The 57671-nt window shown below is 70.9% G+C and carries 35 protein-coding genes and 1 pseudogene (1 of these 36 running past the window's edge); 18 read left to right on the top strand and 18 right to left on the bottom strand.

The window, feature by feature from the left end:
- The 5 genes from IEZ09_RS12730 to IEZ09_RS12710 all read right to left on the bottom strand — a co-directional run.
- Positions 1-4675, bottom strand: partial view of a beta-ketoacyl synthase N-terminal-like domain-containing protein gene (locus IEZ09_RS12730; protein ID WP_189253858.1) — the 5' portion only. Its footprint begins 1868 nt before the window's first position; 4675 of the gene's 6543 nt are visible here — the first part of the coding sequence; the start codon lies at positions 4673-4675; its stop codon lies beyond the left edge, outside the window.
- Positions 4672-17412 carry a non-ribosomal peptide synthetase gene (locus IEZ09_RS12725; RefSeq protein ID WP_189253857.1) on the bottom strand — a complete coding sequence of 4247 codons (12741 nt, stop codon included), beginning with the start codon at positions 17410-17412 and terminating at the stop codon, positions 4672-4674. Before IEZ09_RS12725 ends, IEZ09_RS12730 begins: the two co-directional genes overlap by 4 nt.
- A 13-nt stretch (positions 17413-17425) precedes the next feature.
- Positions 17426-19351, bottom strand: coding sequence for an alpha-ketoacid dehydrogenase subunit alpha/beta (locus IEZ09_RS12720; RefSeq protein WP_229812493.1), 1926 nt, complete (start codon positions 19349-19351; stop codon positions 17426-17428).
- 244 nt (positions 19352-19595) lie between these two features.
- Positions 19596-20591: an NAD-dependent epimerase/dehydratase family protein gene (locus IEZ09_RS12715; RefSeq protein ID WP_189253856.1), complete on the bottom strand. Its 996-nt coding sequence runs from the start codon at positions 20589-20591 to the stop codon at positions 19596-19598.
- A gap of 16 nt (positions 20592-20607) precedes the next feature.
- On the bottom strand, positions 20608-21600 hold the full coding sequence (locus IEZ09_RS12710; protein ID WP_268247620.1) for a ScbA/BarX family gamma-butyrolactone biosynthesis protein: 993 nt from the start codon (positions 21598-21600) through the stop codon (positions 20608-20610).
- A gap of 197 nt (positions 21601-21797) precedes the next feature.
- On the opposite strand from IEZ09_RS12710, the gene IEZ09_RS12705 reads away from it, so the two are divergent.
- Positions 21798-22454, top strand: coding sequence for a ScbR family autoregulator-binding transcription factor (locus tag IEZ09_RS12705; RefSeq protein WP_189253854.1), 657 nt, complete (start codon positions 21798-21800; stop codon positions 22452-22454).
- A 9-nt stretch (positions 22455-22463) separates the two neighbouring features.
- Here IEZ09_RS12705 and IEZ09_RS12700 read toward each other — a convergent pair whose 3' ends face one another.
- The 5 genes from IEZ09_RS12700 to IEZ09_RS12680 form a co-directional block, all read right to left on the bottom strand.
- Entirely contained in the window at positions 22464-23066 is a 603-nt protein-coding gene (locus IEZ09_RS12700) for a ScbR family autoregulator-binding transcription factor (RefSeq protein WP_189253853.1), read from the bottom strand.
- A gap of 6 nt (positions 23067-23072) precedes the next feature.
- Positions 23073-23882, bottom strand: coding sequence for an AfsR/SARP family transcriptional regulator (locus IEZ09_RS12695; protein ID WP_189253852.1), 810 nt, complete (start codon positions 23880-23882; stop codon positions 23073-23075).
- A gap of 95 nt (positions 23883-23977) precedes the next feature.
- Positions 23978-25108, bottom strand: a complete 1131-nt coding sequence (locus IEZ09_RS12690; protein ID WP_189253851.1) for an alpha-hydroxy-acid oxidizing protein — start codon at positions 25106-25108, stop codon at positions 23978-23980.
- A gap of 412 nt (positions 25109-25520) precedes the next feature.
- Positions 25521-27140 carry a ribosomal protection-like ABC-F family protein gene (abc-f, locus tag IEZ09_RS12685; protein ID WP_189253850.1) on the bottom strand — a complete coding sequence of 540 codons (1620 nt, stop codon included), beginning with the start codon at positions 27138-27140 and terminating at the stop codon, positions 25521-25523.
- A gap of 97 nt (positions 27141-27237) precedes the next feature.
- Positions 27238-28848 carry an ABC-F family ATP-binding cassette domain-containing protein gene (locus IEZ09_RS12680; protein WP_189253849.1) on the bottom strand — a complete coding sequence of 537 codons (1611 nt, stop codon included), beginning with the start codon at positions 28846-28848 and terminating at the stop codon, positions 27238-27240.
- Positions 28849-29458: 610 nt separating this feature from the next.
- Here IEZ09_RS12680 and IEZ09_RS47845 point away from each other — a divergent pair.
- From IEZ09_RS47845 to IEZ09_RS12630, 11 genes and pseudogenes are all read left to right on the top strand, one after another.
- A pseudogene (locus tag IEZ09_RS47845) lies at positions 29459-29926 on the top strand (tryptophan dimethylallyltransferase family protein); the annotation flags it as partial.
- A 4-nt stretch (positions 29927-29930) separates the two neighbouring features.
- A complete protein-coding gene (locus IEZ09_RS12675) occupies positions 29931-30764 on the top strand; it encodes an aromatic-ring hydroxylase C-terminal domain-containing protein (protein WP_229812491.1) in 834 nt (277 codons plus the stop codon).
- Positions 30765-30766: 2 nt separating this feature from the next.
- The gene (locus IEZ09_RS12670) at positions 30767-31789 is read left to right on the top strand and encodes a maleylacetate reductase (RefSeq protein ID WP_229812520.1); all 1023 of its coding nucleotides are present in this window, start codon (positions 30767-30769) and stop codon (positions 31787-31789) included.
- Positions 31786-32628, top strand: a complete 843-nt coding sequence (locus IEZ09_RS12665; RefSeq protein ID WP_189253847.1) for a dioxygenase family protein — start codon at positions 31786-31788, stop codon at positions 32626-32628. The genes IEZ09_RS12670 and IEZ09_RS12665 overlap by 4 nt, the downstream gene beginning before the upstream one ends.
- 32 nt (positions 32629-32660) lie before the next feature.
- Positions 32661-33566, top strand: coding sequence for a DUF6461 domain-containing protein (locus IEZ09_RS12660; protein ID WP_189253846.1), 906 nt, complete (start codon positions 32661-32663; stop codon positions 33564-33566).
- Positions 33567-33994: 428 nt separating this feature from the next.
- Positions 33995-35296: a helix-turn-helix domain-containing protein gene (locus IEZ09_RS12655; RefSeq protein ID WP_189253845.1), complete on the top strand. Its 1302-nt coding sequence runs from the start codon at positions 33995-33997 to the stop codon at positions 35294-35296.
- 44 nt (positions 35297-35340) lie between these two features.
- Positions 35341-36297, top strand: coding sequence for an AAA family ATPase (locus IEZ09_RS12650; protein WP_189253844.1), 957 nt, complete (start codon positions 35341-35343; stop codon positions 36295-36297).
- Between the two features lie 5 nt (positions 36298-36302).
- Positions 36303-37442 (top strand): DUF58 domain-containing protein, encoded by a 1140-nt coding sequence (locus IEZ09_RS12645; protein ID WP_189253843.1) that lies wholly within the window; start codon positions 36303-36305, stop codon positions 37440-37442.
- A complete protein-coding gene (locus IEZ09_RS12640; RefSeq protein ID WP_189253842.1) occupies positions 37439-39667 on the top strand; it encodes a transglutaminase TgpA family protein in 2229 nt (742 codons plus the stop codon). The genes IEZ09_RS12645 and IEZ09_RS12640 overlap by 4 nt, the downstream gene beginning before the upstream one ends.
- Positions 39664-42243 carry a PKD domain-containing protein gene (locus tag IEZ09_RS12635; protein WP_189253841.1) on the top strand — a complete coding sequence of 860 codons (2580 nt, stop codon included), beginning with the start codon at positions 39664-39666 and terminating at the stop codon, positions 42241-42243. Before IEZ09_RS12640 ends, IEZ09_RS12635 begins: the two co-directional genes overlap by 4 nt.
- Positions 42244-42246: 3 nt before the next feature.
- Positions 42247-44853, top strand: a complete 2607-nt coding sequence (locus tag IEZ09_RS12630; protein ID WP_189253840.1) for a PKD domain-containing protein — start codon at positions 42247-42249, stop codon at positions 44851-44853.
- A 3-nt stretch (positions 44854-44856) separates the two neighbouring features.
- On the opposite strand, the gene IEZ09_RS12625 is transcribed toward IEZ09_RS12630, so the two are convergent.
- Both IEZ09_RS12625 and IEZ09_RS47430 read right to left on the bottom strand, forming a co-directional pair.
- A complete protein-coding gene (locus IEZ09_RS12625; protein ID WP_189253839.1) occupies positions 44857-46242 on the bottom strand; it encodes a toll/interleukin-1 receptor domain-containing protein in 1386 nt (461 codons plus the stop codon).
- A 38-nt stretch (positions 46243-46280) separates the two neighbouring features.
- Positions 46281-46403: a hypothetical protein gene (locus IEZ09_RS47430; protein ID WP_268247619.1), complete on the bottom strand. Its 123-nt coding sequence runs from the start codon at positions 46401-46403 to the stop codon at positions 46281-46283.
- Positions 46404-46667: 264 nt separating this feature from the next.
- On the opposite strand from IEZ09_RS47430, the gene IEZ09_RS12620 reads away from it, so the two are divergent.
- The 3 genes from IEZ09_RS12620 to IEZ09_RS12610 all read left to right on the top strand — a co-directional run bounded on the left by IEZ09_RS12620 (position 46668) and on the right by IEZ09_RS12610 (position 47689).
- Positions 46668-46979 (top strand): RNA polymerase sigma factor, encoded by a 312-nt coding sequence (locus IEZ09_RS12620; RefSeq protein WP_189253963.1) that lies wholly within the window; start codon positions 46668-46670, stop codon positions 46977-46979.
- Between the two features lie 15 nt (positions 46980-46994).
- Positions 46995-47345 carry a hypothetical protein gene (locus tag IEZ09_RS12615; protein ID WP_189253838.1) on the top strand — a complete coding sequence of 117 codons (351 nt, stop codon included), beginning with the start codon at positions 46995-46997 and terminating at the stop codon, positions 47343-47345.
- Positions 47346-47497: 152 nt separating this feature from the next.
- Positions 47498-47689 carry a hypothetical protein gene (locus IEZ09_RS12610; RefSeq protein ID WP_189253837.1) on the top strand — a complete coding sequence of 64 codons (192 nt, stop codon included), beginning with the start codon at positions 47498-47500 and terminating at the stop codon, positions 47687-47689.
- Position 47690: 1 nt separating this feature from the next.
- Here the strand turns inward: IEZ09_RS12610 and IEZ09_RS12605 are convergent, their stop codons facing one another.
- Positions 47691-48911, bottom strand: a complete 1221-nt coding sequence (locus IEZ09_RS12605; RefSeq protein WP_189253836.1) for an extracellular catalytic domain type 2 short-chain-length polyhydroxyalkanoate depolymerase — start codon at positions 48909-48911, stop codon at positions 47691-47693.
- 180 nt (positions 48912-49091) lie between these two features.
- Between IEZ09_RS12605 and IEZ09_RS12600 the strand changes: the two genes are divergently transcribed.
- Positions 49092-50450 (top strand): amidohydrolase family protein, encoded by a 1359-nt coding sequence (locus IEZ09_RS12600; protein WP_229812490.1) that lies wholly within the window; start codon positions 49092-49094, stop codon positions 50448-50450.
- A gap of 1 nt (position 50451) precedes the next feature.
- On the opposite strand, the gene IEZ09_RS12595 is transcribed toward IEZ09_RS12600, so the two are convergent.
- From IEZ09_RS12595 to IEZ09_RS47425, 3 genes are read right to left on the bottom strand one after another with little or no spacing between them, the layout of a single operon-like run.
- On the bottom strand, positions 50452-51078 hold the full coding sequence (locus IEZ09_RS12595; RefSeq protein WP_189253835.1) for a response regulator: 627 nt from the start codon (positions 51076-51078) through the stop codon (positions 50452-50454).
- On the bottom strand, positions 51072-52151 hold the full coding sequence (locus IEZ09_RS12590; protein ID WP_189253834.1) for a sensor histidine kinase: 1080 nt from the start codon (positions 52149-52151) through the stop codon (positions 51072-51074). Before IEZ09_RS12590 ends, IEZ09_RS12595 begins: the two co-directional genes overlap by 7 nt.
- A gap of 5 nt (positions 52152-52156) precedes the next feature.
- Positions 52157-52696 carry a hypothetical protein gene (locus IEZ09_RS47425; protein WP_189253833.1) on the bottom strand — a complete coding sequence of 180 codons (540 nt, stop codon included), beginning with the start codon at positions 52694-52696 and terminating at the stop codon, positions 52157-52159.
- A gap of 129 nt (positions 52697-52825) precedes the next feature.
- Between IEZ09_RS47425 and IEZ09_RS12580 the strand changes: the two genes are divergently transcribed.
- Complete coding sequence (locus IEZ09_RS12580) at positions 52826-53266, top strand: DUF3592 domain-containing protein (RefSeq protein ID WP_189253832.1); 441 nt, start codon at positions 52826-52828, stop codon at positions 53264-53266.
- A gap of 65 nt (positions 53267-53331) precedes the next feature.
- Complete coding sequence (locus tag IEZ09_RS12575; RefSeq protein WP_189253831.1) at positions 53332-53673, top strand: STAS domain-containing protein; 342 nt, start codon at positions 53332-53334, stop codon at positions 53671-53673.
- A gap of 38 nt (positions 53674-53711) precedes the next feature.
- Here the strand turns inward: IEZ09_RS12575 and IEZ09_RS12570 are convergent, their stop codons facing one another.
- Complete coding sequence (locus tag IEZ09_RS12570) at positions 53712-54125, bottom strand: hypothetical protein (RefSeq protein ID WP_189253830.1); 414 nt, start codon at positions 54123-54125, stop codon at positions 53712-53714.
- Entirely contained in the window at positions 54119-57550 is a 3432-nt protein-coding gene (locus tag IEZ09_RS12565; protein WP_189253829.1) for a hypothetical protein, read from the bottom strand. The genes IEZ09_RS12570 and IEZ09_RS12565 overlap by 7 nt, the downstream gene beginning before the upstream one ends.
- Between the last annotated feature and the right edge of the window lie 121 nt (positions 57551-57671).

The following is a 57671-nucleotide window of genomic DNA, read 5'->3' as shown; positions in this document are numbered from 1 at the left end:
GCACCGAGCCGACACCCTCGCCGGGCACGTACCCGTCACCGCCCGCGCCGAAGCTGCGGCACCGCCCGTCGCCCGCGGCGAACTTGCCCTGCCCGAGCATGAAGTACTTGTTGGGGTGGATCAGCACGTTGACGCCACCGGCGATGGCCACCTTGCAGCTGCCCGCCCGCAACGACTCGCAAGCGAGGTGGATCGCGGTCAACGCCGACGAGCACGCGGTGTCGACGGCGACACTGGGTCCCTGGAAGTTGAAGAAGTACGAGACGCGGTTCGCGATCGACCAGTAGGCGCTGTTCGCGAGGATCGGGTTGCCGCGCAGGCGTTCCTCCGCCTCGTGCAGCTGGTACTCGCCGTACATCGCGCCGACGAACACGCCGACATCGCGCTTGTGGACGGGATCCTGCGAGGTGACGACGTCGTCCGGCCGGTAGCCCGCGTCTTCCAGCACGGTCCAGCAGCTCTCCAGGAACAGCCGGGCCTGCGGGTCGATGACGCTCGCCTCACGCGGCGAGATGTTGAACAGCGGCGCGTCGAAGTCCTGCACGCCGTCGAGGAACGAGCCCCACTTGGTGTACGTGCGGTCGACGCGCGTGCGGTCGGCGTCGTACATCGCCTCGGCGTCCCACCGGTCGCGCGGGACCTCGGTGACGCAGTCCTTGCCCGCCAGCAGCATCTGCCAGAACTCGTCCGGCTCCTCGCCCTCGGGATACCGGCCTGCCACGCCGATGATCGCGATCGCCCTGGGGTCGATCTCGTCGGCCGGTTCGACCTTCGAGACCACGACCTCCTGCACCACAGGGGTCTCCGTCACCGCGCCGGTCAGCTCGGCGCACCGCTGCGGGTGCTCGGCGAGGAAGTAATCGGCGAGCTCGGCGACGGTCTGGCACTCGAACAGCAACGTCTTGCTGAGCGGCCCGAAGTCGGCCTCCAGCAGCTCGACGATCCTGACCACCAGCAACGAGTCGATGCCCAGGTCCTCGAAGTAGCGGTCGGCCCGCACCTCGGCGGCCGGTGTCCTGGTCGCCTCGGCGACGACGGCGGCCAGCCTGGCTTCCAGACCCGAGCGCCCACCACCCACCGGCGGCGCCGATTCCTCCACCACGGGTCGCTCCCCACCTGCCGGTTCCTCGAACACGGGGAACGCCTCGGCCATCCGGTCCCGATCCCCGCACAGCACCACGGGATCGACCGGGCCATCCGACGCCAGCAACGCCTCCAGCGCCGCCATGCCGTCTACAGTGGACAGCGGCTGCATCCCGAACGTGCCCAGCACGTCCTCGACCTCGCCGCCCATGCCGCCGTCGGCCCAGTACGGCCACGCGATCGACAACGTGCGGCCGGACCGCTTGCGCTGCCGGGCGAACTCGTCGGCGGCGGCGTTGGCGAAGGCGTAGTCGGCCTGGCCGGGGCTGCCCAGCACCCCGGACACCGACGAGAACACGACGAAGTGGTCCAGCTGCCAGTGCGCGGTCGCCTCGTCCAGCACCAGGGCGCCGGTCAGCTTCGGGCCGACGACCTCCGCCACCGCGGCGGGGTCCTTGCGCAGCAGGAACGAATCCCGCAGCACGCCCGCGCAGTGGAAGACACCGCGCACCGGTTCGGCGGCGGCGACGAACTCCCGCACCGCCCGCGTGTCCGTGCAGTCGACCTGGTGGTACTCGACGGTGCCGCCGAGCCCGGCCAGCCGAGCCAGCGCGTCGCCCCGGTCCTCCGCGGCAGAACGCCCGGTCAGCACGACAGTCGCCTGGTAGTTGCTCAGCAGGTGGGCGGCGAGGGCCTCCGCCACAGCACCCATGCCGTTGATCCAGTACCGGCCGCCGCGCACGAACGCGCTGCCCTGCGGCGTGATCTGCAACGGCCGCAGCACCGTGGTGCGGCAGCCCGACGTGACGTCCGTGCCGAGGTGCCCGGTGTGCTCGACCGCGACGAGGTCGAACCGCGGGTTCTCCGCCCGCAGGCAACGCCCCATCGCGGCGATGCCAGGACCGGCCAGGCTTCCCTTCGCGTACGGCACGACGATGCGCGCACCCGTCCTGGAAAGCTGCTTCAACAAGGGCTTCAGCACCGCGACAGTGGCCGTGGCCTGCTGTTCGGGTGTCCCGTACGGCAGCGGCCACACGATCAACGGCGCGGCTTCGACGGCATCGGGCACCTCGCGCAGCACGGTGCCGAAGACCTCGCCCAGCTCGGCGGCCTGCGCGTCGGTGCCGTCCAGCAGCACCACGGAGTCGCCCTGCAACGGCTGAGGCACGAGCGAAGGCGCGAACAGGTGAACCGAGGCACTCGGCTGCGGCACAGCGGCACCGGCGATCGGGCGCAGCGCCAAGTCGGTCAGGCGCAGCACGACAGCGCCGTTCGAGTCGGTCGCCGTCAGCGTGAACTTCCGGATCCGCTTGCCACCACCGGCCAGCGCCACGGGCCGCACGTGGACCCGGATCCGCTCCGGCACCTCGCCGAACACCTCGACCCTGCCGACGGCGAACGGGATGAACGTCTCCCCGCCGAAATCGCTTCCGGACAGGCAGCCGATGACCGTCTGCAAGACGCCGTCCAGCACGTACGGCGAAACCCGGTGCCCAGAGCCGAGCGAGCCGGCGACGGTCGCCACCGCGCCTTCGAGACCGCGGGTGAGCTCCTCGATCACCTGGAACGACGGCCCGTACGCAACCCCGTTGTCCGCGAACAACTCGTACAGCGCCGCCGGTGACACGACCTCGGCGACCCGAGGAGCAACCTCCTCCGGCACCGGCCCCGCGGCAGCCACCGTGGCCTCGAAGTGCAACACGTCGGACGAGATCCGCACGCGATCACCGTCGACCACGACCGTGAGCCGCGTCCGGTCCGTCACCCGCACCGGCTGGTGGAACGTCACGTCGCTCAACGCGGCCGCGCCGGACTCCTTGAGCGCCAGGTCGATCTGCGCAGCTGCGGGGAGCACCGGATCACCCGCGACCACGTGGTCCGCGACGACCGGATCGGTCGGCATCAGCTCGACACCGGGCGACCAGTGCTTCCGAGCGAACGGATATCCCGGCAGGCGCACCCTGCGGCCGGACATCGCCGGAAGCTCACCGGCACCGTCGACCCACGCCCGCGCGGTGGCGTCGAGATCGTCGGAGGCGGGACTCACGGTCCTCGTCTCACCGCGCCGCACCGGTTCCACGTTGCCGCGCAGCACACCGTCACCGGTGCGCAGCGCGGTGACCAGGCCGGGAACGTCCGAGGCCACCACGGCAAGCCGGGAACGCTCGTGCACCCGCCCTGCAGACAAGGTCGTCGCAACGTCCTGGAGCGAGACATCAGCGCCCTCAAGCGCATCCGCCACCCGTGCGGCCAACTCGTCCACCGCGGCCGGCGTGCGCGCCGACAGCACCACGAGCCGAGGACCGGTGCTGGTGGAAGCCGGAGCGGTGGGCGCCTGCTCCAGCACGACGTGCGCGTTGGTGCCACCGATGCCGAACGAGCTCACCGCCGCCCGCCGCGGTCCCTCCGCGACCGGCCACGACTCGCTGCCGACGCCCACGCTCAGGCCACCGGCCGACAACCGCGAGTTCGGCGTCTGAAATCCCTGCTGCGCGGGCACAGTGCCGTGTTCGAGCAGCAGCACCGCCTTGATCAGGCCGGCGACACCGGCGGCCGTGTTGGTGTGCCCGACGACGTTCTTCACCGAACCCACGTGGCCGCGCGGATAAACCCGGGACAGCGCGGCGAACTCGATCGGGTCACCGAGGTGCGTGCCGGTGCCGTGCGCCTCCACGTACCCGACCGTGGCCGGGTCGATTCCGCCCAGCAGCAACGCTTCCCGGATCACGGCCTCCTGGCCTTCCGGCGACGGCGCGTGGAAGTCCATCTTGCGGCCGCCGTCGTTGTTGATCGCGCTGCCGCGGATCACCGCGCGGATCGGATCGCCGTCCGCCAGCGCGTCGGCGAGCCTGCGCAGCACGACCACGCCGACACCGTTGCCGAACACCGTGCCGTCGGCCGCGTCGTCGAACGGACGGCACGATCCAGAAGGCGAGAGGATCATGTCGCGTGACGCCACGTACCCGGCCTGCGGGAAGTGCAGCGACGCGCCACCGACCACCGCCGCGTCGCACTCCTCGTTGAGCAGCGACTCGGTCGCGAGGTGCACGCCGACGAGCGAGCTGGAGCACGCGGTCTGCACCGTCATGCTCGGGCCGGTCAGGCCGAGCTGGTAGGAGATCCGCGTGGCCGCGAAGTCCTTGTCCGTGGAGGAAAAGCGGATCATGCCCGCCGCGTCGAGATCGGTGATCTCCAACGGCGGCGTGGTCGGCTGGCCGACCGACATCCACACACCGGTGCGCAACGACGTGCCGCGCGGTGCGATGCCCGCGTCCTCCAGGGCGTGCCAGGAGGTCTCCAGCAGCAGCCGTTGCTGCGGCTCCAACCATTCCGCGTGCTGCGGGCTGTAGCCGAACAGCTCGGCGTCGAACGCGTCGGCTTCGTCGAGCACGCTGCCCGCAGGCACGAAACCGGGGCGTCGCAACGTCTCCGGCCGGTGTCCCAGTGCGATCAGCTCGTCGTCGGAGTAGCGGCGGATGCCGGTACCGCCGCCCGCCAGCAGCTCCCACAGCGCGTCGGCGGAGCCCGCCGGGCCGAACCGGCAGGCGAGGCCGACGACGGCCACGGCGTTCAGGTCATGGTCGGTGGTCATCCTGCGTCTCCGAGTCGAAGGGCGCGGCGCAGTTCGCGACGCGAGCGGGGAGCCGACGGGGTCGTGGGCACGGGTGCCGTTCCCTGCGTGCGCAGGCTGATCAGCTCGGCCTGGTCGGTGATCGTCGGACGGGCGAAGAGGTCGGCGACCTCCAGCTCCGCGGCCGGGAAGAGCGGGGCGAGCCGGGCGAACAACCTGCCCAGCAGCAACGAGTTGCCGCCCAGGTCGAAGAACTTCCTGTCCCGCGGCGGATCCTCGACACCGAGGACCGCCGCCCACGCCCCGGCCACGGTCGCCGCGACGTCGACGCTGCCGCCGATGCCGTCGGCGCGCGGCGTTTCCCGCGTGCCGCTCACCAGGGCGGCGACCGCCTTGCGGTCCACCTTGCCGTTCGGGGTCAACGGGAAGGCGTCGACCACGATCAGGCGGTCCGGCAGCATCCACGCCGGCAGCCGCTGCTGTGCCAGCTGCCGCAACGCGTCGAGGTCCGGCATCGCACCCGGCCTGGGCACGACCACGGCGACGAGCCGGGCCTCCGCGCCCTCGCCGGCCAGCACGACGATCGTGCGCGTCACCGCGGGGTGCGTATCGAGCACCGTCTCGATCTCACCGAGCTCGACCCGGTGACCGCGCACCTTGACCTGGTTGTCGGCCCTGCCGACGAATGTCAGCCTGCCGTCCTCCCACCGCACCAGGTCGCCGGTGCGGAAGTACCGGCCACCGGTCTCCGGCGCGGTCGGGTGCGGGCAGAACCGTTGCGCGGTCAGGTCCGGCTGCCGCCAGTAGCCCACGGCCACCGCGGGTCCGCCGATCCACAGCTCGCCGTCCGGCGTCGTCACGAGGTCCGTGGCGCCGATCGGGTCGCCGAGGTGCACCGGACCGCCCGGCTCGATCGCGGCGATCGTCGACCAGATGGTCGCCTCGGTCGGCCCGTAGACGTTCCACAGCTGCTTGGTGCGGGACGTCAGCGCCGCCGCCAGGTTCTCCGGCAGCGCCTCGCCGCCGCACAACGCGACCAGGTCGGGCTTGCCGGACCAGCCGCCGTCGAGCAGCAGCTGCCACCCGGCCGGCGTCGCCTGCAGGACGCTGATCTGCTTCTCCGCCAGCGTGGTGGCGAACTTCCGCGCGTCGATCACGGTCTCCCGACCGGCGATCACCACCGTGCCACCGCTGATCAACGGCAGGAAGATCTCCAGCACCGAGATGTCGAAGCACACGGTCGTCACGGCGAGCAGCCGGTCGCGCCCGGTCCAGCCGATCGTCGCGCCGATCGCGTCGAGGGTGTGCACGACGTTGCCGTGGGTCACCCCGACGCCCTTCGGCCGTCCGGTGCTGCCGGACGTGAACATCAGGTAGGCCAGGTCGTTCGGCGCGGGCAGCACCGCCACCTGCTTCGCGGCCGCGTGCTCCAGCTCCTCCACCGAGACCAGGTAGAGGTTGTCGGGCAACAGGTCCGTGTAGGAGTCCGCCACCACGGCGACCCGGCACCCTGCCGCCGCCAGCACCATCTCCAGCCGCTCCGGCGGGTAGGCCGCGTCGAGCGGCACGTACGGCGTTCCGGCCGCGAGCACGCCCAGCAGCACCGCGGGCAGCCGCGCGTCGCGGTCCAGCAGCACGGCCACCGGCTCTCCCGGTTCCGCGACGGCCGCCACCTCCGTGGCAACCTTGCGGGACAACGCGTCCAGCTCGGCGTAGGTGAGCTTCCTCGTGGTGTCCTCCACCGCGATCGCGTCCGGCGTCGCGGCGACGACCTCGCGGAACCGGCCGACGAGCGTGCCCACGTCGGGCCGCATCAGGTCGCCGACCTTCTCGGCACCGCGGTTCAGCTCGACCACCATGCGGCGCAGGTCGTCGACGACCCTGTCGACCTCGATGCCGGACAGCGCCGCGGTGCGGTGGTTCGCGAGGATCTCGACGCCGTCGCCGGTGTCGGTGACCTCCAGGCCGAGGTCGAAGTGGCCCTGCTGGCCGCGCTGGTGCACGAGCGTGCCGAGCAGTCCCGCCGGCCGCTCGCCGCGCTGCCAGTTCTGGAACGCGAGCGTCACCCTCGGCGCCTGGGCGCAGTGCCCGACGATCTTCGGGTACGGCAGCTCGGCGTTGGTCAATGCCTCCCGCACCTCGTTCTGCAGCACCGCGAGCCACTCCCGCACGGGCTGGTCGTGGTCGATCCGCACCCGCAGCGGCACGGAGTTGACGAAGCATCCAATGGTGGCGTCGAACTCGGCCCTGGATCGTCCGTAGGTCGGCACCGCGACGAGGAACTCGTCGTGTCCGGTCGTCCTGGCCACCGCCAGCGAGAACGCGGCGAGCAGCACGACGAACGGCGTGGTGTCCTCAATGGACAGAGCGAGCGGGAGCCGGTACTCGCGGTGCGACCCGTTCATGTCGGCCGGATCGCCACCGAACAGCGGTGCGGACGGGGAGTCCACCAGCCTGTCGCGCCAGAAGAACTCGCTCTCGGCCAGCCTTTCGGCGGGCACGGCGTGCTCCTCCTGCAACGCCACCGCGAACGGCACCGGCTCCGGCAACGTCCTGCCCTCGTACAACGCCTCCAGTTCGTCCCTGATCAGCTCGGCCGACTTCCCGTCGACCACGAGGTGGTGCGTGATGACCTGCAGCACCGGCGGTTCGCCGTCCGGCAGCCACAGCACGACCCGCAGCGGAGGCTCGTCGCTCAGCCGGAACCGGCGCTCGGCCTCGGCCCGCAGCAGCGGCCCGACCGGCTCGCCGACGTGCCGCGCCTGGAGCGTCGGCGCCTTGGCCGCGGGCGTGAAGTCCAGCTCGCCACCGTTCGGCGTGACCACGCTGGCGAGCACGGTGTGCCTGCGCACCAGCGCGTCCACCGCACGGCCGAGCGCCGCCCTGTCCACCTCGGACGTGAGCTGCCAGGCCATCGAGATCGAGTACGGCGCCGCGGGTGCCGCGGTCTGGTCGGCGAACCAGATGCCCATCAGCCGTTCCGTCAACCCGGACGCGGGGCTCTGGTAGGGCTCCGGCTCCGCCGGGGTGGTGATGCCGCCGAGCTGGTCGGCGTGCTCGGCCCGCAGCCGGTCCGCGAGCACGCCCAGCGTCGGGCTGTCCATGAGCGTCGTCATCGGCAACCGCCCGATGTCCGACTCCAGCGCCCGGTTGAGGCGCATCAGCACGACCGAGTCGACCCCGTACGCCGCGAGCTCGCGGTCCGGGTCCAGCAGGTCGATGGTGACCCCGATGGCACGGCTGAGCTTCTCCCGCAGCCACTCCACCAGCCCGTGGTCGCGGTCGGCGCTGGGCGCGCTGAGGGGTTCGACCTTGAGCGCCGCCTCCCAGACGTCCCTCTTGCCGTGCACCAGCGCTAGATGCGTGCACCGGTTGTCGGCTCCCAGCAGACGCCACATCTCGTCCGCGGCCTGGGACATGGGCATCGGCGTGAGACCGAGCGTCTCCTCCAGGTACCGCAACGACTCCGGGCTGGGGCTCATGCCCTTGCCGGACAGGATCGGCCAGCCGATCGACAGCGTCCGTCCCGACCGCAGTCCGCGCGACACCCAGCCCGCCCGCACCGCGGCGAACCCGTCGAGGAAGCCGTTGGCGAAGGCGTAGTCCGACTGGCCCTGGTTGCCGGCCAGTGCGGCCAGCGACGACGCGAACACGAAGAAGTCCAGCTGGTGACCGGCGAACGCCGTGTCCACATTGGTCACACCGAGGATCTTCGCGTCGCACACCTCGCGCACGCTCTCGTCGGTCTTGGTGCGCAGGAACCCGTCCCTGAGCACACCGGCGAGGTGGACGATGCCGCGCACGTCCGGCAGGTCCCGTGCCAGCTGCTGAACCTGGTCGAGGTCGGTCACGTCGCACTGGCGGTACAGCGGCCGCAGCTCGCCCAGCGCCACCGTGCCCGGCGCCGACCGCCCGACCAGCACGACCCGCGCACCGGCGTCGATCATGTTCTTGGCGATCTCCCTGCCGAAGCCGCCGAGGCCACCGACGAGCAGGTAGCAGCCGTCCTTCCGCAGCTGCAGCTTGCCGCGCGGTTCCGGCTGCGCCACCAGGGTCGCGACCTCGCGCCGCCGGTGCCCGAGCCGCACCCATGACGCGGGCGTGAAGTCCTCGTCACCGACGACCGCACCGGCGATGTGGCTGGGTTCGACGAGCCAGCCGCGGTCGACGGTCACCATCCGGATCGCGAACCGCGCGGTCTCGCCGGCCACCGTGCGCACCAGGCCGTGCAACGCGTGCAGCATCGGCGACGGCTCGGTGTCGGCGGCGGTCAGCACGTGCACCCGCGCGCCGTCGACCTCGCGGTCGCGGACGAGGTCGCGCAGCAGGCCGAACACCTTCTCGATCGGCAGGTCCCGGTACGGCGTCGAGTCCTCCGGCGTGGCACCGAACCCGTCACCCAGCCAGGTCAGGTCGACCAGGATCTCCTTCGCGCCGGCCGTCGTGCCGCGCGGCGTGTGCTGGGCGACGGGACCGTCACCGAGCACCGCGACCGGCCCGCTCGGGGTGGTGCGGGAGGGAACGGGAACCCAGTCGAGCCGGTAGGCCGTGAGAGGCCCGTTCGAGGCCGGCTTCACGTCGGCCTTCACTCCACTGTGGACCGTGAATCCGATGACCTCCGCCTGCACCGCGCCGTCGGTGCCGACGATCGTGATGTCGAACGACGACTCGTCCTCCTGCCGCACGTGCAGGAAACCCTCACCCGACACCGGCTGGTGCACGACCAGCCGGTCGATGGCGATCGGGCGGTACCGCAGCGTCACGTCGTCGGCCAGCAACCGGTACGCGGCGGCCTGGCAGGCGGCGTCGAGCACGGCGGGGTGCAGCACCTGCCTGCCGTCCGGGTCCTCCCCGTCCGGCAACGCGAACCGCGCGACCAGCTCGGTCCCGTCCATCCACGCCTGGCTGACGGTCCGGAACAACCTGCCGTACCCGAACCCGGCCGCCGCGAACGTCGCGTAGAACGACTCCGCCGACGTACCGCTCACCAGCCTGCGTTCGAGATCACTGACGTCGTACGGCTGCGGCACAACGGTGTTGCGCTCGACGATCGACCCTTCGGCGATCACGCGACCGTCCGTGGCGACCTCGAAGGCCTTCTCCTCCACCGTGACCCGCAGGGTGAGCGGGCTGCCGGACGCGGGCGCGGGCCAGGTCAGCGCGTCGAGCGCCACCTCGTACGGCGACCGCCCGGCGGCGAGCAACGTCTCGTAGACCAGCTCGGGGTGCACCGCGCCGGGCAGCAGCTGTTCCCCGTCGACGACGTGGTCGGCCAGCAGCCGCGACTTCGACGTGAGCGTCAGCGACGCCGTGCGCGTCTGAGGCGCCGCGACCGCTCCGACCAGCGGAAGTCCGCTGACGGCAGGGGTGAACCGTTCGGAGCGCGCGAAGGGCGTGGTGGGCAACGGAATCCGGCGCGCGGTCCGCGGCTCCACGTCCTCCTGGCCGATGCACGGGTGACTTTCGCCATGTGCCAACGCGTTCAGCGCTCCCGCGAGCTCGGACCGGTCGCGGCAGGTGATCGTTGCGCGGTGCGGCCACTGCTCACGCCCGACGTGCAACGTGTGCGCCATGTCGGCCGGCGCGACCTGCAATGCGACGCCCGCGAGCCTGCGCGCGGTCTCCGCGAGCCGCTCGGCGTCCGGCGCCGTGATCGTCACCTTGACGATCTCGTCGCTTTCGGCCGGCACGACCTGCGGGTACTCCTCCAGCACCACGTGGGCGTTGGCCCCGCCCGCGCCGAACGAGCTCACCGCGGCACGACGCAGACCGGTCCCGGCCCACTGTTCGAGGGTGTGCTGCACCCGCAACGGCGTGCCGTCCAGCTCGAGCTTCGGGTTGGCGGGCTCGGCGTGCAGGGTGGGCACCAGTTCCCGGTGCCGCAGCTGGAGAACAGCCTTGGTCAGCCCCGCGATCCCGGCCGCGGCCTCCCCGTGCCCGATGTTGGACTTCACCGAGCCGACCCGCACCTCGCGCGCCTCACCGAGCGCGATCGCCAGTGCCCGCATCTCGATCGGGTCGCCGAGCGCTGTGCCCGTGCCGTGCGCCTCGACGTAGCCGATCTCGTGCGGCCGCACACCGGCGTTCTTCAGCGTCGCGCCGATGAGTTCCGCCTGCGCCAACGGGTTCGGCACCGTGTAGCCCGCCGTGCCGCCACCGTGGTTGACACCCGTGCCGCGGATGACCGCGAGAACCGTGTCACCGTCGGCCTCCGCGTCGTCCAGCCGCTTGAGCACGACCGCCCCGACACCCTCGCCGGGCACGAACCCGTCCGCACCCGCGCCGAACGCACGCGTCCGTTCGCCGCGCGACGGCATGCCCAGCGCACACAGCCCGGCGAACCGGTCCGGGTGCAGGTACAGGTTGACGCCACCGGCCAGCGCCATCTCGGCGTCGCCGTCCCGCAACGCCTGACACGCCAGGTGCAACGCGGTCAGCGACGACGAGCACATCGTGTCGACGGTCATGCTCGGCCCGCTGAGGTCGAACGCGTGCGACACCCGGTTGGCCACCGACGCCAGCGCCGTGACGGCGTACTCGGCGTTGTCGGCGCCGCTCAGCCGGGCATCGCGCCCGGCGATCACGTGACTGTTGGCCGTGACACCGGCGAACACACCCACCCGCCGCGCCGCGAGACCGCGCCGCGAGTAGCCGGCCGTCTCGAACGCCTCCCACGCGACCTCCAGGAACAACCGCTCCTGCGGGTCCATCACCGCGGCGTCGCGGGGCGGGATCTTGAACAGCGCCGCGTCGAACCCGTCCCAGTCGTCGAGGAAGCAGCCCCAGCGGGCGTAACCACCGGTGACGGTGCGCGCGACCCGCCAGTCCCACCGGTCGGCTGGCACCTCCCGCACCGGGGAGACGCCGTCGCGCAACAGCGTCCAGAACTCGTCGAGGGTGGCGGCGCCGGGATAGCGGCCCGCCACGCCGACGATCGCGATCGGGACGTCGTGACGCTGGTTCGAGGCCTCGACCGAGACCAGCGAGGCTTCGCTGACAACCGGCGAGGCGTCGCTGGCAACCGGCTCTTCAGCCACCACAGGTGCCTCGGCCACCACGACCCGATCAGCGAGGTGGCCGGCGAGCAGGTCGAGCGTCCGGTGTTCGAACAACGCCACCGACGACACCTCGGCGAACGTCGACGACACCTCCGCCACCAGCTCGTTGTTCAGCAACGAGTCGATGCCCAGCTCCTGCCACGTCGCATCACCCGGCACGTCCGCGCGCGGATCCCCGATGAGCTTCCGCACGATCGCGCGCAGCCCTTCGGCGATGTCCCGCGAGTCCGCCTTCCGCACCGCGACAACGGCTTCACCAGGCGCCACGCAGGTCAGCACCGCGACAGCCCCGGGATCCCCGGCGTGCACAGCCGACTCCAGCCGCCAGTCGAGGTCCGAGAGCAACCGGTCCCACCGGGCGACGTCCAGCAGCGGCCCGTGCGGCATCCGGCTCTCCGGATCCACATAGCGCCACCACCCGTCGGTGACACCGAAGATCACCGTGTACACCGTGGCCGGCACGACCATCTCGCCGAGCACCATCCGCCCACCGGGCACGAGCACCTTCGCCACGTTCGCGACGGTCGTGGCGACATCCCGGGTCGCGTGCACGACGTTGCTGCCCAGCACGATGTCGAACGACTCGGCCCCGAAGCCCTGGGCCGCAGGGTCCTGCTCGACGTTGAACAGCGCGGTCGTGACGGCGTCACCGAACCGCCGCGTCCCGTGGTGCAGGAACGCCCGCGACAGGTCCGTGTAGGTGTAGTCGACCTCCACCGACAACGCGTCCAGCACGAACTGCGTCGTCCCGCCCACGCCGGCACCGATCTCCAGCACCCGAGGACGTCGCCCCGCGGCGGAGATCCGCGCCGCCTCGGCCGCCACCGCCGCCGCGACCGAGGCGTTCACCGGGTCGAACAGCTGGTTGCCGCTGTAGATCGCCGACACCCCGGACAGGTCGCCACCGGGGAACAACACGTCAGCCGCACCACAGGAACCACGCAGGATCGGGCCGTACGAGGCCAGCACCCGGTCCAGCAGCACGACGTGCCCTTCGAGGTCGGGGTGATCCGCGAGCAACGCGTCCCGCTCGGCCACCGACCCACCGGCGTCGGAAGCCAGCACGTCCAGCACCGCCGCCAGCAACCGGCGATGCGCGGGCACCACCCCGAGCAACTGGGCGGCGGACGCGAAGTCCATCGAGAAATCGGTCAGGCCGAGCTCACGCATGCACGACGCGAGCGCCGCACGTGCGTAGGAGTCGAGCCGCGCAGCAGCACTGGCCTCAACAGGAGCGTGCGGCCGCAACGCGTCCGGCGACCCCGCGAGCACAACGGCATGCCCGTGCCCACCGGACACCGCGGCCTCCAAGGCCGCGATCCCGTCGGCAGGACGGAAGTCGCTCAGACCGGGGTAGCTGCGCAGCACGTGCGCGGAGTACTTCCGCGCCAGCCCGGTGTCCCGCCACAACCCCCAGTCCAGCACGTGCACCGATCCGCCGACGGCAGCCGCGTAGTGACCCAGGAAGCTGTTGGCGGCGGCGTAGTTCAGGCCGCCTTCACTGCCGAAGAGCCCCGCCACCGACGACGACAGCACGAGGAGCTTGTCGCCCAGTTGCCTGCGCAGCTCGACGACAGCGGAAACCTTGGTGGCCAGCACGGCGTCCACATCGGACGGTGTCAGGTCGGCGAGCAGAGAGGCGCTGACCGAGCCGACCGTGTGCACGACACCGTCCGGCTCGCCCAGCGTCGTGCGGCAGTGCGCGAGGACGTCGGCGATCTCGTCCGGGCGCGTCAGGTCGGCCTGCCGGTACGCCGCACCCGGTACCAGGTCAGGGGCAGTGGCCGAGCGGCCCACCACCAGCACGCGGGCGCCGTACACGTCGATGAGGTGCCGCGTGATCTCGGTGCCGATCCCGCCGGCGCCACCGAACAGCACGTAGACGCCGCCCGTCCGGAACGAGCGAGCGGACCGCACCGGCTCGTCCACGAACACCTGGCGGAAACGCCGCCCGCGCAACGCGATCAGCGGTGCACCGGGACCACACGGCTCGGTGTCGACACCGGAGTAGTCAGAGCCAGAGACGTCGACCGCGCACACGGTCACGTCCGGCAGCTCCATCGGCAGGCTGCGCACCGCGCCGACCAACGCACCCTGCAGCGCCGCACCCGGCGTCGGGTCGTAAAGCCCTGACGTGACAAGGCGAACGGTCGCCCGCGAGCCGCGCAGCGCCTTCCCGACCGTCACCACGGCGTTCAGCCAGGCCCGCAACCGCGGCACATCGTCCTCGGTCCACCGAGAACCACCGACGCGCAGCTGCACGTCGTTGGCCGAGGCGACCATCGCGGCCAGGCGCGGGTCGTCGACGTGCACGTCACCGGACGTGAAGTCGTCGTGCACCACGAGCTTCGGGCCGGCAGCGGGAACAGGCCGCACGGACTCGGCCACCCACCGCGGCACCAGCATCCGCACGCCGGAAGCGGCCATCAACCGGAACCCGCGCACCCGCAACACTCCCGGCACGTCGATGTCCACGACACCATCGCCCACCCGGCGCACCAGCAACCGCGCCTGCGACGGCACGTCACCGGTCCAGGTCAGCTCGTCCACTCCGGCGGCGATCAACGTCGACGACGTGTCCAGCACCGCGTGCGATGCCTGCAACACCGCGTCCAGCCAGGCGATCCGGCGGGTGCGCAGGTCGCCGTCCGGGACGCCCACCACACCGGTGGCCTCGGCGCCCGCCCGCCGCAGGTCGCGAACCACGCGGTAGACAGCACCGACCTCGATCCCCCGAGAAGCCAGAAGTCCGTAGAGGTCAACGGGTTCACCGCCGGACCCGAACTCCACCACCTCGACGGGCGTGAACGAGGCGCGTTCCGCTCGTGCACACGGCTCGCCACCCGCGAGTACGACACCGTCCTGCACGGTCAGCGAGTCCCAGTCGGACACCGGCCGCTGGAACCGGATCCGCCGCAACGTCACCGGCCCGTCACCGAGAAGCGGCAACACCAGCGCGGCACCGGGAACCGTTGCCTCACCGGCCACGACGTGATCAGCCAGCGGGTCGACCCGCGTCAGCCAGTGCGACCGGCGCGAGAACTGCTGCGGCACAAGCGGTGCACCGGGAACCGTCGCCTCGCCACTTACGACGTGATCAGCCAGCGGATCGACCTTCGTCAACCAGTGCGACCGCCGCGAGAACTGCTGCGGCGCAAGCGGTGCACGGCCGACGTGTCCGCGCGGCGCCTCCTCGACGATCACGTGCCCGTTGGAGCCACCGAACCCGAACGCGCTGACCGCCGCGACCCGCGGCGCACCGTCACCGGGCCACGCGACCGGGCGGGACGCGACGGCAATCGGCGTCCCGTCGGTCGAGATGTCGTCGTTGAGCCGCGAGAAGCCGACGCTCTGCGGAATGACCCCGTGCTGCAGCGACAGGATCACCTTGATCAGCCCGACGATGCCGGCCGCACCCTCGAGGTGCCCGATGTTCGACTTGACCGACCCGACCCACAGCTTCCCGTCCGGCCCGGAAGCCGCCGTGCCGTCCAGCGCACCCGCGATGCCGTCGATCTCGATCGGATCACCCAGCGCGGTACCCGTTCCGTGCGCCTCGATGTACCCCAGCGCACCGGCGGAAAGCCCGGCCTGGGCCAACGCCTGCCGGATCAGCCGGGTCTGCGCCGCCGGGTTCGGCGAGGTCAGGCTCGCCGCGCGCCCGCCGTGGTTCACCGCGGCACCGCGCAGCACGGCCAGCACCCGGTCACCGTCGGCACGGGCCCGGCTCAACGGCTTGAGCACCACCCAGCCCGCACCCTCACCGCGCACGAAGCCGTCCGCCGCGTCGTCGAACACCCGGCTCTGCCCGCTCGGCGAGAGCATGCCGGCCTGCCCGAACGCCGTGGTGTTGAAGCTGCTGCTCAACAGGTTCGCGGCACCGACCAGCGCCATGCCGCAGTCACCGGAGCGCAGGGAGGCCATCGCGGTCGCGACCGCCGTCAGCGCGGCGGAGCAGGCGGTGTCCACCATCAGGCTGGGCCCGGTGAAGTCGTAGTGGTGTGAGACGCGGTTGGCGAGGAACGCCGGGAACGTGCCGGTGGTCGCGTACCCGTCGGCCGCGCCGGAGCCGAGCACCCGCTCGCGGTAGTCGTAGCTGCACGACCCGACGAACACGCCGACGTCCTTGCCCTCCAGCGACTTCGGCTCGATCCCCGCGTGCTGCAACGCGTGCAGGCTGAGCTCCAGCAACATCCGCTGCTGCGGGTCCATCGACGCCGCCTGCCGGGGCGTGATGCCGAAGAACTCCGCGTCGAACAGGTCGACGCGGTCGAGCAGCGCGGCCTTGAACCCGGTGCCCAGGTCGGCGGTGCGGGACGGCGGCACGTCGCCGATGCGGCACTCGCCGCGCTCCAGCAACGACCAGAACTCGTCGACGTCGGCGGCGCCCGGCACGGTGCAGGACATGCCGATGACGGCGATGTCACCGACCGGCTCGACGACAGGCGCGGGTGCGGCCACCGAAGCGACCTCACCCAGGCTCTCCGCCAGGTCGCGCAGCCGCGGGTACCGCCACACCGCCGTGACGGGCACCTTCGTCCCGAACGCCGCGCCGATCTCGCGGACCAGCCGCATCGCGCCCGCGGAGTCCATGCCCTGCTCGCCCAGCGGCCGATCCGGGTCGATCGCGTGCCCGAACACCGACGCGGCGATGGAAGCGACGCGCTCGATCACCGAACCGGACGACGGGACCACGACCTCCTCGGCCTGCGCGGGCGCGAAGCTGTCGCGGACCGCCGCGAGGAACCGGGCGGCCTCGTGCCCGTTGAACACCGAGTGGTCGAACGCCAGCACCATCTGCCGCACACCACCGGCCCGAGCGCCGAGGAACAACGTGGCCACGGCGGGCGGCACCACGACGGGAACCGCGAACGTCGCCGAGTCGTCCCCGAGGTGCGAGAGGATCAACGACACCGAGCCGTCCGCCTGCGAACGCCCCGCCCGCGCCTCCTCGACCGCGACCCCGAGCCTCTCGGTGAACTCCACCGGCGACAGCTCCGCGGCCCCTGCAACGACCGCCACCGTCAGCTCGTCGTCCTCAGTGGACACTGCGACACCGAGGTTGACCTGCTCGTGCACCACGATCCGGTCGTCGTCGACGCGCCGCGACCGCACGGCCGGGTGCGCGGCGGCCACCTGGGCAACTCGGTGCGCGAAGGCCTGGAACGGCGTGCCGAACCCGGAACCCACCGCCGCGTCGACCACGGCCGCGTCCAGCGGAATCGCCACGGCAGCAGGCACGACCTCGGTGTTCGACCGGCGCAGAGCGGCGTTGAGGGACCGCTGCCGCGCCGACTGCACCACCGCCGGCTCCTCCACGACGGCGGTCCGACCGTCCACAAAGGCCTGAACGTCCTCCGGCATCAGCACCGCCCCGGCGGCGGGGACCGACGACAGCTCCTCGTCCGCGACACCGAGCCGGCGCGCGAACAAGCGCGTCTTCGGTGGCACCCGCACCTTCTGCCCGGCAGGCTCGATCACCGCGACCTCGGCACCGATCGGCACCACGTCTCCCTCGCGAACCAGCCACTCCGCCAGCACGCCGTCGACGGGAGACTCGATCTCCACCGCCGCCTTGTCGTGCTCCATCTCGTAGACCACCTCGTCCCTGCCGACGCGGTCACCCGGCTTCTTCAGCAGGTGCACGATGCGGACCTCGACGATTCCCTCGCCGAGCTGCGGCACGACCAGCCTGGTCATCGGATTCCTCATCTCAGCTCAGTACCGAGCGAACGGCGGTGACGACGTCGTCCGCGCAGGGCAGGACAGCTCGTTCGAGCTCGGGGTGGAAGGGCACGTGCACGTCGTCGCGGGAGACCAGCCGCGGTGGGGCGAGCAGCGAGTAGAACTCGTCGTCCGCGCTCACCAGCTCGCTCAGCAGACCGGCTCCGAAGCTGCTCGTGCGGCCGTCCTCCTGGACGACGACGAGCCGGCCGGTGCGGCGCAACGACGCCGCGACGGCGGCCCGGTCCCACGGCACCAGCCACCGCAGGTCGATGACCTCGGCGGAGACACCGTCGTCCGCGAGCAAGGAAGCCGCCTCGACGGAAAGCTCGATTCCGTTGCCCCAGCTGATGATCGTCACGTCGGTGCCCTCGCGGACGACACGCGCGCCGCAAGCGGGAACCGGCGCCGCTGACGGTTCCTGCTTGCGGCGCATGAGGTGCTTGGGGAGAAGCACCAGGGTCGGGTCCTGCCCGGCGAGCGCCTGCGCGAACGCGGCCTCGGCGTCCTCCGGCGTCGACGGCACGACGACCTGGAGGCCGGGCAGGTGCGTGAAGAGGCTTTCGTTGCTCTGGCTGTGCCAAATCCCGCCGCCCGGCAGGTAAGCACCCCACGGCGCGTACAGCACCACCGGGCACTGCCAGTCCGAGGCGGTGCGCCAGCGCAACGTCGTGAGCTGGGCGGCGATCTGGTTCCACGCGGGCCCGGCGAAGTCGACGAACTGCAGCTCGACGACCGGTCGCATCCCGGCGATCGCCAGGCCGACGGCGACACCGACGATCGTCGCCTCCGCCAGCGGCGAGTTCACGACCTGCTCGGTGCCGAGTCCTTTGGTGAAGCCGAAAACCCCGCCCTTGGGGTCCTCGACGTCCTCACCGAACACGACCGCGCCCGAGGACACGGCGGCGCCCAGCGCCCGGTTCACCGCCGCCACGATCGTGCCGCCGACCGGCTCCTGGGCGGCGACCGGTTCCGCGACCGGGCCGAACAGGTGCTCCGCCACGAGCTTCGGGTCCGCGACCGGCTCCTCGGCGACGCGCCGGAACACCTCTTCCACCTCGACCGCGAACCGTTGGCGCGTCGAGGAGATCCAGTCCTTGGTGATGTGCCCGGCCTCGACGAGCCGGCGTCCGTAGCGTTCGATCGGGTCGCTCATCGCCGCGAGCTCGTCGGCCGAGCGGTACAGCCGGTGGTCGTCGGACGAACTGTGCGGTTCCAGCCGGTCGAGCTCGCACCACAGCACGGTCGGGCCGCCGCCGTCGCGCGCCAGGCCGACGGCCGCCCGTCCGGCGGCGAGCACGGCATCCGGGTCCGCGCCGTCGACGACGACCAGCCGGCCGGGCGGCACCATGCCGAGGTCGCGCGGGGACATGCCCTTGGTGGAGGTGCTGATGCCGTAACCGTTGTCCGCGATGAGGAACACGACCGGGAGGTCGTTCTGCAGCGCGAACGCCAGCGCCTCGAAGAACTCCCCCTGCCGGGACGACGCCTCGCCGAGCGAACAGACGACCACCGCACGGTCACCGCGCCGGACGGACGCCCACGCGACTCCGGTGGCGGGCAGGCACTGCGACGCGGTGGGGCTCGCGAGCGACACGACGTTGCCGGGCCGGTGGCTGAAGTGCGAGGTCATCGACCGGCCTGCCGAGTGCGACTCCGCCTTGCCCATGAGATCGCGCGCGATGTCCTCGACGCTCATCCCGCGCGACATGACCAGCGCGCGGTCGCGGTAGTGCGGGAAGACGAAGTCCTGCGGCTCCAGCACGTCACCGAGCGCGCCCAGTGCCTCGTGCCCGGACGACGGGATGGTGAACCAGGCCGCTCCCTGGCGCAGCATCAGCCCCGACCTGCGGTCGCACTCGCGCGACAGCATCATCCGTTGCAAGATCGTGATCTGGTCGTCGACGCAGGTCAAGACGATCCTCCCCCTGGCAAGAATGTCCCTGGCAGCTGGAAATTCTTCGCATCGGGAGGGCGCGCAACAATCCGCGCGAATAGCTATGTGCGAACGCCGCGAACAGTCGTCGCGGGAGTGACTTTCCCGGTTTCCCGGTCATCCCCGCGAGGGATGCCGGACCGCGGAACTCATCACTTCGAGGGATGGCGTGACGGAGAGCGTCCACACACGGCGCAGACGCTCCCCGTCACCGGCCAGGAATTCACGTCGGCAACAGCTGCCGGTACCAGTCGGTAGCACCGGTGAACTGTTCCGCGAGCCCAGGACCCGGCTTCACTCCGGCGTGCCGCCAAATCCTGCTGCTCTCGTAGTAATGATCGAACGCCAGCAGCTCGAACTGGTGATCGGTCAATTCGGGCAGATGACGCCGGGTGAGTTCACGATGTTCTTTCGCAGACAGATCTTCCTGCGGTAACGGAAGCCCGAGCAGCTCGCAGGCCGTGCCCGCCAGCACCTGCATGCTGACCGGCGTCGGATCGCTGACGTGGAACACCGCACCCGGCCGTGCCCGCCACGGCCTGTGCGCCAGCGCCGCCGTGGCGGCGCCGAGGTCGTCGACGGAAACCAGTGACACCAAGGCGATCCCGCGTTCGATCCAGGCGGGAACGCGATCGAGCAGACGCAACAACGTCGGGATGAACCAGACGTCGCCCGTGCCGTAGACGAGGTGCGGCCGCAGCACCACCCCGCCCGCCTTGCGCACCTCGCGCTCGGCCTTCAGCCTGCTCGCGCTCGTGGCGGACACCGGCGCAGGAGCCAGCAGCGACTCGCTCGCCCCGCGGTGCACGCCGTGCCCGTACACGGAAGTGGTGCTCAGATAAGCGATCCGGACCACTCCGGCGGCCTTCGCCTCGCGCAGCAAGGCTCGGGTGCCCTCGTGGTTCACCGCGTCGCACAACTCCGAGTCGCCACCGATCTGGGAGGCCAGGTGCAGGACGGTGCTCACACCGTCGCACACCCCGCGCAGCCCGCTCGGTGCGGTCAGGTCACCGCTGACCTCGACCACCCCCGCGTCGAGCATCCAGCGCGGCAACCGCCTCCGGGACAACACACGGATCTCGGTCCTCTTCGGACCGTCTTGTTCGGACAGAAGAGCGCGGACGACCGCGGACCCGACGAAGCCCGTTCCGCCGGTCACGAGCACGACGCCCGTCTTCTTCCCAGCCCCAGTTGAAGTCTTACCGCCCCAGTCCCCCATGACCATGACGATCGGGTCAGCAGACGACCATCATGTCCAGCAAACCCGTTGCCACGGTACTGCTCTCTTGTTCGAACACCACCTGCACGCCCTGACTCCCCCGAGTCACCGGCGCCGCCGTCCGCGCCGTCACGATCGTGGGCGCGTCGAGCTCGACGTACCGGTCGAACGTGAAGGAACACCGCACCGGCAACGCGTCCGGCTCCCCGACCGTCAGCAGCGCGGCCTGACGAGCGGCCTCCATCAGCACCATGCCCGGCACGTGGTCGACCGGGTGGTCGAACAGCACGGCGTGGGTCTGGTCGATCCGCAGCTGCCACGTGTTGCCACCGAGCATCGGCGACAGCACGACGTCACGCGAACGCTCGCGGCCGATCAGGTGACCGGGCACCGGCACACCCGGCTTACCCGCGTCGGCGATCTCCTTGTCCCTGCCGCCGCGCAACCGCGAGTACGTCGCCGGCGGCACGCAGCTCCACCTGAGCTCGCCCCCGCCGATCCGCACGCCGTCGCGGTAGCAGCCGATCTCGACCCGCATCCCCGTCACGCCGCGCTTGGTGCGCTTGACGTCGTGGCACGTCATCGACAGCAGGATGTTCGCCGGGCGGCCGTCGGTCTCCAGCCCCTCCGCCGTGACCCCGCACGTCTTCTCCAGAGAGACGAACTTCCAGTCGAGCGGCACCTCGAAAACCTGATGAGCGATCAGCAGCACCGCCTGGCGGATGGTCTCCGCCAGCAACATCGGGTCGTGCCGTTCCGGCGACTGCAGCCGGTAAAAGCTGTGGTCCCTCGGCCACTGCGCGCCGACCTGGAACGTCGTTTCGTCCGTAACTCGCAAATCGGTCAAAAACACCTCGGACACCGCGGCGCGGTGAACGAGGTGTCTCGGAATCGTCTGATCGAAGAGGACCTGCCCGGCCTCCCCCACGGCGGCGGGAAACTCGGTGACCGCCGGTGTTCGTAACAGACGTGGAACTGACGTCGAAGCTGTCGCTTGCTTCAACAACATCACAGACATCTCGGAACCCTTCAGCCGTTGCCCCTCAACCAACGGGGGGTCACCGTCCCCCGGTGTCCTTCATAACATACTAACCGCCCGGTTTGTTTTGTACTTGAGAGAGAAACTTTCTGCGCTAGGCTGAGTCAGGTACCGGGACTGGGCCCAACAGCGGAGTGGCCGGCCGGACCGAGCGGAAGGAGTCCCCTGTGGCGCAACAGGAGCGCGCGGAGCGGACGCGCACCGCGATCCTCGACGCCGCGGCGGAGGTGTTCGACGAGGCGGGGTTCTTCGGGGCGACGCTGTCGGAGATCCTTCAGCGCGCGGGCGTCACGAAGGGCGCGCTGTACTTCCACTTCCAGTCCAAGGAGGAGATCGCGCAGGCGATCATCGGGGAGCAGTTCGGCGTCTGGGACCCGATCTCGGAGATCGGCACGAAGGGCGTGCAGGCCGTCATCGACCTCACCCAGGCGATGGCGCGCAGCCTTCAGCGCGACGTGCGCGTGCGCGCGAGCATCCGGCTGGTCATCGAGCAGGGCACGTTCGCCTCGCCCGCGACGGACGCCTACCAGGGCTGGATCGACGTCGTCGAGTCGTGCCTGGTGTACGCGCAGGAGAAGGGCGATCTGAGGGCGGACGTCACGCCGCACGACGTGGCGACCTACGTCATCGGGTCGTTCACCGGCGTGCAGGTGAGCTCCGAGGTGCTGACGGGCCGCGAGGACGTCGTGCAGCGCGTGACGAACATGTGGCGCTTCCTGTTGCCGGGCATCGTCCCACCGCGGCGCCTGGGCAAGTTCAACCCGGCCGGCCCCGAGCCCGACCCCACGACCAGCACGGCGACCGACCCGGCGCTCGTCGGCTGAGAACGCGGGTCACTCCGCCAGCAGCTCGTCCACGAGCTCGGCAGGAACGAGGCCGGGCAGCAGCAACCGCCACGCGTCGGAGAAGAGGTCGGACACGTCGTCCTTCGACATCCCGGACGACCACAGCGCCTCGATGCCGACGTACATCGCGAGCAACGGCAGCGACACGTCCGACGCGGTGACGAGCTGCCCGTTCCTCTTCGCGGCACGCAACAACTCCCGCACCACCGACCACCAAGCGTGGTGGAAGTCGACGAACGGCTTGGCCCTGTCACCGCATTCGCGCGCGATGCGGAAGCTCGCCCGCACCGCTGGTTCGGTGACGAGCATGCGCGCCACCGCGTGACTGAGATCGATCAACGCCTCCAACGGCGACACGCCGGACGCCGCGATCTTCGCGACCGCGTCGGCCAGCAGTGCCGTGCTGGTGTCCTGCACCGCCTCGACGAGTTCCTCCTTGGCGGTGAAGTGGAAGTACAGCGCCCCCTTGGTGACACCGGCGGCCGCCGTGATGTCACTGATGTTGGTACCGGCGAAGCCGTACCGGTCGAACAGCTCGGCCGCGACCTCCACCAGCCGCGCCCGAGTCTGTTCGGCCCTCTGCTGCCTCACCACGGCTCAGCCCACGTGCTCTAGCTGCGCCTCGGCGTCAGCGGGAAGGGCGAGGCGGGCGTCCGCGGTCAGGATCAGCCGCTGGAGCCGGTGCAGCGCGGGAGAAGGCTCGAGACCGAGCTCGTTGACGAGGTTCTGCCGCAGCCTGCGGTAGACCTCGACGGCGTGGCCGCGCCTGCCGCACCGGTACAACGCGACCATGAGGTGCGCGGTGAGACCTTCGTGCATGCGGTTGCGCGCGACCAGCGCCGTCAGCTCGCCGACGAGCTCGTGGTGCCGGCCGAGCCGCAGGTCGCAGTCGATGCGCCGGTCGAGCACGTTGAGCCGTGCCTCGTTCAGCCTGTCGAGCTCGACCTCGAGCATCGGACCGGCCTGCACGTCGACCAGGGCCTCACCGCGGAAGTACGCGAGCGCCTCGCGGAAAAGCCGCGCCGCGGCCCGGAAATCGCCCTTCTCCCTGGCGCGGTGACCTTCGAGCGCACGCCGGTCGAACTCCTTGACGTCGACGACGCCGCCCCGCAGCAGGTAACCGCCGGGTTGCGTCAGCAGGACGGCCTTGGGATCGCCATCGACCTGGGCCTGCTTGAACGCGGCACCGATGAGGCCGCGCAGGTGGAACACGTACGTCTGCAGGGTCGTGCCCGCACTGCGGGGCACGGCTTCGCCCCACAGCTCCTCGTACAACGACGCCACTGGCACCACCTCGTCCGCGTGCACGGCGAGCATGGCCAGCACCTTGCGGGGCTTCGCGGCGGAGGGCGTGATGGACACGCCGGCGATGCGAGCTGTCAGCGGTCCTAATACATCGATGTCCACGGTTTGCTCCCCAGTTCGACGGAGTTCGACCGGCCCGCCCTCCCGACTGCGGCCCGTCGTGCTCCACCACCATACAAAACCAACCGCCCGGTTTGTCAAGCCAAAAGAAAACCAACCTCCCGGTTTGTTTTGAGGAGGCTCAGGTCCAGGTCGGAGCGTTGCCGCCCTCCGCTGAGCTGCACGGTCAGGTCGAGCTCTGTCAGCAAGTTCGTCAAAACTTCACCCACTCCGGCCTCACCGCCGTGCGCCAGACCGTAGAGGTACGGACGTCCGATCATCACCGCGTCCGCTCCCAGACAGAGCGCCTTGACCAGGTCCGCGCCCGTGCGCACACCGGAGTCGAACAGCACGGTGATCCGGTCTCCGACCGCGGACTTGATGTCCGGCAACGCATCGAGCGCCGCGATGGCGCCATCGACCTGCCTGCCGCCGTGGTTGGACACGACGATCCCGTCCACGCCGGCGTCGACGGCCTCCCGCGCGTCGTCCGGGTGCAGAATTCCCTTGAGCACCAACGGTCCCGGCCAGTTCCGACGCAGGAACGCGATGTCGTGCCACTCCCGGTCGACGCCGGTGAACATCGCCTTCCACAGCGCGATCGCGGCAGGCAGGTCGTCCTCGGGCGGTCGCCCGAGCCGGTCGCGGAACACCGGGTCGCTGAACGCGGTGGCGGCGCCGATGCCTTGTGCCGCAGGCGAATAGTCGTTGTCGAGGTCGCGGGTGCGCCAGCCGAACGTCCAGTTGTCGAGCGTGACGACCAGCGTCGTGCACCCACTTCTTCGCGCCCGGTCGAGCAGGCTCAGGCACACCTCGGGATCGTCGGGCCAGTAGAGCTGGAACCAGCGCGGCCCGTCCGCCGCCTCGGCGACCTGTTCGAGCGGGTACGACGACATCGTGCTGATCACGAACGGCAGCCCGTGCCTCGCGGCGGCGCGGGCCGACGCGAGCTCCCCGTCGGGATGCACGATCGACTGCACGCCGATCGGTGCCAGCAAGACGGGAGCCGGCAACCGTTCGCCGAACAGCGTGACGCCCAAGTCGCGAACGTGGGCCCCGCGCAACATCCTCGGCACGATGCGCCACCGGTCGAACGCCTCGCGGTTGGCCCGGACCGTGGCACCGGAACCCGCGCCACCGGCGACGTAACCGAACGGGCCGGGGTCGAGCAGGCGCCGCGCCGAGTCCTCGAGCGCGGCACCGTCCGTTGTGCACAGTGGTGTGTTCACCGCTTCACGTTATGCACCAAGGGGTTGTGGCCGAAGGGCGCTCGTGCCGGTGTCGAGCGCCCTTCGACCTGGGTGGCGCGGGCGGGACCGGCACGGCGCCCGAGTCGAGCGACCCTCGACCCGGCTGGGACCGGCACGTCGCCCAAACCGAGCATGCCCAACCCGCCTCACCGGACCGGGACGAGCACCCGAACCAGGCCGAGCATCACCCTCACAACACCGGAACCAGCACCCAGCCCAGGCCGAGCGCCACCCCGCAACCGCGCCCTCACAACGCCAGGACCAGCACCCAGCCCGAGCCGAGCACCGCCCTCACAACGCCGGAATCAGCACCCGGCCCGAGCGAGCACCGCCCCGTAACCGCGCCCTCACAACACCGGAACCAGCACCCAGCCCGAGCCGAGCACCGCCCTCACAACGCCGGCACCAACACCCGCCCCTGGCTGAGCTCCAGCTCATCCCCTCGCCACCGCTGCCGCAGCAACCGATCGTGCGACACCACGACCACAGCCCCGGGATAGTCGGCGAGCGCGACCTCCAGCTCCTCCACCAGCGCGAGCGACAGGTGGTTGGTCGGCTCGTCCAGCAGCAGCACGTCCGACTCCTGCACCAGCAGCCGGGCGAGCGCCAGTCGCCGTCGCTGGCCGATCGACAGCGCGCCGACCGGGGTGGCGAAGTCGGCCTCGCGGAACAGGCCCAGCGACCCGAGCTGTGAGGCGTGGTCGTCCCGCGTGCCCGGCCTGCCCTCGGCGAACGCGGCGAGCACGGTGCGGCGTGGATGCCGCACCACGGTTTCCTGCGGCAGGTACCCGACGACGCCGTGGCGCGTGACGGTGCCGTGGTCCGGCTGGAGGACGCCCGCCAGCACGTCGAGCAACGTCGACTTGCCCGCGCCGTTCGGGCCGGTCACCAGCAGCCGCTGGCCCGCTGCCACGTCGAGTTCGTCGACGCGCAGTCGCCGGCCGACGCTCACCTGCCGCAGTTCGAGCACCGCGCCCTCCCGCACCGCCGCGTCGAGCGGTGCGTTGAGGTGCAACGGGTCCGGCGGCTTCGGCACGGGATCGGCCCGCAGGCGCTCCAGTCGTTCGGAGGCGCTGCGCACCCGGGTCGAGATCGACGCCTGCACGCGCCGGCCGTCGCCGTTGTACTTGCACTTGTTGTGGTCCTTGATCGCCCGGCCCGGCGCCACGTTGTAGGCCGTCGTGCCGCGCCACTCCGTCCAGTGCGCGATCTCGGCGACCCACTCGGCGTAGGCCTGCTCCCAGCGCTGCCGGGCGGCCCGCTTCTCGGCGAGGTAGCCGGCATAACCGTTGCCGTACCGGGTGATCGTGCGCCGGTCACCGTCGACCTCGACGATCGCGGTGACGACCCGTTCCAGCAGCAGGCGGTCGTGCGTCACGACGACGAGCGTGCCGCGGTGGGCCCGCAACCGGTCCTCGAGCCACGTCAGCGCCTGGTGGTCGAGGTGGTTGGTGGGCTCGTCGAGCAACAGCAGTTCCGGTTCCGCCGACAGCACACCGGCCAGCGCCAGCCGGGCGCGCTGACCGCCGGACAGCGTGCCGAGCTGCCGGTGCCTGCCGAGGTCGCCGATGCCCAGCGCGGACATGGCGGCCTCGACGCGGGCGTCGGCCGAGTAGCCGTCCCGCAGCTCGAACGCGGTGAGCAGCTCGCCGTACTCGGCCAGCTCGGCCGGTGCGGCCGTGCCGAGGTCCTGTGCCGCGGCGGTGATCCGCTGCTCCAGCACGCGGATCTCGACGAGGGCGGCGTCGACGGCGTCACCGACGGTCGCGTCGTCCGGCAGCTCGAGCACCTGTCCGAGGTGGCCGACACCGCCTTCCGCGACCACGGTGATCTCGCCGTCGTCCGGCGTCTCCTGCCCGGCGATCAGCCGCAGCAGCGTCGACTTGCCGGAACCGTTCTCGCCTACGACACCGAGCTTCTCGCCGGCGCGGACCGTCAGCGAGACGGCGTCGAGCACGCGGCGATGGGCGAAGGTCTTGCTGACCGACCGAAGAGTGAGCTGACCTGACATGGAAGCCTCCGAACGCGGGTGAGGGGAAGGGACAGGGCACCGTGCGTTCTGTTGTGGAACATCTCCCTTTGTCCTTTCGCTTGGCGTGTCAGAGGTTTCAGGCGACGCGACCGGCTTCGAGGGCCAGCTCCGGGCCCTCCCAGTTGCGTCGCAGCCAACGGTCGTGCGAGGCGATGACGACGGCACCGGGCGCCGCCTTCAACGCGTCCTCCAGCTCCTCGGCGAGGCTGAGCGAGAGGTGGTTCGTCGGCTCGTCCAGCAGCAGCACGTCCGGTGGCCGCGCGATCAGCAACGCGAGCGCCACGCGCCTGCGCTGCCCGATCGACAGCTCCCCCACCGGCCGGTCGAGGTCGCGGGACGCGAGCAAACCCAGCTGCGACAAGGCAACCGCGCCCTTGCCAGCGACCTTCTCGTACAGCTGCCGCGCCGACCGCGTCAGATCCGGGAACACCACGTCCTGCTCCAGCAACCCGACCCTGACCCCGCGGGCCCGGTGCACGTCACCGGCGTCGGGCGTCAGCTGACCGGCCAGCACCCGCAGCAGCGTGGACTTCCCCGCCCCGTTGGGCCCGGTGATCATCAGCCGCGACGACGTGGAGACGTCGAGCTGATCGATGTCGAGCCGGCCGGCGAGCCGGACGTCCCGCAACGACAACGCGAGCTGCTCCTGCCCGGCCTTGCCGGTCATCGCGCCGTTGAACCGCAACGGCGCTGGAGGGCGGCGAACCTGGTTGCGCGTCAGCTCGTCCAGCCGCTGCTGCGCGTTGCGCACCCGGCGCGAGATCTGCTTCTGCACCCGGCCGCCGTGCCGGTCGTAGCCGATCTTGTTGTTGTCCTTGATGGCGCGCTGGTGGTTGACCTGATGTGCCGTCACCTCAACGGAAACACGCAGCTCCTTCAGCTCGTCCTGCTCCTGCGCGTACTGCTGCTCCCAGCGCACCAGCTCCAGGCGCTTGGCCTCCAGGTAGTCCGTGTAGGCGCCGCCGTACCGCGTCACGCCACCACGCGCCGGGTCGAGGTCCACGATGTCCGTGCACACCTCGTCCAGGAACACGCGGTCGTGCGACGCCACGACGACGGTGCCGGGCAACCCGCTGAGCTGCCGCTCCAGGAAACCGACGGCCTCGTCGTCGAGGTGGTTCGTCGGCTCGTCGAGCAGCATCGCCCGCGGCTGCCGGATCAGCAGCGCCGCCAGCCCGATCCGCGACCGCTGCCCGCCGGAGAACGTGCCGAGCGCGCGACTGGTGTCCACATCGGACAGACCGAGCCCCGCCAGCACCAGCTTCGCCCTGCGGTCCGCGTCCCACATGTCGTGGTCCTGCGCCCATTCGAGCAGATCGCCGTACTCCGCCAGCACCGCTTCGTCGTCCGGCCGCCGCTCCAGCGCCGCGGTCAGCTCGTCGAGCCGGGCCGACGTCGCGCGGATGTCGGCCAGCGCGTCGTCGAGCACGTCCTGCACCGTCGCGCTCGGCTCGAAAGGCAGCTCCTGCCACAGGAAACCGCAGTCCGCCGGCCGCTGGACCTGACCGTCGTCCGGCTCCTCGGCACCCGCGAGGATCCGCAGCAACGTCGACTTGCCGACGCCGTTCTCACCCACCAGCCCGATGCGCTGACCAGGCGATCCAGACAACGACACCCCGTCCAGCACACGGCGGACACCGTAGGACTTCACCAGATCACGGGCATGCAAAAAAGGAATGTTTGACATGAGGCACCCACCGCCGAAGGAAGATCGGAAACGGAGAACACGCCGGGCACACAGCGCTCAAGAGGCGCGGGCCGCAGCAGCGTGTCGGTGAGGGCGTCAGTAGATCACGTAAACGATGTTGCCACGAGCGGCTGCGAACCGTCAACCGCCCTGCACGCGGCGTCACACCAACGGGACACGGCCGCCGGGAACCGGGATCAGGGCCGGAAATCGAGGACCACACGGGTTCACACCGCGATTCCGGTCGCTGTGCGTGTTCACCGGACCGGATTCGAACGACCCGCACTACCACAATCCCATTAGGCACACAATAAGGAGTGGTTGAAACTACAACAAGCTGTTGTCTAGCACACGTGCGGGCACCCGCGCAATTACGCACTTTACGTCACCATTCACAACCCCCGGAATGCCTCACTCATCATCTGACTCGACCTCAGTCAATAGGCCGTGCAGTGCAATCTTCATCACAGGTCAGAGTGCCGCACGCTACCCCACTGGCCCTTGACCAGGCCATGTGGCTGGTTGAGAGAATTCATCCCGCCATTCCACCCCGACCGGATTGCACCCCCTGCCACGATTCCCGGCCGATCAGGAGAGCCCCATCTTGAGCGTGCCCGATGTCTCAATACGCGATTTCGCCGTTGCGCAACTGCAGACCCTGCTCCGCGCGGTCGGATTAACAGATTCCGCAGAGAGATCGACGAAACTGCTGGCCGAGGCACTGGGCCCCGGCTGTCTGCGGCCGCTCACCGCAGTTCCGCACTGGCCGTCTTTCGTCGCCGACGACCACACGCCCGTGGAATTCTCGGTGGCTTTGGCCCAAAACGAACCGCCGGCCGTCCGCATGATCGTCGAGTCGATCGCGGAGCAGCCCGGCCCGCGCGCGAACCTCGCCGCGGCGCTCGGCGTGCTCGACCGGCTGACCGCCCAGCACCAGCTGGACCTGCGGCGGTTCGACCAGGTGCGCGACCTGTTCCTGCCGGACGACCCGCAGGGCGCGTTCGCGTTCTGGTACTCGCTCATCGTGCATCGGGACGTGCCGCCCGCGATCAAGGTCTACCTCAACCCCGAGGTGCGCGGCCGTGAGAGCGCGACCTCCCTTGTCAGCGAGGCACTGCGGCGGCTCGGCCTCGTCGATCCAGGACTCCTACAACCTCGCGTGGAAGATCGCGGCCGTCCTGAGTGGACAGGCTGGTCCTGCGCTGCTCGACACCTACACCGCCGAACGCGCCCCGGTGGCACGGCAGATCGTCCTGCGGGCCAACAAGTCCGCCCGCGAGTTCGGCGCGCTGTTCGAGGCGCTCGGCCTCGACGCGGCCGAGTCGGCGGAGCAGATGCACGCCCGGATCGAGGAACGGAAGGACACCGGCCTCGCGGGTGCCGCCAAGCGCGCCGCCGTCCGTGAGGCCATGGAGCTGAAGAACTACGAGTTCAACGCCCACGGCGTGGAAATGGGCCAGACCTACGAGTCCAGCGCCGTGGTCCCCGACGGCACGACCCGTCCGGAACCTGCCCGTGATCCCGAGCTCTACTACGAGCCGTCGACGTTCCCCGGAGCGCGGTTGCCGCACGCCTGGGTCGGCGACAGCAGGCGGAAGCTCTCCACCCACGACCTGGTGCCGTACGGACAGTTCACGCTGCTCACCGGCATCAACGGCGAAGCGTGGGCCGACGCGGCGCAGAAGGTGGCCGACCGGCTCGGCGTGCCGGTGCGGACCGTGGTCATCGGGCCAGGACGCGAGGTCACGGACCTCTACTTCGACTGGTCGCGACTGTCCGGCGTGGACGAAGACGGCGCCGTGCTGGTCCGCCCGGACAAGCACGTCGGCTGGCGCAGCCGCTGCCTGCCCGCCGATCCGGAGGCCGAGCTGGTGTCCGTCCTGACCACCGTCCTGGCCAGGGAGGAGAGCGCGTGAGCATGCGGTTCGAGCACGTGACGCTCGGCCAGCGAGTCCGGTTCGGCACAGGTCTGGCCGCGGAGAACCTCGCGGCGGAAGTGGACCGCCTCGGTGCCCGGCGCGTCCTGCTCATCGCCGAGGACGGCATCGCGCCCGAGGTGACCTCGAAGATCCACGTGACGGCGCACTGCACCGACGTCGCGCCGCACGTGCCGGTGGGCCACGCCGAGCGCGCCCGTGCGCTGGCCGCCGAGTCCGAGGCGGACCTCCTCGTGAGCGTCGGCGGAGGATCGACGACCGGGCTGGCCAAGGCGGTCGCGCTGACCACCGGCCTGCCGATCGTCGCCGTGCCCACCACGTACGCGGGTTCGGAGGCGACGAACGTGTGGGGCCTGACCGAGGCCTCGCGCAAGACCACCGGCAGCGACGACCGCATCCTGCCCGTGACGGTCGTCTACGACGCCGCCCTCACCGCCTCGCTGCCGCCGGAGCTGTCGATCGCCTCCGGCTGCAACGCCCTGGCGCACTGCGTCGACTCGATGTGGGCGCCGCGCACCGACCCGATCAACCAGGCCCTCGCCCTGGCCGGCATCCGGGCGCTGAGCAGCGGCCTGCGGCTGATCGGCGACGTGGAGGGCAGGGAGCTCATGTTCCACGGCACCTACCTGGCCGCCGTCGCGTTCGCCTCAGCGGGATCCGGGCTGCACCACAAGATCTGCCACGTCCTCGGTGGCGCCTACGACCTCCCGCACGCCAGGACGCACACCGCGATCCTCCCGTACGTGCTGGCCTTCAACGCCCCTGCGGCTCCCCGGGCCGCCGACGGCATCACCGAGGCGCTCGGCACCGAGCTGACCACTCTGTACTCCGAGATCGGTGCCTCCCACGTGCTGCACGGCGTGCCCGACGCCGCCGAAGCCGCCCGCCTGATCCTGCCCGCCGTTCCCCCGTCGAACCCGCGCCCCGTCACCGAAGACGACCTGACCGCACTTCTCGCCGCCGCCTCGGCGGGCCGCGACCCGAGGGAGTGGAGCCGAGCATGACCACCCAGCAGCGCATCGAGGAACGCCTGACCGCCGAGGTGATCGCCTCGTTCGCCAACACCCCCGACCCGCGCCTGAAGGAACTGCTGGAGTCGCTGACCCGGCACCTGCACGCGTTCATCCGCGAAGTGCGCCTGACCGAACAGGAGTGGACGCGCGCCATCGAGTTCCTGACGGCCGTCGGGCACATCACCGACGACAAGCGGCAGGAGTTCATCCTGCTCTCCGACGTGCTGGGCGCCTCGATGCAGACCATCGCCGTCAACAACGAGGCGTACGGCGACGCGACGGAAGCCACCGTGTTCGGCCCGTTCTTCGTGGAGGAGTCGCCCCTGGTGGGCAACGGCGGTGACATCGCCGCGGGCGCGTCCGGAACGCGGTGCCTGGTGGAGGGATCCGTGCGCGACACGGACGGAAATCCGGTTCCCGGCGCCAGGATCGAGGTCTGGGAAGCCGACGAGGACGGCTTCTACGACGTGCAGTACGCCGACGGCCGCGTCGCGGGCCGCGGCCACCTGTTCTCCGACGCCGACGGCGGGTTCTCCTTCTGGGGCACGACCCCGACGCCGTACCCGATCCCGCACGACGGCCCGGTCGGCGAACTCCTCGCCGCGGCGAAACGCTCCCCCATGCGCGCCGCCCACCTGCATTTCATGGTGTCCGCCAACGGTTTCCGCACCCTCGTCACGCACATCTTCGTCGAGGGCGATCCCCAGCTGGAGGTCGGCGACGCGGTGTTCGGCGTCAAGGAGTCGCTCGTCAAGCGGTTCGCCGAGCAGCCGGGCGACGAGCCGTGGACACGGACCCGGTTCGACGTCGTGCTGGCGCCACAGCGCTAAGGTCTCCCCCGGACTGCTTCTGGGGGGAACGCGTGCAGCACGACCTGTCCTGGGCCGACTCGTACCACGAGGAGCCCTTCCTCGGTGAGATCTTCGCGATCGCGTTCGTGCGCGGCATCGAGCCGCTCGACGCGTTGCGGCTCGTCGGCGGACATCCCGACACGCTGGCGGAGCGCACGCCGGACGAGATCCACGGCCTGCACGAGTACGAGCACGGCTATCCGGAGGTGGTCTCCGCGCTGTCGCTCGGCGAGTGGACGGTGCTGCTGCAGCCCACCAGCTTCTGGCTGGTGCACCTCGTCGACGCGCTGTCGCGGGGCACCGAGGCGGTCGCCGTGCTGCGGCACGACTACGCCTCACCGAGCTTCGCGCACGCCGTCGACGGCGAGGTCGCCACGGAGTTCAACCTGAACTACCCGGACATGCGCCACGGCACGAATCCCGACGGGCTCCTGCCGCAGCTGCGCGAGGCCGGGTTCGACCCCGATGACGACGAGGGCCAGTACGAGGAGGCCGTCAGCCGCGCGCTGCGGCTGGCCGGGCTCGTCACCGGCGTCCTGCCCACGTTCGAGCAGCTCACCGCGCCGCTGCCGAGCATGCACTTCGACCACTGGTTCAGCCGCACCCGGCCGTCCGGCACCGACGCCGGCCAGCTCGCGCGGGCCGAGGCGATCGTCGCGGAACTCGGTCTCGGTGACACGCCCGGCCTGGCGGCGGCACTGGACGCCGCCAGGCGGGGCGAGCGCGTCGTGGTCACCCCGGACAGCGAGCTGGGGCGGCACGTGCGCGAGTGGCTCGCGCTGCACCGCCGGGCGAGCTGGTCGCTCAACGACCACAACGGCCGATACAGGTTGAGCGAGGTGGAACGTCAGCGCGCCTATCGGTTCGGCTACCTGACCGAGGCGCTGCGCGGGGCGTTCCGGCCCGATCTGGCCTGAGCCCGCTAGGAAGGCGCGCCCGTCCAATCCCTGTTCACGTTCGTTTCCCCCTTTTCGTGTAGCTGTGGCAGCAAGACCGAGCCACTGGGTAGACCCGGTCCTGCTGCCACCCCCCCAGAACCCGACCGTGACGCTGGGCGTCTCCGTCGTGAGACCAGCATCAGGCCACCCGCCGCGGAATGGCAGGGGTCTCCCGTCTCCCACCGGCACGGGCGACGGGAGACGCCTGGGAATCGGCCCCGCGGCCCCCCAGACTCGGATCGTGCAGCCAGACGTCCGCCCTCACCTGCGCTCCAGGTCTGGGCCTCCGGCCAGGGGGCTCAGTAGTCTGCAACGGTCGAATCACCGGTCGCCGGGCCCCGCCCGGCGGTTCTGAGGGTCCGCCGCCGTGCACACGATGCCCGGAGCGGCGGCTGGGGGCGGGACTCATGGCTGAGCAGTCGGATGTCTTTGGTGTGGAACTGCGGCGCCTGCGCACCGCGGCGGGCCTCTCGCTGGCGACGCTGGCGGCGCAGGTCCACTACAGCAAGGGCTATCTGGGCAAGATCGAGACTGGCATCAAGCAACCAGGTGTTGATCTGGCCCGGCGCTGTGACGCGGTACTCGGAGCCGGTGGACGTCTGGCCAGTCTGGTGGACCAGCCCGCTCCCGCGAGCCCGCCGGCAGCCGTCGCGGCCGATGGCGACGGCGAAGTGTGGGTGATGAGCATGGCTCCGGACGGATCGAGCTGGATGGTTCCGATGCCTCGGCGCGAGGCGATCGCGACGGGCGCGGCCTCGTTGCTGGGCCTGACGCTGGGGGCGCCGCGCAGCGCGTCGGCGGCAGCGGCCCACGACGGCACGCTGACGGCGTTCCGATCGTTGTTCGCCCAGGTCAGGCAGCTGGGGCAGACGACGAGCCCCAGCGTGGTGCTGCCGATGGTCACGGTGCACACCCACACCCTGCGGGGGATGGCGAACGGTGCGCCCTCGCCGGTGCGCGAGGAGCTGCTCGGGCTGGCCGCCCGCTACAGCGAGTACGCGGGGTGGATGGCCCAGGAGGCCGGCGACGACAGGGCCGCGATGTGGTGGACCCGCAACGCCGTCGAGATGGGCGCCGCGGCCGGCGACACGGAGCTCGCCACGTACTCGCTGATCAGGCAGGCGTTGATCACGCTTTACCGGGACGACGCCGTGGGCACGATCGACCTCGCCCAGCAGGCGCAGGCGGCACCGGGCACGTCGCCGCGGGTGCAGGGGCTCGCCGCGTTGCGCGAGGCCCAGGGCCACGCGCTGGCCTGCGACTACGACAACTGCCAGCGCGCGCTCGACCGCGCCGCCGCGCTGCTCGACAGGGCCGACACGTCGAACGGCATGGTGATCGGCTCGGCGTCGGTCAGCGGTGCCGACCTGAACAGCCTGGTCGCGGCCTGGTGCCTGCACGACCTCGGCCGGTCGCGCGAGGCGGCGGACGTCCTGGACCGCCAGCTGTCCCTGGTGCCGGACACGGCTCACCGCACCCACGCGCGCTTCGGTGCCCGGCGCGCCCTCGCCTACGCCGCGGCGGGCGACATCGACCACGCGAGCGCGCTGGCCACGAAGGTCCTCGACGCCGCCGAGCTGGTCGACTCGGCCACCGTCCGGCAGGACCTGAAGCGCCTCGCGCGCCTGCTCGGCCGCGAACGCGACCACCCCGCGGTCCGCGAGGTCCACCCCCGCCTGAACGCCGCGCTGCGCAGCCCTATTCACTGAACGACCGGATTGACCGCTGATGTACGCACGATGGGGGCGATGAAGTGTCCGATGCCGCGATCTTCCAGCGCAGGTTCGAGGCGCTGGCGGCGAACGTCGAGGACTTCATCCGCGGCAAACCCGAGGTGGTCAGGCTCGCCCTGGTCTGCCTGCTCGCCGAGGGTCACCTGCTGATCGAGGACGTGCCTGGCGTGGCGAAGACGTCGCTCGCCAAGGCCATCGCCCGCTCGGTGGCGGGTGCGGAGGTGAAGCGCATCCAGTTCACCCCCGACCTGCTGCCGTCCGACGTCACCGGCGTGCAGGTCTACGACCAGGGCCGCTCGCGCTTCGAGTTCCGGCAGGGCCCGGTCTTCACCCACATCCTGCTGGGCGACGAGATCAACCGCGCCTCGCCCAAGACCCAGTCCGCGCTGCTCGAGGTCATGGCGGAGGGCCAGGTGACCGTCGACGGCCGCCCGATCCCGGTGCCCTACCCGTTCCTGTGCATCGCCACCCAGAACCCGGTGGAGCACCAGGGCACCTACGCGCTGCCGGAAGCGCAGCTCGACAGGTTCATGATGCGCATCAGCATCGGCTACCCGGAGAACTTGGCCGACGAGGTCAGCGTCCTGTCCTACGGCGTCACCCGCCGCCGCCCTGACGAGCTGAAGTCCGTGATGGAGCTCGACGACCTCCGCCTGATGATCCGCGCGGTCCGCGACCAGCGCGTGGCCGACAACCTCCGCGAGTACGTGGCCCGCCTGATCCGGGCGACCAGGGTCCACCCCGACGTCGAGCTGGGCGTGAGCCCGCGGGGCGGCATCGCCCTGGTGACCGCGTCCCAGGCCTACGCCCTGTCCGCCGGCCGTCCCTACGTGACCGCCGACGACGTCAAGGCCGTGGCCATCCCGGTCCTCAACCACCGCCTGCTGCTCACCCCGGAAGCCCGGATCCAGCAACGCACCACCGAGTCGGTCCTCACCGACGTTCTCGCGGCCGCACCGGTCCCGGCAGGCCGGTGAGTGGTGTGCTGACCAGATCCGGGGCCGCGATGACGGCCGCCGCCGCGGGCCTGATCGCCCTCGGCGCGTGGACCGACTACCCGGAGCTGGTGACGCTCGGCCTCGCCGCGGCGGGCACCCTGCTGGTGGCCGCGGCCTGGCTGGTGGCGTCTCCCCGGCTGACGGTGGTGCGGGAGGTCCGGCCGAGACGCGTGTTCGAGGGCGACGCCGCCCAGGCCACGCTGACCGTGACGAACGTGGGCAGGCGCGGCAGCCCTCCGCTGCGGATCACCGAGACGGTCGGCGGGCACCGCACCACCGTCGCCGTGCCCGCGCTGACCGCGGGCCACGGCTGCACGGTCAGCTACCCGCTCCCGGTCGCCAGCCGCGGCCGCTACGTGATCCCACCGGTGCAGCTCGGGCACTCCGACCCGCTGCGGCTGCTGCACCGCGGCCGCGCGTGCGGCGGTGAGCTGGTCGTGCACGTCTACCCGCGCGTGCACCTGCTGGCGACGATCGCGACCGGCGGCCCCCAGGACGCGGAAGGCCAAACGGTCAGCAGCGCTCCCCTGGGCGGCGTGGCGTTCCACAGCCTGCGGGAGTACGTGCCGGGCGACGACTGGCGACGCATCCACTGGGGTGCCACGGCCAGGACCGGCACGGTGATGACCCGGCACGTGGTGGTGCCCGACGAGCCGCGCCAGCTGGTCGTGCTGGACACCGGCGCCACCCCCTACTCCGGCCGGCTGTTCGAGGACGCGGTCCGCGTCGCCGCGTCGTTCTGCGTCGCCGCCGAACGGTCCGGGCTGCCGCTGCGGCTGCGCACCACCGGCGGCGCCGAGAGGGACTCGAGCGGCACCGCGCTGGAGCTGCTGTCCACTGTGGCCTGCGGCGCCGCCGATCGCGGCCTCGCCGCTCTGTCCGACCTCGTGCGCGACGTGGTCTCCGACACCGAGGGCGTCGCGCTGACCGTGGTCACCGGCCGCGTGGGCACCGACGCCGCGCAACTGCTGATGCAGCTGCGCCACCGGTTCCTCACGGTCAACCTCGCCCAGCTCGTCCCGCCGGACTCCGCCCTGCCGGCGAGGCCGCGCGGTGTGCTCGCGGTCGCCGCCCCGACCAGCGAGCAGTTCGCCGCCAACTGGAACCGGCTGGTGCTGCGATGACGTGGCGGAGGTTCACCTCTGGCGGCCTGCTGGCCGAGGTGGCGCTGGCGGTGGTGGCGGCCGCCGCCGGAGCCCTGGTGTACCACCGTTTCTTCGCCACGCCCGACTACCTCGCCGTGCTCGCGCCGGCGTGCCTCGCCGGCGGCGCGGCGGCCGCGCTGGGCCACCGGCGCAGCTGGGTCACCCCGATCCTGGCCGTCGCGGGACTGGCCCTGGTCATGGTCTGCGGCGTGTTCCGCGGCGACGCCTCCGCCGTCCTCAGTGGACTGCACGGCAGCTGGAACCGCCTGCTCACCGTGACCGCGCCCGCCGACTCGTGGGGCGAGCTGCTCGCGGCACCGGCCCTGGTGGTGTGGGCGGCGGCGTTCTCGTCGGTCCTGCTGGTCCTGCGCACGCGCAACCCGCTGGCGCCGCTCGCGCCGTCGCTGGCCGGTTTCCTGTTCGCTCTCTTCGCCGTCGGCAACCAGGCAGGCGGACATCTGGTCGCCACCGTCGTGTTCCTGGCCGCGGCACTCGTCCTGATCGCGATCCGCACCCACCGCAACACCGGCGACGGCACCGTTCGCATCGAACGCCAGTCGTCCAGGCCGGTCGTCGCCCTCGTCGTCGCGGGCTCGACGGTCGCCGCCGGCGCGCTGTTCGGCCTGGCAGGCGGCCAGGTGTCGCCCCTGGCGTCCGGCGATCACCGCTTCGATCCGCGTGACCTGCTCGCACCACCGGTCGCGAGCACCGACGCCCTCACCCCGCTGTCCCAGCTGAAGAAACAGCTCAACGAGTCCCCGCCCCGCCCGTTGTTCACCGTGCGGATGACCCTCGACGGCACCATGCCGGTCGACCGGGTGCGCACCGCCGCGCTGGACACGTTCGACGGCACCACCTGGACCGCGACCGACACCTACCGGGTGGCCGGGAGCCACCTCACCGTCGACCCCGCGCTGCAGCACCGCAAGCCGGTGACGGCGCGCATCGAACTGCAGGGTCTCGCCGGTCCGTACCTGCCGGTCGTCGGCTGGCCGTCCCGGTTGGACGGGCCCGGCGAGACGCGTGGCCGGTTCGGGTTCGACCCGCGCTCGGGCGTGGTGGTGAGCACCGGTCCCATCTCGCCGGGGTTCACCTACGACGTCACGGGCGAGGTGTACGTGTCGGACAAGGACCTGGCACAGGCCGCCACGACGACGACTCAGTCGCCACCGCTTCCCGCCGGTGTTCCGGACGCGGTGCGCACGCTGGCCGCGTCGGCGGCGGATCGGAACGACACCTCTCCTCGCGACCGGCTCCGCTCCCTCGAAGCCGCTCTGCTGGTCAAGGATCCCCGGCCGAACCGGCCACCGGGGCACTCCTACGCCGCCATCGCCCGTGCGCTGGCGGAAGGGGACGCGGGTGGCGGGTACGCCGAGCAGTACGCCGCGGCGTTCACGGTGGTCGCCAGGATGTGGGGGTATCCGGCCAGGGTCGCGGTCGGCTATCGCCTGCGCGGCGCCGCGGACGGCGTCTTCCAGGTCACCACCGCCGACGCCCACGCGTGGCCAGAGGTGCACTTCGCGGGGTACGGCTGGGTCGCGTACGACCCCACCAGCACCGAGGACGAGATCACGCGGAACCCGCCACCGGAGGCACCCCGCGTGGTCCCGCCGCAGCCCGCCCCGTCGACCACCGCGCCGGTGCCGGCGCCGCGGGCGGACTCCCCGTCCGCCGATGCGCCGGACGAGCAGGGGTTCCACTGGGACAACGTCCTGAACGGCACCCTGGTGCTGGTGCCGTCGGTGGTTCTGCTCGTGCTGCTGACGGCCGGATTCGTGGTGTTCGGCAAAGCCCGTCGCCGCAGGAGGCGGCGCCTCGATCCCGATGACGCGGCGCGGGTGCTCGGCGCGTGGCAGGAACAGCTCGACCGGCTGGTCGAACGCGGTGTCTCAGCACCGGTCTCGCTCACGTTCCACGAGGTGGCGCGGCACGTGCGCGGCAGCCTCGGCGACGCGGCGGACCCGATCGCCGCGACCGCGGAACTGGCGACGAAGGCGATCTACGCGCCGGAGCACCTCGACCGTCACGACGCAGACGAAGCCTGGAAACTCCTGGCACGGCTGAACGCCGAGCTCTACCCGCGACGCCTGTCCGCGGCACGCCTTCGCGCCGCGCTGGACCCGCGTCCACTGTGGACCTCGTGGAGCGTCGCGCGGCGCAGGCGGCATGCGGGAGAACGCCTCGAAACGGGGCGATACCGATGAAACCGGGACACGTCAGGGTCGCCCTCGGCGCCGTCGCCACGATCGCCGCCGCCGTTCTGGTGGCGGGGCCCGGCTATGAGCCACCGCAGGTGCGCATGCTCTCCGGCGCGGTCTGGCTCGCGTCCGGACCGGTCGGCGAGGCGACGCTGGTGGACGGCGCGTCCGCCGAGGTGAAGGCCCACGTGCCGGTCGCCGTTCCCGGCACCGCGCTGAGCGTGACCCACCACCAGGACGGCGCCGCCTTCGTCCTGAACGGGAAGACCGGTGCGCTGAGCCGCATCGACACCGCCACCGAGCAGGTCTCCCGCCCGGCGTCCGTGCTCCCGGAGAGCGACGGCCTGGTCCTGCTGCCCTCACCGGACGCGCTGCGGGTGGTCGACGTCCACAGTGGAGCGGTCGCCGCGGTCGATCCCGCCACGCTCGCGCGGCGAGGCGAACCCGAGCACCTGGCCGGCGCGGTCAGGCCGGGCAGCGTCGTCGCCGACGGACTGGGCCGGGTGTGGGCGATCGACGAGGCGACGGGCGACCTGGTCTGGCTGGACCGGGGACAACGACGATCCCGTGCCACGGCGACCAGGAGCGGTCTCCTCGCGATCACGCAGGGCCTGCCCGCGCTGGTGGATCCCGAGCACGGCACGGCGGAGCTGATCAACCCCCAGACCGGTGCTGTCCGGCGTTCCCTGCGGCCGGATCTCCGCGCCGGCGATGCGGTCGTCGTCAGCGGCTCCGCCGACCGGTCCCGGTTGCTGATCGCGGTGCGCACCCGCGGCGAGCTGATCTCGTGCACGTTCGGCACCGGGTCCTGCGCCAAGCCCGTGCAGGTGGGGTCGCCGGGTGCCGAGCTCGGCGCGCCGGTCGAGGTGGGTGATCACGCGGTGGTGCCCGACCACTCCACCGGGCAGGCCACGATCGTCGACCTCGCCACGTCGCGCGTGGTGGCCCAGCGCGCGCTGTTCGAGCGGCCGACCGCGTTCGAGCTGATCGCCCGGGACGGCATCGTGTTCTTCAACGACCCCAACAGCAACAAGGCCGGCGTGCTGGACCTGTGGGGCACGGTCCGGACGATCACCAAGTACACCGAGAACCCCGCCGTGGACAAGCCCACCCCGACGCCCGACCGGTCGGTGCGGGCGGACGAGGTGAGGAAGACCGGCCACGAGAAGCAGAAGATCGGGCTCGGGCAACCCCACCAGAACAGCCGGCCGGACCTGACGGCCTCGAGCCCCGCCGCGTCCATCGTGGTCGAACCCGGCAACAGCGGGGTGGCCGGTGACGAGTTCGAGCTGACCTTCGTGCTCCAGCACGCCGCCGGCGCCACGATCCGGTGGTCGTTCGGCGACGGAACCGACGCCTCCGGCTCCTCGGTCCGGCACACCTGGCTCGAGCCGGGTGTCTTCACCGTCCGCGCGACCGCCACCTTCGGCGAGGGAAGGCGGGCAGAGGCGGAGACCGCGGTGACGGTGGTCCCGCGAGGAGCGCCGCCGCGGATCATCTCGCTCGCCGTCAGCCGGCCGAAGCCGGTGATCGGCGAGCCGGTGCACTTCAGCGCCGACACCACCCGCGAGCCGGACAGGTGGGAGTGGACGGTCACCCGGTCAGGTCAGCCGGCACCCGAGGTGACCGCGCGGACAGCCGAGTTCGACCACCGGTTCGCCACACCCGGCCGGTACACCGTCGCGCTCACCGTCACCAAGGGATCCCAGACCGCGCAGTCGTCCCGTCAGTTCACCGTGGCCAGAGGCACCGTCAAGGCCCTGACCCGGGAGGACTGGCCGATGATCGTTCCGCCGGCTGCCGAGAGCGGCGTGATCGCCGTTGCCGCAGGCGAAACCCACGCGGTGGCGTTGAAAACCGACGGCCGCGTGATCGCCTGGGGACCGGACGACACCGCGAACCGGCTGAACGTGCCGCAGGAGGCGACCAGCGGCGTGATCGCGATCTCCGCCTCCGGCGAGCACACGTTGGCGTTGAAAACCGACGGATCCGTGGTCGCCTGGGGCGGCCGCGACGGGGAGTCGGACGTGCCGGAAGAGGCCCGGCGCGGTGTGGTCGCGATCTCCGCAGGAGATCGGCACAGCCTGGCGTTGAGGTCGGACGGCTCCGTCATCGCCTGGGGCGGTACCAGCGAGGAATCAGACGTACCGGACGAGGCCCGGCGCGGTGTGGTCGCGATCGCCGCCGGGGACAGCACCAGTCTGGCGCTGAAAGCCGACGGTTCCCTCGTCGTCTGGGGCGACGGCCCGTTCCAGGATGGCACGCCGCCCAGCATCTCCGGCGGCGTGCGCGCACTCGCCCTGGGCGGCAGCGTCGGCCTGGCGTTGCAGGAAGACGGCTCGGTCATCAGCTGGGGCAGCCGGAAGCAGAAGACGTTCCGGGTGCCGGAGGAAGCGCAGAGCGGTGTCGTCGCGATCGACATCAGTCACCAGCACGCCCTGGCCGTGAAGGCGGACGGCACCGCGTTCGGATGGGGTCTCGTCAGCTACGACGTCGACCCGCTACCGCCAGGAACCAGCGGCGTGCTGGCCGTCGCGGCGGGCAACGACTTCAGCCTGATCCTCGTGGAAGGGACGGACTGACCGATGACACCGCTGACCCGGCGTACCCGGCTCCTGACCGCCTTCGCCGCCGTCACCGCGACCGCCGCGGCCGTTCTCGTGGTGGGACCTGGCTACGAGACCTCGCACGTGCGCATGCGTTCCGGCACGGTCTGGCTCGCGTCCAGCCAGACCGGCGAAGCGACCCTGGTCGACGGCGCTGCCGCCGAGGTGACGGCCCACGTGCCGGTCGCAGAGGCCGGCACGGCGCTGACCGTAGCCCAACGGGGCAGCGCGGCCGTGGTGCTCAACCGGAAGACCGGCCGGGTGAGCAGCGTCGACAGCGCCACCGAACGGGCCACCCCACCGGTGCCGGTGCTCCCCGCGAGCGACGGGCTGCTCGTGCTGCCCGGTCCGGACGCGCTGCACGTGCTCGACGTCCACAGTGGAATGACAGCCGAGGTCGACCCCGCGACGCTGGCGCCGCGAGGTGAACCGCAGCGGCTGGCGGAGGCGATCAGGCCGGGCAGCGCCGGGATCGACGAGCACGGCCGGGTGTGGGCGATCGACGACACGACGGGCGACCTGGTCTGGCTGGACCGGGGACAGCGACGAACCCGTTCCGCCGCGACGAACAGCGGTCACCTGGCGATCACCGGTGGCAGGCCGGTGCTGGTGGATTCCGAGCACAGCACGGCCGAGCTGCTCGACCCCGGGACCGGTGCGGTCGCGCGGTCGGTGCGGCTTGCGGCACACACCGACGACACGACGGTGATCACGGGATCCGCCGGCCGGGCGGGGGTGCTCGTCGCGACCGGCAGCCGGGGCGAACTGGTCTCGTGCGCGTTCGACACCGGCTGCACCGAACCCGTGCAGGTCAGCTCCGCGGGTGCGGAGCTCGGCAGCCCGGTCGAGGTCGGCAGGGTCGTCGTGGTGCCCGACTACTCCACCGGGCAGGCCACGATCGTCGATCTCGCCACCTCGCGGACGGTCGCCCAGCGGCAGTTGTTCGACCGGCCGATCCGGTTCGAGCTGATCGCCAGGGACGGCATCGTGTTCTTCAACGACCCGAACGGCAGCACCGCCGGGGTGCTGGACCTGGCGGGCGACGTCAAGACGATCACCAAGTACACCGAAGGCCCCACGGCCGACGAGGCCACGCCCGCACCGGATCCACTGGCGCAGGCGACGAAGGTCGACCACCGGATGCAGCAACCGGGACAGGGGCTCCCCGGCCGGAACAGCTCGACACCGCAGGCGAACCCGCCACCGCGGGCGCCGGAGACCACGGCGTCCATCGTGGTCCGGCCGGGCAACCGCGGTGTGGTCGGAGACGAGTTCGAACTGACCGTGCTGCTGCGGCCCGCCGGCACCGCCACCACCCGCTGGTCGTTCGGCGACGGAACGGAGGCGGCCGGCGCCACCGTCCGCCACCGCTGGCACCAACCGGGCAGCTTCACCGTTCGTACCACCTCGGCCCTCGGCAACGGGGGCAGCGCGGAGGCGGAAGCGGTGGTGACCGTGGTTCCGGCGGAGGCGCCACCGGGCATCACCCGGATCGACGTGCGGCGGCCACGGCCGGTGATCGGCGAGTCGGTGCACTTCAGCGCGGACACCACCGGCCGCCTCGACCGCTGGCGGTGGACCGTGAGCAGGCCCGGCACGACCACTCCCCTGATCACCGCGGACACGCCCGAGTTCGACCACAGGTTCGCCGAACCCGGTGTCTACACCGTCTCGCTCACCGTCACGAGCGGCACGCGGACCGCGCAGTCGTCCCGGCAGCTCAGGGTCTCCCGGGGTGCGGTCAAGGCCTGGGGCCTCAACAACACGGGCCAGACGGACGTTCCGCACACGGCCTCGAGCGGTGTGGTCGCGATCGATGCCGGGTACGAGCACTCTCTGGCCTTGAAGGCGGACGGCTCGGTCATCGCCTGGGGCGGTCAGCTGGAGGTTCCACAGGAAGCCCGCAGCGGCGTCACCGCGATCGCCGCCGGCGACAACCACAACCTGGCGCTGAAGGCGGACGGGTCTGTCATCGCCTGGGGCGACAACAGCAACGGCCAGACGACCGTTCCGCCGCAGGCCAGGCACGACGTGATCGCGATCGCCGCCGGCGGCGTCCACAGCATGGCGTTGAAGGCGGACGGATCCGTCGTCGTCTGGGGCGACGAGGAGTTCTCCGTTCCGCCGGAGGCGCTGAGCGGCGTCACCGCGATCGCCGCCGGCGTCAGCCACTACCTGGCGCTGAAGGCGAACGGCTCCGTCATCGCCTGGGGCACCAACTGGGCGGGTCAGTCGGACGTTCCGCAGGAAGCCCGCAGCGGCGTCACCGCGATCGCCGCCGGCACGGCCCACAGCCTGGCGCTGCTGCCGGGTGGCTCCGTGATCTCCTGGGGCAGGCCCGGATGGCCTGCCGCGGCGGAAGAGCCAGGGGACGAGTACGAGGTGCCGCCCGCGGCCAAGGCCGGCGTCACGTCGTTCTCCACCCACTTCACGCACAACCTGGCGTTGAAGACGGACGGCTCCGTGGTCGGCTGGGGCAGCAACGCGCAGGGCGAGGCGTCGGTACCGGCCGAGTACAACCACGGCGTGCTGGCTGTGGCCACCGGCTGGTACTACAGCCTGGTCCTGCTGGAAGACCTCGAGTGACGGCTACGAGTAGCGGGCACGGGTGGCCTGGCGCAGCTCGCGCCAGGCCGCCGCGACCCGATCGGGATCGCCGCCGAACGCTCCGGCCCGCAGCAGGGCCGAGTCCGCGTTGAGGCGGGCGAGGTTGCGTTCGTAGATCACGTCGTCGACCCGGTCGAGCCGCACCGCGAACTCGCCGAGCGAGGAGAACGCGCCGTCGTGCAGTTCCAGCAGGCTGCGCAGGAACTCGTAGTCCGCGAACGCCCACTCGAAGGCGCTGCCGTCGACGACGTTGAAGAACACCCTGCTCAACACTTGCCTCAGTTGCACGCTCAACGCCTGGTGCGGGGGCGTGCCACCCCACGCGGGAAGCGCTGCCGCGTGCCGTGGGTCGACGACGTTGCGCAACGCCAGCAGACGCAGAACGGGCGTGGACCGTCCATCGGCCTCGATGACCGAGCTCTGGCAGAGCAGCCGGTGCAGGAGGTCCTCCCGGCCGGCCTCCACCGCTGCCACGCCGATGACGTAGACCAGCAGCAACGCCGGATAGGCTGACGCGTTGACCCACACCTGCTGTGCGCCGCGGTGGTGCGGTGCGGGCCGCACGAAGCGTTCGACCAGCGTGGCCCACAGGTCGTCGTGCCGCCGATCGCCGGACCGCACGCCGATGGCGACGAGCCGCAGCAGTGGCGCCATGTCGTGCTCGTACCCGGTGAGCCGCTTCTCCAGCTCGGCGGGGAGGTCGTTCTCGTCCAGGTGACCGGAGGTGGGGTACCGCGTCTCCGCCAGCAGGTCGAGTGCCGAGGCGGCCGCGGCGCGGACGCGATCGCTCACCGTCTGGCCCACGGGTTCGGCCAGCGCCTGCCGGAACTCCGTGACGGTGCTGCGCAGCTCCCCCTCGGCCGGACGCTCCGGACGTGCCACCGGCGCCGCCTTCGCCGTGACGAGCTCCGGCACCAGCTCGACCAGCTCGTCCACCAGCCGCGGCAGGTCGAGGTCGTCGCTGCGGTGGTGGATGCGCAGGTACTGGCAGCGCGCCAGCCGCTTCAACGCGTCGGGCAGGTCGGCCTCGCTGAGCGGGTCGATGCCGTCCATCAGCACGGGGATGACCCGCAACCCGCACTGGAAGGCCTCGGTGATCTCCCGCCGCACCCAGTCGTCGGCCTTGTCGAGTCTTCGGACGCCCTCCCGGTCCACGGCGCCGGACCAGCGGGGCCCGATGATCGCGAGCAGCACCTCGCACCGGCGCAGCCCGCTCAGGATCTCGCGGGAGAAGTCCTCGCCGAGGCGGATCGACTGGCTCGCGTAGAACACCTGGTCAGCACCGAAGCGCGCACCCAACTCCCGCTTGACCAGGGCAGCAGCCCATTCACCGTCTCCGGTGCGGTAGTTGACGAACACGCCAGGCATCGCCCAAACCCTCTCATGGTGAGCTTCGGGTCTGGAGACTACTGACCGCCGGTCGGCTGCCCGGCGGCGAGGACCGGCCTGGGCCGTTCGGGTGAATTCGGCGGAATCCGGCTGAGATCCGCTGCCGTCGCGCCGTTGATCAGGGTGGTTCCGTAGTTCACGGTCCTCAGCCTGCCTGGTTCCTCTAGGGCAGGCAGGCCTCGTTTTGAGTGCCCCGGGAGGATCAATGGGATCCAGGTCGTTGCGTCATGGCGGTGACCAGGTGACCAAGCACCACCAATGCCCTGAGGACAGGGCGTCGTTCGCAACGCGCGTGATGGACAGGTACTGGGAGCCCTTCTTCCGGTACGCGTGCCGCAGTCTGGGTGACCATCACGCGGCTCAGGACGTCCTCCAGGACGCCGCGCTGAAGACCTTTTCGGACGATCTTCCGCAACGCGCTGCTCGACCACGTCGAGAAGCACCGCAGGGAGGTCTGCGTCTCCGAACCGCGCGACGACGTGCGCACCCGCGGATCGGCAAGTCCCACGGAGAACGGCGTCGTGGTCCGAGATGTCGTCGGCCGTGCACTCCGGGAACTCCCCGAGCGGCACCAGGAGATCTTCTTCCTGCGCCACTACGCGGGGTTCACGACGGCCGAGATCGCCCAGATGCTGGGCCTCGGTGCCGCGACGGTGAGCACCTACCTCTCCAGCGCCAAGAACCGGCTGGGTGAGTGGTCCTCGAAGCAGGAGTAGCGAGGGAGACGAGGTATGCGCTTTGACGACCTGCTGGCCAGGGACGTCGAGGAACTGCATCAGGAAGTCGCCGCGATCAGCAGCGAGGCGACCGTGATGCACGCCCTCGACGGTCCTGGCCGGGTCGAGATGCCTCAATCCACCGCTGATGAGGGGGGAAGCTGGTCGCGGGACTGGCCTGCGTCGGAGCTGTCCGCGTGCCGCGAGCGCGCGGAACTGGGCGACGCACGGAGCGCTCGACGTCTCGCCGAACTGCTGGAATTCACCGATCAGCACACCGAAGCCGGCGCATGGTGGCATCGTGCGGCGGCCCTGGGTGATCAGGACGCGGTCGCCTACCTCGCCGAGGTGGGCAACCGCACCTGATCAGCACTCGAAAGTGGATCGTGGAAAACGAAACCGTGCTGGGGATAACGGGTGGGCCGTCGCGCGTGGGGTGCGGCGGCCCACCTGTGGTAATTGAGATTCACGGTCGTGCGGCCGTTGTTGAGGTCATGAACCCGCGAGACTGGCGAGACGTGATCGACGGATGGATGGTGCGGACGCAGGTTCGCCGCGACCTCATGGTGGCGCTCGGAATGGTGCTGCTGAGCACCGTGGTCGTGGTGGCGCTGCTGACCGGTTTCCTGGTGCAGCCGATCGCGGGTGGCGCCGTTCTGGCCGCGTCGGCCGGCGGGCTCGTCGCCCGCCGCCTGCGCAAACGCGGCTGACTCAGCACTTCACCCAGTAGTTCGGGGAACTTTGGCGGATGCTGCTGCTCGTGAAGGTGTTCCACAACCCGAGCGCCTGGTTCGAGCCCATCGCATAGGTCTGTCCCGCAACGGCATAGGCACGACCCGCGGTGGTGTGCGCGTAGTTGCTTGCGGTCACGCAGTCCGAAGTGGACGTTGTCGTCGTGGGCGGAGTGGTCGGCCGCGCACCGGACATCGCCTTGACCATGTTCACCACGGCCGTCATCTGCGGGCCGGACTTGAGCGGGTACTGAGCGGACTGGTAGCCCCACCAGTCCCAGCAGCCGCGCGGGTTTCCGGTCATCGTGGTGGCCTGCGGGTAGAGCACGATCATGTTGTTGGTGTCGGCGTACTCGTTGAGATAACCCTTGTCCATCAACGCGTTTCCGACGAGGCCGTAGTACTGGTAGCAGCCGTGCAACGTCACCATCAGCTTGCAGGGTCCCGACTCGCACGGCCTTGGCACGTAAGCGAAACCCTCGCGTCCCATGCTCACCGACGCCGGGTTGCCGCCGGGCACGTACGTGCTCTGGTCGAACTGGACGAGCTTGCCGGACAACGTCGAGGCGGCCGCGTTCACCTGACCGAACAGGTGGCCCAGCATCTCCTTCACCGGATCCGTCGTCCCGCACCTGTTGACGTACGGCGACGACGTGGCACCGCAGCTGTTCGGGCCGATCGGGCTGACCCAGGCGTGCCCTGCCGCGGAAGTGTTGTTGTAGACGACCCTCGCGCCGAAATCGCGGTAGTACGTGGCGAGGTCGTCGTTCACCGCCCGGTCGACCGTGTCGTCGGCGCTGCCGTGGAAGAGCCACACCGGGTCGCCGGACAGGTTCTGCGGCGGGTCGACCGTGCCCGCCGCCGCGCGGTTCCTGGTGAGCTGCTCCAGCTCTGCCGGGGTTTTGCGTTGCTGGTAGGTGTCCATGCACGCGTACAGGGCGGTGTTCACGTTGTTCTGGGCGCAGTCGTAGGCACCGGCGGAGAAGATGCCCGCGCCCTGGAACAGGCCCGAGTACGCGACGTGGAGCTGGTTGGCCATGAAGCCGCCGGACGACAGGCCGCTGACGTAGGTGCCGGTGATGTCGTAGCCGCCGAGCGTGCCGGGCTGCGGTGCCGGAACCGCCGCCGTCGACATCGACAAGCCGGTCGCGGCCAGGCCCGTTGCCGCCGCGAGTGCCAGGAGCGCGTTCCTCAATCGCATGTGTTCGCCTCCGCCGTTGCAGGCAAGAAATGCAGGGAAACCGATGCTAGAAGCCGATAAAAGGACGAGACCACGTGGGCAACCTCCACCTCGGGCCACCGCCTGACGTCGAGTCCCACCATTGCGCCGGATCGGAACAGTGGTAGGGGTGACGGCTCGATTGCCGATACCGTCGCGCGTGTGGAGAAACGACTGTTCGCGCTGACGCTGGCACTGGTCCTCGGCAGCGTGTTCCTCGTCCACCTCGGCGCGAGCGACGAGACGGGGAAGACGCTGATCCGCAACGCGTCCATGGTGCTCACGATGGACACCGCGCTGGGCACGCTCGAAGACGCCGACGTGCTGATCGACGGCGACCGGATCGCCGCGGTCGGGCGGGGAGTCACCGCCACGGGCGCCAAGGTGATCGACGGCAGGGGCAAGATCGTCATGCCCGGATTCGTCGACCTGCACACGCATCTGTGGCAGTCCCTGATCCGCGGCTGCGCGACGGACGAGGAGCTGGGCGGCTGGCTCGGCAGCTGCGTCCTGCCACTGCAGGGGTCACCGGTGGACGGCACCGACGCGTACGCCGGCGCCCGTCTGTCCACACTGGACACTATTTCCACCGGTGTGACGACGGTGACGGACTGGTCGCACGCGTTCAACCCGGACTTCGCCCGCGGCAACCTGCGGGCGCTGACGGACTCCGGGCAGCGCTTCGTCTTCGCCTACCTGGCGACCGCGGACTCGTGGGTCGCGCCGGAGGTCCGGCGGGTGAAGAGGGACGTGATCGACCGAAACCCGTTGGCCCACCTGATGATCGGCACGCACCCGGCGAGCTGGAACGTGGCGAACGTCGAGGCGTCGCAGAAGCTGGCCGACGAGCTGGGCGTGCCGTTGAACGTGCATCTGCTGGAGTCCAAAGCGGACCCGGCCACCGACCAGATGGGAGTGCTCCGCCGAGCCGGAGCCCTGCGCCCCGGCCTGCTGGCGAACCACGTCGTCCACGCGACGGACGCGGAACTCGACGAGCTCGCGGCCCACGACGTCCGCATCGCGCACAACCCGTTGTCCAACATGCGCCTGGCTTCCGGCGTGGCGAGGGTGCCGGACATGAAGGCCCGCAACCTGAAGGTGGGCATCGGCCTGGACGGCGGCACGAACGACACGTCCGACATGTTCAACGACATGCGCGCAGCCCTTGGCCTGCAACGGGCGCAGTCCACGGACGCGGCCCGCTACCCGACGCCCGCGGACGTGCTGCGGATGGCGACCCTCGGCGGCGCGGAAGCGTTGGGACTGGAGAACGAGATCGGATCGCTGACCCCTGGCAAGAAGGCGGACCTGCAGGTGATCGACACGCAGGCGCTGAACTTCGCCCCGAAGGTGGACTGGCCGAGCCAGCTGGTCTTCACCACGCAACCGGTGAACGTGCAGTGGGTGTTCGTCAACGGCGTGGCGCTGAAGAAGAACGGCAAGGTCGCCGGCGACACCGGCCGCGTGATCGCGGACGCGCAGGCGGCGGCGGACCGGGTGCGCAAGTACCTGGGCCGCTGAGTCACACCAGCCCGTGGGACTGGGCGTAGAGGGCGGCCTGCGTCCTGTCCCGCAGCCCGAGCCTGCCGAGGATCCGGGAGATGTGGTTCTTCACCGTGCCCTCCGACAGGTGCAGCCGCCCGGCGATCTCCCGGTTCGTCGCCCCGGCCGCGACCAGCCGCAGCACCTCGACCTCCCGCACGGTCAACGGTTCGCGGTGCCCGCTGGAGGAGTCGAGCACGGCCGCCAGCCGGGCCGCCGCGGCCGGGTCGAACTGGGCCACGCCCGCCGCGGCCAGCTTGACCGCCGCCGCCAGCTCCTGGGACGGCAGGTCTTTGAGCAGATAACCGGTCGCGCCCGCACGCAGCGACCGCACCACGTAGTCCTCGTCGTCGAACGTCGTCAGCATGACCACCCGGCAGGACGGAGCGCGGCGACGCAGCAACGCCACCGCCTCGACGCCGTCGATCCCCGGCATCCGCACGTCCATCAGGACCACGTCCGGGGTCAGGAGCACCGCCTGCTCCACGGCCTCGTGCCCGTCGGCGGCGGTGCCGACGACCTCGATGCCGGGCTGCAGGCCCAGCAACGACGCGATGCCCTCGCGGATCAGCCGCTGGTCGTCGACGACCAGCACGCGGGTCACCACGTCCTCGCCGCGGGAATCGTGACGGTGAGCCTCGTGCCGGACGACGTGCTGGCGAGGTCGACCCGCCCACCGGCGAGCGCGACCCGTTCCCGCATCCCCAGCAACCCGAAGCCCTCCTCCGCCGTTCCCATGCCGCGTCCGTCGTCGGCCACGGTCAGCCGGGCCTGCTCGGCGTCGAGGTCGACCGCGACCGCGATGGACGTGGCACCGGAATGCCTGCGCGAGTTGGTGATGCCCTCCTGCGCGGCCCGGTACAGCGCGTGCAGGGCGCCGGTGCCGTGGCCTTCCGGTGAGCCGCTGACCGTCAGCGTGACGTCGTCCTGGCCCGCGACGAGGTCGTCGAGGGCGGCGAGCAGGTGGAACGAGCGCAGCGACCGCACCGACTCGCGCACCTCGGTCAACGCCCGCCGCGCCGACCGTTCGGCGTCGAGGACGGCGGCCTTCGCGGTGCCCGGTTCGCGGTCGTGGAACGCGGCGGCCTTCTCCAGCTGCACCACGATCGCGGTCAGGTGGTGGCCGAGGTCGTCGTGCAGATCCCTGGCCACCCTGGCCCGTTCCGCCTCCGCCGACAGCTCCGCCACCGTCCGGTGCGACTCCTGCAACCGGATCCGCCCGTCGCGTTCGCGCACCGCCACCGCGGCCGTCGCGACCGCGAGCACCAGCCCGACGGCGAACATCACCAGGTCCGACACCCGCTCCGCGTGGGCGTACCACTCCGGGGTGCTCACCACCGCCACCGCCAGGCACACCGCGGCCAGCCACACCGCGACCGTTCGCCCGAAAGCGAAGTACGCGGCGAACGGCACGAGCACCAGCAGCACCCGCGCGAGCCCCGATCCGTCCACAAAGGACACACCAACGTAGAGCGCCGCCCGCACCGCCAGCAGAGCCGCCGCCACCGGCTTCGGCGTGCGCACCGGGTAACGGCGGGCCTCGACCACGTCCACTGTCACGAGCACCGCCAGCCCACCGACCAGCAGCGGCAGCGTGCCGGTGCCGAGTCCCAGCACCGCGGCGTACACCCCGGCGACCAGCACCGCGGCGCACAGCACCAGCGAAACCCAGGTGTGCATGCCGCTCAGGCTAGTGGCCACAGGGCCGCGGACAGCCAGATCAGCACCACCGCACACGCGACGTGCGCCAGCGCGGACCACGGCGTGTCCGGCAGCGCCGCGAACACCGCCAGCACCGTGAAGCCGATCCCGTACCCCCACGCCGGAACCGCCGGGAACACCTTCGCCCGCACCATCGACACCCCGAACAGCACGGTGCCGAGCACGAACACCAGCGACGCCACCTTCAGCACCACCGACGTCACCGGCGCCACCCGGTCCTGGAAGAAGATCACCACGTTGAGCGCGAACGCCACCCCGGTGAACAACCCCAGCCCCAGCACGTTCACCGCGTAGGCGAACGCCCCGAACCGCCCCGACGCGTGCGCCTGGCGCCCGTGCAACGCCACCACGGCGGGCGCCCCGAACGCCGTCCCGAGCCCGATCACCAGGCTGGTCGCGGCCGTCTCCCCGGTGAACGCCTCGACCGCCCCCGGCACCCCGATCGACAGGGCGAGGAGAACCCCGCACACCGCACCGAACCTCAACGAGAAGTTGTCAGTCACGGAAGCGACGCTAGGAGCGAGGCCACCGTGTTCCCGAGTCCCGACCGGCCACTTCGGACGCCGGAGGTCATGCCGTCAGGGGTGCCGATCGGCACGTGCCCCGCTGTCACATTCGGGTCCGATGCAGCGATGTCTCGTGCGAAGGAGGACGTGGTGGCGAAATCGCTGAAGTCGGGCACAGGCCGGTTCGTGGCGGGGATCGTGCTGGTGGGCGCGATCGCGGGCCTGGCGTTCGTGATCAGCTCGTCGGCCGACCAGAGGTCCTGGGCCAGCGCCGAGGGAACCGTCCAGGAACGGCTGCGGTCGGGCAAGAGCTTCTCGGTCAAGGTCGAGTACCCGCTCCCGGACGGCACGAAGCAGGTCGCGACCCTGTCGGAGAACGGCCCGGCCCGCCACCCCGGCGACCGCGTGACGGTCCGCTACGACCTGGAGAACGGCAAGGTCGTCGACGCCGCGCTGGCCGACAACGACGAGGCCCACTGGGTGGCCGGCGGCATGCTGGGCGTCGTGATCCTCGGCGCGATGTTCGCGAACCTCATCGCGTGGGCACCCAGACCGAGGTCCGACTGACCGGCGTCGATGATCGACAACGGCCGCCCGCCCTGCCAAGCTGGGGGCGACCGACGGGAGGCAGGGTGACACCACTGCAGACGGAGGCCGAACAGCGCGACGACGCGGTGATCCTGCGGGTCACCGGCGAGGTCGACTCCTACACCGCGCCGCTCCTGCACGAGCACCTGGCCGAGGTGTTCACCGAGGCGGCGGGCAGAGCGGTCGTGCTCGACATGACCGGCGTGTCGTTCCTCGCCTCGTCCGGCCTGTCCGTGCTGGTCGAGTACCACACGCGCGGCGTCGACGAGGGCACACCGCTGCGGGTGGTGGCGCCGGCGGGCAGCGTGCTGCGGGCGCTGCGGGCGACGACGCTGAACGAGATGATCGAGCTGTACGCCACGGTGTCCGAGGCGCTGGCGGGCTGACCGCCTCCCGTCAGAGCGCGATGGGCCGCGCCACACCACTAGCCGGGCTCGTAGCGGAACGACGCCGTCGCGGGCTCGGCGCACACCGCCTCAGCCGCCCGGTCGGAGTCCTGCAGGTACCACACCTTGGCCCGGTACTCGGTCCACCCGGTCACCGCACGCCCGTTGACCGAGTCCGGCCCGATCGAGTTGCGGGACTCGAGCTTCGCCACGCCGTCAGCCCCCGTCGGGACCGTGCCGAGGACGACCCCGGAAGGCCCCAGCGCCGAGAACTCGATCTTCACACCCTCGACCGGGCCGTCACCGGTCAACCTGGCCGTGAGGCTCAGATCCGAACCCCGCGCCGTCACCGGTGCGACGCTCAAGCTGTAGCCGCAGCCACCGCACGCGGTGACGGCGGCGGGCGACGCCAGCACGAGTGCCAGCGCCGCCGCACGGGTCTTCCTCAGCAAGGACCGCCTCCGCTTTCGCCCTCCGGCGGGAACGGGCTGAACGCCCGCGACACGGCGATGTCGAGCAGCTGAGCGGACTCGCCGTCCAGGTACTGCATCTGACCGTTCACCACCCTGCCCGGATCCATCATGCTGAACACGAACTTCCGCGTGCTCGGGTCGCCCAGGTCCGGCGGCGGGAGCACCGTGATGCCGGAGACGCGCGGGTCGGCCGGGATCTGGTAGCCCAGCTTGCCTGGGCTCGACTCGTCCGCGTACACCCCGACCGGCACCGGGCCGATCAGGACCTGGAACTCGGCGTTCGTCCGCTTCTTCATGTCGAACACGTGGAAGCGCAGTCCACTGTAGACGTCGTCGGGGTTCGTCTTGAACGCCCACTTGTACAACGGGAACAGCGGCTGGTCGAACTTCTCGATGCGCAGGCTCAGGTCCATGTCGAGCTGGGCGTGCACCTGCGGCGCGACCATGCTGAACCTGTCGTAGCTGCCCTCGACGCCGAGTGCGACGTAGGCCTTGCCCGGCCGGATCGTCATGTCGCGCACCCCGTCGACGACCACGTACACGCCGCCGATGCGCACGTTCGGGGCCTGGATGTGGCCGTCGTTCACGTGCAGCGTGAGGATCGGGATGCTGACGCAGGACACGATGTCCTGCTCGAACTCGTTGATCTTGAACGGGTCCCTCTGCCTGAGCTCGAACGCTCCGCCGACCAGCATCGAGCCGGTGGGACCCGGCTGGGACTGCAGCCGCGTGCTGAACGTGCCGAGGTCGTTCTCCGCGATGGTGACGGTGACCTTCTCGCCGAGGTCGACGAGCTTCGCGAACACGTCGTTGGTCTGGAAGCGCAGACCGCTCTCGTTGTTCTCCACGGCGAACTTGCCCTGCACGAAGGCCTCGGCGTCCATTCCCGCTTCCGCCGAGACCACGGTGATCACCGGCACCTTGAGCGCGTTGCCCTGGTTGTCGGTGCCCTTGATGTCGACGTCGACACAGGGCGCGTTCGGCCCGGCGTCACAGGCCGGGATGTCCGTGAGCCGGGCCCGCGCGGACGCCGGCCCACCCTGGTACATGCCCGTCACGTGGGCGTTCACCATGCTGATCGCGCTGTTCGCGGCGACCCGCACGTGGCTGTTGTCGCCGAACTCCCCGGTCACCTGCAGGCTCGACGGCACGCCGTGCACGTCCGCCGCTCCGCGCAGGTTCCCGTACTGGGTCGTGTTCGCCTCCGCCCGCAGCTCCAGCAGGGCGATGCCACCGGACGCGGTGTACTGGACCTGGAGGTCGTGCGCCCGCTTGGGATCGGTCTGGTCGAACCCGAACGGGCCGATGTGCAGGTCGAACGGCGACGGCAGGCCGCTCAAGGTCGCTTTCGCGGCGGCGTACGGCGCGACGTCGAACAGGCCGTCGAGGCGCACGTAGGCGTTGAGCGGCACGCCGGCGGGCGGCCGGTAGCCGACGACGTCGATCTTCTTGGCCGCCATGTCGACCTCGACCACCGTGGGCAGGCCCGGCAACGACACCGTGCTCACCAGGCCGAAGCACTTGCCCAGCAACGAACAGATCGGCCCGTCGTCACGAGCGCAGCCCGCGCCGGTGCACGACCTCGCCTCGGCGGCGATGCCGTGGGCGTACAGCGGGACCTGCCCGATCGCGTCGAGCGCCGCCACCTTGCCGACCCTGGCCTCGGCGAGCAGGCCCACCGGCCGGTCGGTGCGGTAGCTCAGCTTGCCGTCGCCGTAACGCACGTCCAGCGAGCTCGGCAGGCTGACCTTGCCGAACGCCGTGTACCGGTTGTCCGCGCCGAGCAGGAAGTCGCCGTCGAACGCGAACGTGCCGTCACCGGAACGCATGTCGAACCCGACGCCGTCGGGCTTCGGCGCCACCGCGACCAGCGACAGCGAGCCGACCGCGGCGCTGGCGTCGAGATCACCGTTGCCCTGGTTGTAGTGCGCGGCGACGTGCTGGCCACGAGGTGCGGTCGCGCCCGCGTGGTTGGTGACCGCGAAGGCCGCCGACCCGATCGCGCCGGACGTGCCCTGGAACCGGAAGTTGCCGTCCGCCCAGTCCGCCGTCATCTTCGCGGGGATGGCCAGCGCCTGTGCGAACGCCTGGTACTCGCGTCCGGCGAACGGCACCTTCGCCGCGCGGAACGTGATGCCGCCGAGCGCGGCGGACGCCGACGACTCGAAGTGCTTCGCCGGTGCGTCCACCACCACGTCGAGGTCCGCGGGCACACCGTTCGCCGACGCCGAGAGGTAGCCGGAGTCCACTCCGGACAGTGCGGCGGTGATCTCGTTGATTCCAGCCGAGTTGTGCACGCCCAGCGTCGTGCGGGCGTCGAACGTGCCGACGACGTGCACGGTCGCGGGCAGCTTGTCGATCGACGCCCGCGCCCTCAGCGTCCCGAACGAGGTCTGCGTGTCGGCCTCGGCCGCGACCCGCAACACGCCGAGCGGTGCCGACGCGCGGTACCCGACGTCGACGCGGGCCGGGTTGCCGTCGACCGTGATCGGGCCGACGGTCAGATCCACGTTGGACGGAAGGCCGTCCAGGCTGACCTGTCCTTCGAGCCTCGGCAGGTTCGGCAGCAGACCGCTGATCTCCAGGTACGCCGTGAGCGGCGCGGTGGCGGTGTACCCGGTGAGCTCGATCTCCTTGCCCACCAGGTCGATCGCGAGCGCGGTCGGCAGGCCGGGCAGCCGGATGGTGCCCACGAGGCCGAGGCACCGGCCGAACAGCGTGCAGATCGGTGAGTCGTCCTTCACGCAGCCGGCGCCCTCGGCACAGCCGCGCGCCCTGACCGCCACGCCGTTCTCGAACAGCGGTGCGCCGAGCCCGTTCAGCGCGGAGACCTTGCCGACGTGCACGTCCGCGAGCAGGCCGATCGACTTGTCACCGGTGTAGGTGAGCTTGCCGTCGGCGAGATCGATCGTGAGCGTGAGGTTCGTCGGCAGGTGGTCGATGCGCGAGGTCACCGCGAGGCGGGTGTCATCGGCACCGTTCGCGGCGAGCACGACGTCGGCGTCGACGAACACCGGCTGGCCGTCGGTGTTCAGCTGCAGGTTCGCCACCTGCTTCGCCGGGCCGCGGGCGTACTCGGCGAGGGTCAGGTTGCGAATGCTGACGCTGCCGTCGAAGTCGCCGGTGACCTGGCGGTAGTGCGCGGAAACGTGTTGTCCCGCGGGCATGGTCGCGCCGCCGTGGTTCGTGACGGAGAACCGCGCCGCGCCGAGCGCGCCGGACAGGCCGCGGAACCTCATGAGGCCGTCGCCGAAGTCGGCGTCGAACCGCGCGGGAACACCGGTGAGCTCACCGATCGCGAGGAAGTCGCGGCCGGCGAACGGAACCCGTGCGACCGCGGCGATCGTGCCGAGCGGTGCCGACGACGTGCCGTCCAGGTGCCGCGCCGGCAGGTCGACCAGCACGTCGACCTCGGTCGGCAGATCGGTGAGGGCAGCGGAGAGGTAGTGGTGGCCGGTCGGATCGAGTCTTCAGTCTCAGCTGAGTTGACACAGTTCGTGTCGCGGAGCAAGTGACACACCCTGG

It is taken from the genome of Lentzea flava, assembly GCF_014648475.1.
GTDB classification, from domain to species: domain Bacteria; phylum Actinomycetota; class Actinomycetes; order Mycobacteriales; family Pseudonocardiaceae; genus Lentzea; species Lentzea flava.
This window is presented reverse-complemented; position numbering and strand designations above follow the sequence as displayed.

What these genes read in the sequence shown, in the direction of transcription:
- IEZ09_RS12725 (WP_189253857.1), bottom strand. Translation starts at nt 17,412, where the DNA reads ATGACCAGGCTGGTCGTGCCGCAGCTCGGCGAGGGAATCGTCGAGGTC.
- IEZ09_RS12715 (WP_189253856.1), bottom strand. Translation starts at nt 20,591, where the DNA reads ATGGGGGACTGGGGCGGTAAGACTTCAACTGGGGCTGGGAAGAAGACG.
- IEZ09_RS12710 (WP_268247620.1), bottom strand. Translation starts at nt 21,600, where the DNA reads ATGTTGTTGAAGCAAGCGACAGCTTCGACGTCAGTTCCACGTCTGTTA.
- abc-f (WP_189253850.1), bottom strand. Translation starts at nt 27,140, where the DNA reads ATGTCAGGTCAGCTCACTCTTCGGTCGGTCAGCAAGACCTTCGCCCAT.
- IEZ09_RS12680 (WP_189253849.1), bottom strand. Translation starts at nt 28,848, where the DNA reads ATGTCAAACATTCCTTTTTTGCATGCCCGTGATCTGGTGAAGTCCTAC.
- IEZ09_RS12670 (WP_229812520.1), top strand. Translation starts at nt 30,767, where the DNA reads ATGCGGTTCGAGCACGTGACGCTCGGCCAGCGAGTCCGGTTCGGCACA.
- IEZ09_RS12665 (WP_189253847.1), top strand. Translation starts at nt 31,786, where the DNA reads ATGACCACCCAGCAGCGCATCGAGGAACGCCTGACCGCCGAGGTGATC.
- IEZ09_RS12655 (WP_189253845.1), top strand. Translation starts at nt 33,995, where the DNA reads ATGGCTGAGCAGTCGGATGTCTTTGGTGTGGAACTGCGGCGCCTGCGC.
- IEZ09_RS12640 (WP_189253842.1), top strand. Translation starts at nt 37,439, where the DNA reads ATGACGTGGCGGAGGTTCACCTCTGGCGGCCTGCTGGCCGAGGTGGCG.
- IEZ09_RS12635 (WP_189253841.1), top strand. Translation starts at nt 39,664, where the DNA reads ATGAAACCGGGACACGTCAGGGTCGCCCTCGGCGCCGTCGCCACGATC.
- IEZ09_RS12630 (WP_189253840.1), top strand. Translation starts at nt 42,247, where the DNA reads ATGACACCGCTGACCCGGCGTACCCGGCTCCTGACCGCCTTCGCCGCC.
- IEZ09_RS12625 (WP_189253839.1), bottom strand. Translation starts at nt 46,242, where the DNA reads ATGCCTGGCGTGTTCGTCAACTACCGCACCGGAGACGGTGAATGGGCT.
- IEZ09_RS12615 (WP_189253838.1), top strand. Translation starts at nt 46,995, where the DNA reads ATGCGCTTTGACGACCTGCTGGCCAGGGACGTCGAGGAACTGCATCAG.
- IEZ09_RS12605 (WP_189253836.1), bottom strand. Translation starts at nt 48,911, where the DNA reads ATGCGATTGAGGAACGCGCTCCTGGCACTCGCGGCGGCAACGGGCCTG.
- IEZ09_RS12590 (WP_189253834.1), bottom strand. Translation starts at nt 52,151, where the DNA reads ATGCACACCTGGGTTTCGCTGGTGCTGTGCGCCGCGGTGCTGGTCGCC.
- IEZ09_RS12580 (WP_189253832.1), top strand. Translation starts at nt 52,826, where the DNA reads ATGTCTCGTGCGAAGGAGGACGTGGTGGCGAAATCGCTGAAGTCGGGC.